The sequence below is a fragment of the Elusimicrobiota bacterium genome, assembly GCA_041660925.1.
In the GTDB taxonomy this organism is placed as follows: Bacteria; Elusimicrobiota; Elusimicrobia; order UBA1565; family UBA1565; genus JBAZUV01.
The window spans coordinates 1-57,671 of sequence record JBAZVI010000012.1; the positions used below are offsets into that span (position 1 = coordinate 1).

General features: G+C 68.8%; 32 protein-coding genes (1 of these 32 running past the window's edge). 10 read left to right on the plus strand and 22 right to left on the minus strand.

From position 1 onward, the window contains the following. Positions 1–122: 122 nt before the first annotated feature. From WC969_14240 to efp, 10 genes are all read right to left on the minus strand, one after another. The gene (locus tag WC969_14240) at positions 123–1,634 is read right to left on the minus strand and encodes a CNNM domain-containing protein (GenBank protein MFA6031012.1); all 1,512 of its coding nucleotides are present in this window, start codon (positions 1,632–1,634) and stop codon (positions 123–125) included. A gap of 19 nt (positions 1,635–1,653) precedes the next feature. After that, on the minus strand, positions 1,654–2,391 hold the full coding sequence (locus tag WC969_14245; GenBank protein MFA6031013.1) for a hypothetical protein: 738 nt from the start codon (positions 2,389–2,391) through the stop codon (positions 1,654–1,656). Between the two features lie 55 nt (positions 2,392–2,446). Beyond that, complete coding sequence (locus WC969_14250; GenBank protein MFA6031014.1) at positions 2,447–4,204, minus strand: O-antigen ligase family protein; 1,758 nt, start codon at positions 4,202–4,204, stop codon at positions 2,447–2,449. Next, positions 4,201–5,301, minus strand: a complete 1,101-nt coding sequence (locus WC969_14255) for an HD domain-containing phosphohydrolase (GenBank protein ID MFA6031015.1) — start codon at positions 5,299–5,301, stop codon at positions 4,201–4,203. Before WC969_14255 ends, WC969_14250 begins: the two co-directional genes overlap by 4 nt. Further along, complete coding sequence (locus tag WC969_14260; GenBank protein ID MFA6031016.1) at positions 5,298–7,103, minus strand: ATPase, T2SS/T4P/T4SS family; 1,806 nt, start codon at positions 7,101–7,103, stop codon at positions 5,298–5,300. The genes WC969_14255 and WC969_14260 overlap by 4 nt, the downstream gene beginning before the upstream one ends. A 15-nt stretch (positions 7,104–7,118) precedes the next feature. Next, positions 7,119–7,412, minus strand: a complete 294-nt coding sequence (locus WC969_14265) for a DUF192 domain-containing protein (protein MFA6031017.1) — start codon at positions 7,410–7,412, stop codon at positions 7,119–7,121. Positions 7,413–7,858: 446 nt separating this feature from the next. Beyond that, entirely contained in the window at positions 7,859–8,941 is a 1,083-nt protein-coding gene (locus tag WC969_14270) for a serine protease (protein MFA6031018.1), read from the minus strand. A 71-nt stretch (positions 8,942–9,012) separates the two neighbouring features. Continuing rightward, entirely contained in the window at positions 9,013–10,692 is a 1,680-nt protein-coding gene (locus WC969_14275; protein ID MFA6031019.1) for a S8 family peptidase, read from the minus strand. After that, positions 10,689–11,363, minus strand: a complete 675-nt coding sequence (locus WC969_14280; GenBank protein ID MFA6031020.1) for an HAD-IA family hydrolase — start codon at positions 11,361–11,363, stop codon at positions 10,689–10,691. The genes WC969_14275 and WC969_14280 overlap by 4 nt, the downstream gene beginning before the upstream one ends. Positions 11,364–11,562: 199 nt before the next feature. Then, a complete protein-coding gene (efp, locus tag WC969_14285; protein MFA6031021.1) occupies positions 11,563–12,126 on the minus strand; it encodes an elongation factor P in 564 nt (187 codons plus the stop codon). Positions 12,127–12,199: 73 nt separating this feature from the next. On the opposite strand from efp, the gene WC969_14290 reads away from it, so the two are divergent. After that, a complete protein-coding gene (locus WC969_14290; protein ID MFA6031022.1) occupies positions 12,200–13,228 on the plus strand; it encodes a glycosyltransferase family 9 protein in 1,029 nt (342 codons plus the stop codon). Here the strand turns inward: WC969_14290 and WC969_14295 are convergent. Beyond that, on the minus strand, positions 13,225–14,334 hold the full coding sequence (locus tag WC969_14295; GenBank protein MFA6031023.1) for a glycosyltransferase: 1,110 nt from the start codon (positions 14,332–14,334) through the stop codon (positions 13,225–13,227). The two genes, WC969_14290 and WC969_14295, sit on opposite strands and share 4 nt — an antisense overlap. A gap of 167 nt (positions 14,335–14,501) precedes the next feature. Between WC969_14295 and WC969_14300 the strand changes: the two genes are divergently transcribed. Beyond that, the gene (locus WC969_14300; GenBank protein MFA6031024.1) at positions 14,502–15,371 is read left to right on the plus strand and encodes a HEAT repeat domain-containing protein; all 870 of its coding nucleotides are present in this window, start codon (positions 14,502–14,504) and stop codon (positions 15,369–15,371) included. A 58-nt stretch (positions 15,372–15,429) separates the two neighbouring features. Here WC969_14300 and rsmA read toward each other — a convergent pair whose 3' ends face one another. The 6 genes from rsmA to rdgB all read right to left on the minus strand — a co-directional run bounded on the left by rsmA (position 15,430) and on the right by rdgB (position 21,295). Further along, positions 15,430–16,203, minus strand: a complete 774-nt coding sequence (gene rsmA, locus WC969_14305; protein ID MFA6031025.1) for a 16S rRNA (adenine(1518)-N(6)/adenine(1519)-N(6))-dimethyltransferase RsmA — start codon at positions 16,201–16,203, stop codon at positions 15,430–15,432. 311 nt (positions 16,204–16,514) lie between these two features. Next, the gene (murC, locus tag WC969_14310) at positions 16,515–17,912 is read right to left on the minus strand and encodes a UDP-N-acetylmuramate--L-alanine ligase (protein ID MFA6031026.1); all 1,398 of its coding nucleotides are present in this window, start codon (positions 17,910–17,912) and stop codon (positions 16,515–16,517) included. Then, a complete protein-coding gene (locus WC969_14315) occupies positions 17,909–19,642 on the minus strand; it encodes a tetratricopeptide repeat protein (GenBank protein MFA6031027.1) in 1,734 nt (577 codons plus the stop codon). The genes murC and WC969_14315 overlap by 4 nt, the downstream gene beginning before the upstream one ends. Before the next feature lie 2 nt (positions 19,643–19,644). Continuing rightward, positions 19,645–20,271 (minus strand): CsgG/HfaB family protein, encoded by a 627-nt coding sequence (locus tag WC969_14320; GenBank protein ID MFA6031028.1) that lies wholly within the window; start codon positions 20,269–20,271, stop codon positions 19,645–19,647. Continuing rightward, positions 20,268–20,687, minus strand: coding sequence for a tetratricopeptide repeat protein (locus tag WC969_14325; GenBank protein ID MFA6031029.1), 420 nt, complete (start codon positions 20,685–20,687; stop codon positions 20,268–20,270). Before WC969_14325 ends, WC969_14320 begins: the two co-directional genes overlap by 4 nt. Beyond that, a complete protein-coding gene (gene rdgB, locus WC969_14330) occupies positions 20,684–21,295 on the minus strand; it encodes an RdgB/HAM1 family non-canonical purine NTP pyrophosphatase (GenBank protein MFA6031030.1) in 612 nt (203 codons plus the stop codon). The genes WC969_14325 and rdgB overlap by 4 nt, the downstream gene beginning before the upstream one ends. A gap of 43 nt (positions 21,296–21,338) precedes the next feature. Here rdgB and WC969_14335 point away from each other — a divergent pair, with 43 nt between their 5' ends. From WC969_14335 to WC969_14355, 5 genes are read left to right on the plus strand one after another with little or no spacing between them, the layout of a single operon-like run. Continuing rightward, the gene (locus WC969_14335) at positions 21,339–21,629 is read left to right on the plus strand and encodes a BON domain-containing protein (protein MFA6031031.1); all 291 of its coding nucleotides are present in this window, start codon (positions 21,339–21,341) and stop codon (positions 21,627–21,629) included. After that, complete coding sequence (locus WC969_14340) at positions 21,626–22,924, plus strand: TolC family protein (protein MFA6031032.1); 1,299 nt, start codon at positions 21,626–21,628, stop codon at positions 22,922–22,924. The genes WC969_14335 and WC969_14340 overlap by 4 nt, the downstream gene beginning before the upstream one ends. After that, positions 22,921–23,904 carry an efflux RND transporter periplasmic adaptor subunit gene (locus WC969_14345; protein ID MFA6031033.1) on the plus strand — a complete coding sequence of 328 codons (984 nt, stop codon included), beginning with the start codon at positions 22,921–22,923 and terminating at the stop codon, positions 23,902–23,904. The genes WC969_14340 and WC969_14345 overlap by 4 nt, the downstream gene beginning before the upstream one ends. Further along, positions 23,901–24,572, plus strand: a complete 672-nt coding sequence (locus WC969_14350) for an ABC transporter ATP-binding protein (protein MFA6031034.1) — start codon at positions 23,901–23,903, stop codon at positions 24,570–24,572. The genes WC969_14345 and WC969_14350 overlap by 4 nt, the downstream gene beginning before the upstream one ends. Beyond that, a complete protein-coding gene (locus tag WC969_14355; protein MFA6031035.1) occupies positions 24,572–25,855 on the plus strand; it encodes an ABC transporter permease in 1,284 nt (427 codons plus the stop codon). Before WC969_14350 ends, WC969_14355 begins: the two co-directional genes overlap by 1 nt. Positions 25,856–25,946: 91 nt before the next feature. On the opposite strand, the gene WC969_14360 is transcribed toward WC969_14355, so the two are convergent. Then, positions 25,947–26,873, minus strand: a complete 927-nt coding sequence (locus tag WC969_14360) for a transposase (GenBank protein MFA6031036.1) — start codon at positions 26,871–26,873, stop codon at positions 25,947–25,949. A 78-nt stretch (positions 26,874–26,951) separates the two neighbouring features. Here WC969_14360 and mutY point away from each other — a divergent pair, with 78 nt between their 5' ends. Both mutY and WC969_14370 read left to right on the plus strand, forming a co-directional pair. Further along, positions 26,952–27,929, plus strand: coding sequence for an A/G-specific adenine glycosylase (gene mutY / locus WC969_14365; protein MFA6031037.1), 978 nt, complete (start codon positions 26,952–26,954; stop codon positions 27,927–27,929). Between the two features lie 63 nt (positions 27,930–27,992). After that, positions 27,993–28,541 carry a hypothetical protein gene (locus WC969_14370; protein MFA6031038.1) on the plus strand — a complete coding sequence of 183 codons (549 nt, stop codon included), beginning with the start codon at positions 27,993–27,995 and terminating at the stop codon, positions 28,539–28,541. Positions 28,542–28,618: 77 nt separating this feature from the next. Here WC969_14370 and WC969_14375 read toward each other — a convergent pair whose 3' ends face one another. From WC969_14375 to WC969_14390, 4 genes are read right to left on the minus strand one after another with little or no spacing between them, the layout of a single operon-like run. Then, positions 28,619–29,899 carry a hypothetical protein gene (locus WC969_14375; GenBank protein ID MFA6031039.1) on the minus strand — a complete coding sequence of 427 codons (1,281 nt, stop codon included), beginning with the start codon at positions 29,897–29,899 and terminating at the stop codon, positions 28,619–28,621. Then, positions 29,899–31,179: a hypothetical protein gene (locus WC969_14380; protein ID MFA6031040.1), complete on the minus strand. Its 1,281-nt coding sequence runs from the start codon at positions 31,177–31,179 to the stop codon at positions 29,899–29,901. The genes WC969_14375 and WC969_14380 overlap by 1 nt, the downstream gene beginning before the upstream one ends. Next, complete coding sequence (locus tag WC969_14385; protein MFA6031041.1) at positions 31,179–32,492, minus strand: hypothetical protein; 1,314 nt, start codon at positions 32,490–32,492, stop codon at positions 31,179–31,181. The genes WC969_14380 and WC969_14385 overlap by 1 nt, the downstream gene beginning before the upstream one ends. A 5-nt stretch (positions 32,493–32,497) precedes the next feature. After that, positions 32,498–33,058, minus strand: coding sequence for a helix-turn-helix domain-containing protein (locus WC969_14390; protein MFA6031042.1), 561 nt, complete (start codon positions 33,056–33,058; stop codon positions 32,498–32,500). A gap of 208 nt (positions 33,059–33,266) precedes the next feature. On the opposite strand from WC969_14390, the gene WC969_14395 reads away from it, so the two are divergent. Next, positions 33,267–57,671 carry part of the coding region annotated (locus WC969_14395) for a LamG-like jellyroll fold domain-containing protein (GenBank protein ID MFA6031043.1) on the plus strand (this coding region is incomplete at its 3' end). Its footprint extends 29,290 nt past the window's final position, so 24,405 of the 53,695 annotated nt are shown.

Consider the following 57,671-nt stretch of genomic DNA (forward strand, 5'->3'; position numbering starts at 1 on the left):
GCGCTTTCGGCCTGCGGCTGCGTTGCTCGTCGCTCAGATAGCTCAAGCTATCCTCGCTCCTCGCGCCTTGCCTCGGCTCGAAATCGCCCGGCCAAAACGCACGCTATTACTCGGACGGACTCCTAGGCGCGACTGTGTCCGAAGGCTTGAAGGACGTCGAGGATCTCGCCCGAGCTCTTCGCCCGGGTGAGGTTGCGGCGGAAGGTCTCGTCGGAGGCGAGCGCGGCGATGCGGGAGAGCAGGCGCAGGTGCACGCCGGGTTCCTTGAGGGAGGTCAGCAGGAGGAAGACGAGACGCACCGGCTTGTGGTCGGGAGCTCCGAAATCGAGGCCGTGGGTCGAGCGGCCGATCGCCAGCGCCGGTCGTTCGAGCCTGGGGAGGCGGCCGTGGAACACCGCGACGCCCCCGCCGAGCGCGGAGTTGAAGGTCTGCTCGCGGCGCCAGACGATCTCCCAGGCCTCGGCGGCGGGGATGTCGGGACGGGCCGCGGAGAGCGCCCCCATCATCCGCCGGAGGATCTCCTCCTTGCCGGCCGCGGGCAGGTCCGCGTCGATCGCCTGCGGCGCCGCGACGTCGGAGAGGACCACCGACGCCTGCGGCGGCTCGAACTCGTCGCGGATCTCCCCGACGAGCTCCTCGACGACGTCCTCGAGGGTGAGGAGACCGGAGACCTTCCCGTCCTTGCCGCGCACGAGGCCGAGATGGCCGCGCTTCTGGCGGAACTCGATGAGCGCGCGCTCCAGCGGAGCGCTCTCCGCGAGGAAGAAAGCCGGGCGGGCGAGGCGCGCGAGGTCCGGCGCCGCGCCGCCCTCGGTGAACCAGACTTCCTTGAGGTGCACGATCCCGCGGACGTCCTCGAGGCCCGCGCCGCAGAGCGGGTAGCGCGAGAACTTCTTATCCCGGATGACCTGGAGGTTCTCCTCCCAGGTGCGGGAGAGCGAGAGGAACGCGATGTGCGGCGCCTTGCGCATGACGTCGCAGACGCGCGTGTACCCGAAGTCGAAGAGGTTCTCGAAGAGCAGGAGGCGGGAGAGGGGCATCGAGCCGCTCTCCTGGGACTGCGCGAGCATGATCTTGAGCTCCTCGTCGGAGTGGGCGGTCTCGGAAGGATCCGCGCTCCGCTGCCCCGTCAGCCGCAGGACGAGCCCGGCCATGGCGTTGAGCAGCGCCATCGGGACGTAGAAGAGCTTGTGGCAGAAGTGGAGCGGCGCCGCGGTCCATTGCGCCCACTGCGCCGGACGGCGGATGGCGACGAGCTTCGGGACGTTCTCCCCCAGCACGACGTGCAGGAGCGTGATCACGAAGAAGGCGGCCCCGAAGGAGATGGAGACGCTGGCCGCGCGAAGCCAGGCCGAGGGGAGCCCGCGGAACAGGGGCTCGAGGAGCCGCGCCACCGCCGGTTCGCCGACCCAGCCGATGCCGAGGCTGGCCATCGTGATGCCGAGCTGGATCGTCGCCAGGTAGGCGTCGATGTGCGCGAAGATGTGTTCGACGAGGGTGCCGGTGAGCCCCCCTTTGCGGGAGAGCTCCTGCACGCGGCTGGGCCGGATCTTGATGAAGGCGAACTCGGCGAGGACGAAGAACGCGTTGAGGAGGAGGAGGACGCCTGTGACGCCGAGTTCCAGCCAGGCCATCAGGAGCCGCGCGGCCGCATCAGAACCGCAGACCCAGCCCCACGTCCGCGCCGTGCTGCCCGTGTGCGTTCGTGTACGCCGCCTGCGCGTAGATGAACTTCCAGGGCCGCACGGTGACGCCCGCGGTGACGCGGCCCTCGAAGGTGACGACCGCCTCGCCGGCGAGGCTCGGGTCGAGGGCGGAGGAGCGCACCACCACGCGGGTGCGGTCGAAGCCGACCCCGATGTACGGGGTGGCGTAGGGCGCGTTCACGGAGGCGACCAGGTTCGCGCTCGCGTGGCTCGCGGAGAAGTCCGTGTGCGTGACGGAATGGGCGAGGGCGGAGATGAGCAGGTTCGGGTCCCAGGGCTTGTCGTTGCCCTTCGTGATGCCCCAGCGCAGGCCGCCGCCGGCGATGGTGAGGCCCTGATAGCTCACCCCGCGGATGAAGCCGTCGATGCCGAAAGGCATCCCGATCTCGCCCTGGGCCCAGGGCAGTCCGAAGAGATGCTGTCCCGCGCCGCGCAGGACCTTGTCGTCGGCCTCCGGCTTGAACTGCATGCCGCCGTGGACGCCGACGTCGAAGCCCGAGATGCCGAGCGAGCGCCCGCTGTGGAAGCTCGCCGAGCCCAGGATGCCGCCGAGGTCGCGCGTGAACGGGCGCAGCGAGCCGCGGTCGATGTACTCCTTGAAGCCGCCGAACTGGTCGCGGGCGTGCGCCGCGGTCGCCGTCAGGGCGAGAAGGACGGCGAGGGCGAAAGGTCTGATCTTATCCACAGGTTTATCCCCACTCTCCACAACGGAGTCTATCAAATCCCGTCCGCTCGCGCCCCTACCGCGCTCCGATCGCCGCCGAGACCGCGAGCTCCCGGGCCTCTCCCGCGCGGTCTCCGAGCGCCCGGGCCGCGGCCGCGAGCCCCAGATGAGAGCCCGGATAGAGCGGGTCGAGTTCGACGGCTCGCTCGAAAGCGAGCCGCGCGCGCGCGAAAGCCGGGACGTCGCCGGAGCGCGCGCAGAAGAGCTCCGCCTCTCCGAGCAGGCGCTGCGCGTCGGCATCGAGCGGTCGCAGGCGCGCGCCCTCCTCCGCCGTCTCGCGGGCGCGCCCCGCGAGCTCGACGCGCGCGTGGGCGGGGACGGCGTCCGCCGCGTCGCGCAGGAGGTTCACGAGCTCGAAGCGGTAGACGGTCGCCTCCGGCCGCCGCGCGATCGCCCGCTCGAAGCGGACCGCGGCCTCGCGCGGGAGTCCGGCGCGCCGGGCGAGACGGCCCCGCCGCGCCTGCCGGTCGGCCGAAGCGGCACGCAGCGCGGCGAAGCCTCCGAAGAGGAGCGCCGCCGTGAGCAGCCCCGCCGTCATCCTGCGGCGGAAGGGACCCTCCTCCCCGGGAGCGCCCGCGCAGACTCCGGCGAAGAGGGCGGCCGGCCAGACGGTCGAGAACGAAGCGGCGGTGAACTTCGCGGCGGTCCAGACGGCGAGCGCGGCCGCGCCGGCCGCCGCCGCCTCCCCGTCCCCGGCGGCGTCGAGGAGTCGTGCGCCCAGCCGGAGCTGGAGCCAGAGGTAGGCGAGGAAGCCGAGCAGTCCCATCGTCGCCAGGATCTGCAGAAGGTCGTCGTGGGCCTGGGTCTGCCCGACGCTGGCGCTGAGCGCCCCGCTCCCGCCCCGGAGGGCCCGGTACGGGATGCCGAACGCGTCCGGCCCCGTCCCCAGGACGGGACTCTCCATGAAGGCGCGTCCGGCGATGCTCCAGGCCTCCGTCCGCCAGCGGTCCTCGGCGCGCACGCCCGGACGGAGGACGGAGACCGCAGCCCCTCCCGCGAGGAGGAGCGCGAGCGCCGCGAGCGCGAGCGGGCGCCTCCGGACTCCCCCCTCCCCGCGCAGCGCTCCCCAGAGCAGGGCCCCGGCGGCGGCGCCGAGCCAGGCGGAACGCGCGAGCGTCGCGGCGAGCGCGGCGAGGAGCGGCACGAGCGCCGCTCGGGCCGCGACGCGACGGCTCCCCTCCTCCCTCGCCGTCTCGAGGGCGAGGGGCAGGACCATCGCGAGATAGGCGCCGAGGAAGAGCGGGCTTCCCAACGTCGAGACCGGCCGACCTCCCGTGGGGAGGCCGTCGAGGGGCATCCAGAGCTCGAGGCCGGCGCGCTGGAGGAGCGCGTAGAGCGAGACGGGGACGGAGACCCACACGAAGCCGCGGCGCAGAGCGGGGGCGAGCCCCCCCGCGGCGATGCCGCCGCCGAGCGCGAGCGCGACGACGCCGAGGGACAGTCCCGCCAGGGAGAAGACCGGGTCCGGATAGCCGCCGAACAGACTCAGGGGCCGGTCGAGGGAGAAGGCCGCGGAGAGCCCCGCGGCCGCGAGGAGCGCCAGGGCGGGAGCGTCGAGCCGCGAGCGCGGGCTGCCCGCGTCCGGACGGCGAAGGAGGAAGAAGCAGGCCAGCGACGCGACGGCGGCGGCGGCGGCCTGGGGGACGGCGTAGCCGTCGCGGAAGAGCGGAGAACAACAGAGCGGCACGAGCGCGCAGAGGACGGGCGCCGAGCGCGGAAGCAAGGCCGGCGGATCCGGGCGCCGATCGCGGCCCGGATGCGCCGATCCCGTCACCAGGTGCCGTCCTCGCTGCCCAGGAGTTCGAGCGCCGCGTCCACGACCTCGGGATCGAAGCGCGAGCCGCGGCCGGAGGAGATCTCCTTCTTCGCGTGCTCGACGAGCTCGGCGCCGTCGAGCCCCGCCATGCGCAGCTCCTCGACCGACTCGACGAGGGCCAGCACCCGGGCCCCGCGCGGGATGGCCGTCCCCGCGAGCTTGCCGGGATAGCCGGTGCCGTCGAAGGCCTCGTGGTGGTGGCGTACGATGGGGATCGCCCCCTCGAGCATGCGGATGCCCTCGAGCATCTTCTCCGAGAAGAGCGGATGCTGCTCGTCGGCGGGGCTCGACACCCCGATGTCGGCGAGGAGACGCGGGTTGCGGAAAGCCACGTAGCCGATGTCGTGGAGGAGGCCCGCGTAGTAGACCATCCGGTAGTCGTACTCCTCGAAGCCCAGGGCCCGCGCGATCGCGCAGGCGAGCCGCGCCGAGCGGTGCGGGTGACCCAGCAGGCGCGGCCGGGCGGACTCGATGGAGGCCACGAGGAGCTCGAGCACGTGGGAGAAGAAGTTCTTCTGGTCCTGCACGATGCGCGCGTTGCTGATGGCGACCGCCGCCAGGTTCGCGAGGCTCGAGAGCAGCGTGGTGTCCTCGGGGGTGTAGAGCCCGCGGCGCTTGTTGAGCACCTCGGCGACGCCCACGAGCTCCCCGCGGAAGACCATGGGGACCGCGAGGAGCGAGCGGGTGACGAAGCCGGAGGCCTTGTCGAAGCGGCCCGCGAAGCGCGGGTCCTTGCTCGTGTCCACGACGACCTCGGGCTGGCGGTGCTGGGCGACCCAGCCCGCGATGCCCTGTCCGATGGGCAGCGTCATCTTCTTGAGCTTCGAGCCCACCTCGCCGCCGGCGACCTTGAAGTAGAGGCTCTTCTTGTCGTCGGTGACGAGCATGATGGAGCTCGCCTCGGAATCGAGCAGGCGCTCCGCGGCCAGGCCGATCTTCTCGAGGAGGTAGTCGAGGTCCAGCGTGGAGCCCAGCGAGCCCGCGATGGAGAAGAGCTCGAGGGCCGTGGAGGCGTCGCCGACCGGCGGGGCTTCGGCGGTCTCTTGCTCGCTCATTTCTTCTCCTCCTCGGTGCCGCCGAGCACCTCGCGCACCGTCGTCATCCCCATCTTCACCTTCTCGAGGCCGTCCATCATGATGTTGCGCATGCCCTCTTTCTTGACGAGCGCCGCGAGGGAGGTGGCGGAGACGTCCGTGAGGCACATCTTCCGGACCGCCTCGGTCATGACCATGAGCTCGTGGAAGCCGCAGCGGCCTTTGAAGCCGGTGCCCTTGCAGGAGTCGCAGCCGGCGCCCTTGAACAGCTTGCCGTTGGCCGGGGGCTCCACCCCGTGTTCCTTGAAGACGGCGAGCTCCTCGGGCCGGATGTCCACCTCCCCCTTGCAGTCGGGGCAGATGCGCCGGCCCAGGCGTTGGGCGAGCACCGCCTTCATGGTCGCCGCGACCATGTAGCCGGGCAGGCCCATGTCGGTGAGGCGGCTGATCGAGGACGGAGCGTCGTTGGTGTGGATGGTCGAGAAGACGAGGTGGCCGGTCATCGCGGCTTCCATCGCGATGTGGGCCGTCTCCTCGTCGCGGATCTCGCCGACCATGATGACGTCGGGGTCGAGGCGCAAAAACGAGCGCAGCGCGGCCGCGAAGTCGAACTTCTTGTTCTCGCCGAGCTTGAGGTCCGGGTTCACCGGCACCTGGACGATGCCGTCGAGGTTGTACTCGACGGGGTTCTCGGCGGTGAGGATCTTGATGTCCGGGCGGTTGATGTAGTTGAGCGCGCCGTAGAGCGTCGTGGACTTGCCCGAGCCCGTCGGACCGCAGACGAGGATGAGGCCGAAGTTCTTCTTGCCGCCGATGCCGTGGAGCATGCCCAGGAAGGTCTGCAGGGTGTCGGGCAGGAAGCCCATCTTGTTGATGTCCACCTGCACGGAGCGGCGGTCGAGGATACGCATGACCGCCGACTCGCCGTAGACCGTGGGGATGACCTCGACGCGGAACTCGACCGGGCTGCCCCCCGCGAGGATCTGGATGCGGCCCGACTGCGGGATGCGGCGCTCGGTGATGTTCATCGAGTTCGTCATGATCTTGAGCTTGGCCGCGATGGCGTTGCGGTAGGCCCAGGGGATCTCGAAGGGCCCGGCGCGCAGCATGCCGTCGACGCGGTAGCGCAGGAGGACCTTCGAGTTCTTGCCGGTGGGGTCCTCGAAGGGCTCGATGTGGATGTCCGAGGCCTTGGTCGTGATGCAGCCGAGCAGGATGGCGTTCATCCACTTCTCGACCTCGGGGGCGCTCGCGTCGACCTCGGAGATGTCGGCCTTGGGGGCGTCCTTCTGCACCTCGATGCCGGAGCCGTCCGGAGGGGCTTCCTTGTCCTTCTTCGTGACGTCGGCGATGAGCTTGCCGAGCACCTGGCCGTCCCCGCGCCCGTAGACGCCGTCGAGGGCCCCGAGGATGTCCCAGGGCATCGCGAGGTAGGCCTGGATCTCGAGCCCGGTGCGCAGGTGGATGTCCTCGACGACGAAGAAGTCCTTGGGGTCGGCCATCGCGATGAAGAGGACCGACTCCTCTTTCGCGAAGGGGATGGCGAGGTGGCGTCGGGCGACGGCCTCGGGGATGATGGAGGCGGTCTCCTTCTCGATGTCCATCTGGGTCAGGTCGACGGCCTTGACCTGCCACTCCTCGGAGAGCGCCTTGAGCAGGCGCGTCTTCTCCATGAGCTTGAGCTCGATGAGGGCCTGCTGGAAGGTGACGTTGCTCTTCGCCGCGTGCGCTTCCGCGGTCTTGATCTGCTCCTCGGGGAGGAGCTTGCGCTCGCGCAGGACCTCCTGCACGGTCTTGCGTCGGACGAGTCCCTTAACGGCCATCGGTCCTCCGTTCTCTCACCGCATCTCCAGAACGTCTCCGGCGTCCACGACCCCGGCGGCGCCGCCGGCGGGGAGCTCGAGCGCGCTGTGCGCGCCGCGCACCCAGGGAGAGACCCGCCAGGGCCTCAGCTCCCGCACGACCTGCAGCACCCGTCCCTTCGCGTCGAGAAAGACGACGTCGATGGGGAAGCGCATGAAGAACATGTGGACCTGGGAACAGGGGACGAGCCAGAGTCCTTCCCCGCGTCCCAGCGCGCTCCGCCCGAGCAGGCCGACGAGACGGCTGCGCAGGCCGTCGGCAAGCTCCACCCGGGGCGCCAGTTCGCGCGCCCGCGTGCGGTTATAAGCTACTAAATAGGTCCCCGACATTCCATGCGGGCCCCCGTCAACGTCGGGGACCCGCATGGATTAAATCAAAGCTGACGGGGAGAAGGAAGGAGTTTGAGCGCGGCGCCTAGGAGTCCGTCCGAGTAATAGCGTCCATGCCGGTCGCGCGCTGTTGGAGCGAGCCGAGGCGCATCGGAGCGAGCAGGCCTGAAGGCCTGTAAGCTCCGAGCAACGAAGGGGCAGCCCAATAGCGCGCGACCCGCCTCTCCGTCGTAGCTATCGGGGAAGGCGGGAGGCCCGATATCGGGAAATCGCCGCGTTGCTTCGCGCTCAGATAGCTCAAGCTATCCTCGCTTGTCGCGCCTTGCGCTTTCCTCAATCTCGGGCCTCCGGCACGGGCGATATTACTCGGACGGACTCCTAGCGCGTCAGGGCCGGCGCCCACCGTCGAAGTCGATGCGGTGCGGGAGCGGCCCCGCACCGTTCAAGACGGAAGGGACGGAGAACGCCGCGCGCGCCGGGGCCGCCGCAGCGGCTTCCTGCGGACAGGCGAAGACCTGCTTCACGCGCGCCTCGCCGAGCGCCGCGCCGATGTCCCGCCGGAGGGCCTCGACGCGCAGGCCGAGCGCGGTCGCCTTCAGGTGCTTCTCCGAGGAGCTCGCCACGATGCCCCAGGTGAGGCCGACGAGTCGGCCCGAGGAGTCGAGCAGCGGCCCGCCGCTGTTGCCGCCCATCGTGTCGAGGTCGGACATGAGCAGGTCGGGCTGGGAGTAGACCCGGTCGAGCCGCCTCCAGGGGATGTCTCCGGCGACGAGCCCCTGCAGATAGGGATCCTCGCGGATGGCGCCGCGGACCCGCCCGTAGGCGATGTGCTTCTTGTAGCCGGAGGAATCGAAGCCGTCGTAGCGCATCGTGAAGCTGGGGTAGCCGATGCCCCACACTTCGGCGCCCGCCGAGGGAGAGGCCGGCGCGGCCGGGATGCACGCCGCCGGCGCCGGAAGCTCGTACTTGAGCAGAGCGAAGTCGTGCATGTTCGCGTAGACGGCCTCGACGACGGTCTCGGGGAGCTCCCCGACCTTCTCCTCGCTGAAGTTGGCCTTCGCGCTCCCGAGGAGGACCACGCGGCCGTTGGCCGCGTAGACGTCCCCCTCGTCCCAGACCAGATTCTCGCAGACCGTGTCCTTCGGCTTTCGGGCTGTAGCGGCGATGCGGACGATCTTGTAATTCTCCCCCTGCTCGAGCGTCGCCCGCCCGTCCTTGAACCAGCCCTTGTCCTCGAGGCAGTGCAGGACGCAGTGCAGGTTCGTCAGGAGGTAGCCGTCGCTGGAGACCGGGGTCCCGGTGCAGATGCGGCCGTCGTTGGGGATGCTGAGGCCGATCGTCGCCCCGTAGGCGCGCTCGAAGCCGGTCGGCTTCGCCGGGAGATTCTCGGGCAGATAGATGCTGGCCTTCTGGAAGCCCGCCGACGCAGGGACGGCCGCGAGGAGGGCGAGCGCGAGGATCCTGAGCACGTGTTGAGTGTAGACGAGAAACGACCACCGCGCGGGGGTCATCGGGCCCAGGCCGGGCCGGGCCCGATGGGTCAGCGAAGGACGGCTAGTCGGCCGCGTTTACTCTTGTTTGCGTTCCCTACGCGAACGATGTACGTGCCGGATGCGACCCAATTACCACTATCGTTCTTCCCATCCCACAACCCAACAGTCAAATATGGCGTCAGTTCTCTCACGAATTGTCCGTCGATCGTATAAATCTTCACCGTGGTGCCAGAACCTTGCAATTCGGTCGGGATCTTGATCGAAGCCATCGTCGTCTCCCCAGGGCGGAAGGGGTTCGGAAAGGAGATAACATCGTCCGCCGCGGCAAACCCGGCAACCCCGGAGCTGGATGCACAAGAGGTCGTAGCTTGTCCCAACGCGAGTTTTACAGCCTTGCAGGCGTTCACGAAACCCGCGCCGTAATATTGGTCGTTGCCCGCCGTCCCAGAATCAGTCGCTCCACTTCGAATATGCGTTCGGACCTGCAAAGGCGTCAGGCCGTTGTTTGCCGACAACATGAGGGCGGCCACTCCCGCAACGATTGGAGCAGAAAAGGAAGTCCCTGTCGCTCCGTTCGTAACCTTGTTCCCGACATCCGTCGTAATTATCCCCTCCCCATTGGCCGCGACCCCATTGTTCGTCAACTCCACTCCATGAGAGGAGAAGCTCGACACCGTCCCATTCCTATCCGTAGACGCGACGGGCATGAGGTTGTTGCAGTTTCCGGGAGACTGTACATTGCTGCCATCGTTGCCTGCCGCAGCGATGAGGACGATGCCCGCCGTATTCGCATTGGTTACTGCCGTCTGCAAGACTCCGCTGCATGCGGCGACACCCCCCAAGCTCATATTGATGACAACTTTCCCGTAGCTCGCAGTGTTATGGAGATTCGTCCGTATGTAATCGATGGCGTTGACCATCGCCCAATCGTCTGTGCCGCATCCGCCGGAGGATGCATCCGAGCAATCGACAGTGCAGTCCTGTGTACGGAAAAGCCTCATAGAGACAAGCTGCGTGTTCCAGCCCACTCCCGCGACACCTAGATTATTGTTCGTCGAGGCGGCGGCGACCCCCGAGACACGTGTGGCATGATTGCATGCGGCCACAGGCGCGCCACTCGGCTCGGCGACACATGCGACATCGTCTCCAGCTATCGATTTGTCTGCGCCCGGATCACAATAGAACCCAGTCCCGATGAGCTTGGATGAAAGATCGGTGTTTCCCCCCTCTATCCCTGCGTCCAAGACCGCAATGGTGGCCTTATTCGTAGAACCGATCTCGTCATCCCATGCCGCTGGAGCATTGATTCGATCGAGGTGGAACTGTGCCCAGAAGACAGAGTCATTGGGCACTCTCAGCGCTCGATAAAACATGTTTGGTGCGACACTAATAATCCCTGGGAGAGTCTTGAACTCTTCCAATGCGCGTGCGACACTCCACCCTGCGGGGATTCTAACGGCGGTCCAACCTACACTGGGCATCTCGCGAATCACTGCGGCCCCCTTGGCCGCTAGCGAGGCCGTCCGCTGCAGTGCAGAGTAGGTGCTTGAAAACTGGACGAACAACTCTCCCGAGACGACTTCAACCCCCTTCGATCCTCCACCCAAGGTGCGCGCCTGCGCACCGCCTATCTTCTCGATCTTCAGCGCCATGGCGGGCACCGACAGGGCGATGAGGAATCCGCCGAGTACCGCCCCGCGAAAAACAGGATTTCTCATCGGGTTCATCGTTTCGCCTCCGCTCCGCCGACGATGTCGAGGAGCTGGGAGATGTCCTTGAGCACGTAGTCGGCGCCCGAATCCTCGGTGCCGTGGCTGTCGCCGTACTTCGCCCAGGCCGTGCGGATGCCCAGGCGCTTGGCGCCGAGGATGTCGCGCTCGGCCCAGTCGCCGACCATGAGCGCCTCGGCCGGCTTCGCCTTCACGAGCTCCAACGCCTTGCGAAAAGGGATCGGGTCCGGCTTGCGCACGCCGAAGTCCTCGGAGGTGATGACGTGCTCGAAGTAGTCTTGGAGGCCGAGGTCGACGATGCGCAGCCAGACCTCGAGCTTGGGCGCATCCGAGATGGCGGCGATGCGCACGCCGCGTCGGATGAGCGCGACCATCGTGGACTTGACGTGCGGGTAGAGCGTGAGGGTCCCGACCTTGGCCCGGCGGTAGCCGGCGATCCCGGAGGCCAGGATCTTGTAGTCGATGCGGCCGAACTCCTTGAGGAGGACCTTGTCGAAGATCTTCTGGTCCTCGACGCCCTCTTTCCAGTAGACGTCGAAGATCTTGTCGAGCATGGCCTGCTTCTCGACCTTGAGCCCCGCGTCGATCATGGCCTCGACGGCCGCGTCCACCGCCGCCCGCTTCATGCGCATGAAGTCGGTAAGAGTGTTATCAATATCGAACAGCACGGCCTTGATCAATTCAGTTTCCTCAACTCCCGACCCTTCGGGAGACCGGACTACCGGCCTTCCTCACCGCGTCCGGTCCCGGCACTATCAGAGCCGGGGTGCCGGCGAGGGCTGGGTGGGGGAGGACACTCGCCCCCACTCGTCTTCACTTCAGTGCGTCCCTCACTCCTAGAGGGCGGGGAGCGCCATCTTCCCGCCCCTACTCCTGCACCCGCTCCATATACTCGCCCGTCCGCGTGTCGATGCGGATGTTGTCGCCCTCTTTGATGAAGAGCGGGACCTTCACCTCGACCCCTTCGGCCGTCGTCGCCTTCTTCTGGAGGTTGGAGACGGAATCGCCCTTGAAGCCGGGCTCGCAGCTGGTGATCTTGGTGACGACGTTGGCCGGCAGGTCCACCGTGCGGAAGGCGCCGTCGAAATAGACGCCGATGACGTCCATGTTCTCGACGAGGAAGCGGGCCTGGTCGCCGAGCTTGGCCTTGGGGAGCTGCTCCTGCTCGAAGCTCTCGACGTCCATGAAGTGGAGCGTCTCGCCCTCGGAGTAGAGGTACTGGAAATCGCGCTTGCGGACGTCGACCTCCTGGAACTTCTCGTCGGAGGAGTAGGACTTCTCGAGCACGGAGCCGCTGTTCACGTCGCGGCACTTCACGCGCACGACGGCCTTCGCCTGCGACTTGCGGTGATGCTGATAGTGGATGATCTCGAGGTACTGGCCGCCGTCCAGGTAGATGAGGCCTTCTTTGAAGCCGGCAGGGGTGATCATGATGCGCTCCTCAATGGGTGGTTCCGCCCGGCGGTGCCGGCGGGACGATATGATAGGATAAGCGCCGGACCCGATGCCACTCTCTCCCGCCGACGTGCGCCTCATCCGACTCCTATGGCTCGGACGCCTCGGAGACGTCCTCGTCGCCACCCCCCTCTTCGCCGCCCTGCGCGCGCGCTTCCCCGCCGCCCGCATCGAGCTCGTCACCGGCGAGCGCGGGAAAAGCGGCGCCGCGCTCGTGGGAGACGTGGACGCGGTACGCGTCCTGCGCCGTCTCTCGCATCCCCTCGACGACCTCCTTCTGGCCGGGGCGCTCCTCTCCGAGCGGGCCGACCTCCTCGTGGACCTCAACAGCGCTCCCTCGCGCAGCGCCTGGGCGCTCGCCGCGCTCTCCCGCGCCCGCCGCCGCGTCGCCTTCGCGCGCGGGCGCGGCGACGGACTCTTCGATGAGCTGGTCGCCGCTCCCGACGAGCGCGAGCACATGCTCGCGCGCTACGCCCGCCTCGCCGCGGCCCTCGACGCGCCCTACGAGCCGCGCCTGCGCGTGCGCCTGGGCGCGCAGGAGGAGGCCTCGGTCGAGCCGGTGCTGCGCGCCCTCTCCATGGGAGAGGGGCTCCGCGTCGGGGTGTTCGCCGGGAACTTCCGCAAGACCGACAACCGCTGGCCCGAGGAGCGCTTCGTGGAGCTCGGGAGGCGTCTGCTCGCGCGCGGCCTGCGTCCCGTCTTCCTCGCCGGCCCCGGGGAGCAGGAACCCGTGCAGGCCATCGCCGCGGCCGTCGGCGGCGGCGTCCCGACCGCGGGTCCCTTCCCCGTCGGCACCACCGCGGCCTTCCTGCGCCGCCTCGATCTTCTCGTCACCAACGCCACCGGGACCGCGCACCTGGCCGCGGCCGTGGGGACGCCCACCTTCAGCGTCCTCAGCGCGTACACGCGCACGGTGTGGATGTACCCCGCCGCGGTCCAGGAGGGCCTCCCGGACCTGACGCGCCACTTCAGCGCGGTCTCCTCCAGCTGGACCTCGTGCCGGGACGTGACGACGGACGCGGCCTGGCCGCTCCTCGAAGAAGCGTTGTCTTACGCAGAGGCGCGCCGCGCGCGTTAAGCGCGGCGCGAAAGAAGGTCGCGGTAGTAGGCGAGCGTCCGCTCCACCATCGCTTCCACGCTGAAGGATTCCAGCACGAGCTTGCGCCCCGCGGAGGCCAGGCGCCCGGCGGCATGAGGGTCGTCGAGCGACATGGCGAGGACGCTCGCGAGCTCCTCGTCGGAGCCCGCCGCGAAGAGCCGGCCCGTGTCCCCCTCCCGCACGAGCTCGGCGTTGCCGCCGGCGGCGCTCGCGACCACGGGCACGCCCATCGCGAGGGACTCGCGCAGAGCGCCCGAGATCCCCTCCCCGGACATCGCCGCGTTGACGCTCACGTCGAGGAGGGTCAGGAGCCGCGGGACGTCCCTGCGGAAGCCGAGGAAGCGGACCGCCCCCGGCTCGAGGCCGGCCGCGCGCGCGGCGCCGCGGCAGTCCGGCCCGTCGGTATCGCGCCCGGCGACGAGGAAGACCGCCTTGCGCCCCTGGCCCAGCAGGCGCGCGGCCGCCGCGAAGAAGACGCTCTGCCCCTTCCAGGGGGAGTAGTTGGCGATCTTCCCGACGACGGGGACCCCGTCGGGGAGCCCGAGCTCGCGCGCGAGCGCGGCGTCGCGCGGGGCGGGCCGGAACTCCTCGGTGTCCACCCCGCTGGGGATCGTGCGCACGCGCTCGGGCGGGACCCCCGCCTCCAGGAGCTTCAGGCGCACGTTCTCGGCGACGGCGGCGTAGCCGTCGATGCGCGGGCTCCGGTACTTGAGCGCGCTGAAGGGGTTGCGGCCGATGCCGAAGGAGACGCGGCGCGAGACGACGAAGACCGGGCGCGGGGACATCAGGTGCATCGCGATGAGCCCGACCGCGTGGGCGCGCGGGTGATGGGCGTGGAGCACGTCGCAGCCCCCCTCGCGCAGGAGCGCGCGCAGGCGCCAGGCCGAGGGGAGGTCGTAGTCCTGGCGCGGACGCAGGGGATAGTGGCGCAGGCCGGCGTCCTGGGCCCGGCGAGCCGCCTCCCCGTCGGAGGGGCTGGCGAGCGAGACCTCCACGCCGCGGCGGCGCAGGCCGAGCGCCAGCGCGAGCAGCTGCGCCGCTCCGCCCGACCAGCCCTGCGTCTCGCTGAAGAAGAGGACCTTCATCGGATGAAGAGCATACCAAAACTCCCTCCCCCGCCACGCCGGGGAGGGGTCGGGGGAGAGGGGGCGCGGCCCTCTGGCAAAAACGGGATTCCCCTGCTATAATCAGGTCCCTCCCCTCTGTCGGGGGAGTACCGCCTGGAACGCCGAGCAGGCATCGAGAGGATCAGATGCCAACGAACGCTCGGCGTTCACTCGTCTTCACCGTCATCGTCGCCGTCGCACCGGCCCTCGCGCTCCCCCTGCGCGCGGCGGGCGTCGATGTTTTTCCCCGCATGGCCGCGCTCCTCGGCCCCGAGCAGGACCTCCTGCCGCGCCGCGCGGCCGAGGCGGACCTGCGCGACGCGGTGCGCGAGGTCCCCTCCTTCAAGGCGAGCCTCCGGCGCCTGCATTCCGACGACCCGGAGCTCCAGCTGCAGGCGGTGCGCGAGCTCGCCCGACCCAACCACCTGCGCGCGGTCCCGTACCTCGGCGCCCTCTTCCTCCAGACCGACGCCGACCGCGGCGTTCGCGGCGCGGCCGCGCTCGCCCTCGGGCGCATCGGAGACTGGAACGCCATCAGCTTCCTCGCGCAGGGGCTCGACGACGTCGACGAGCAGATCCGCTTCACGACCGCGCTCGCGCTGGGGAGACTGCGCCACAGCGACGGGGTGGCCCTCCTCGAGACGAAGACCCTGAAGGACCCCAACTGGTGGGTGCGCTACGCCGGCACGATCGCGCTCGGCCAGGCGAAGAACCCGGCCGCGGAGCCCGCGCTGCTCGCGGCCCTCTCCGACTCCGAGTGGCAGGTGCGCCAGCAGGCGGCGCGCTCCCTCGGGGAATACCGCTCGCAGCGCGCCCGCGAGGCGCTCGCGACGGCGCTCAAGGACGAGGACCCCGCCGTGCGCTACGCCGCGGCCCGCGAGCTCGGAGAGGTCGGGACCCTCGACAGCATCGACACCCTGCGCGACGCCTGGTCGAGCGAGCGCGAGGAGACGACCCGCGCGATGATGAGCGCGTCGCTCAAGCGCCTCGTCTCCCCCGACTCGCTGACGGACTGAAATCCGAAGACGGAGGCGCCCCCGCACTCTCGAGTGCGGGGGCGCCTCCGTTCTCAGGCTACTTCTTGAGGACGCGCGCGAGCGCGATGAAGCCTTCGAGAGGGATCCTCTCGGCGCGGGCCTCCGGGTCGAGACCCGCCGCGCGGAAAGCGGCGTCCGCGGCTTCCCGCGGCAGGCCGAGGGCCATGGAGAGGGACTTCGCGGCCATCTTGCGCCGGTGCATGAACGCGGCGCGGGCGGTGCGGAACAGCTCCCCCTCCCCCACCCCCTCGGGCAGGCGCGGCGCGCTCAGACGGTCGATGAGGACGACGGCCGACTCCACCTTCGGCGGCGGACGGAAGAGGGCGCGCGGGACGTCGCAGAGGAGCTCCGCGCGCGCGCGCAGGGCCACCGAGACGCTCAGGAGCCCGTAGCCCGGCTCGCCCGGCCGGGCGATGATGCGCTCGACGACCTCCTTCTGGAACATGAGCGCCGCGGTGCTCCAGACCGGCCACTCGAGCAGGCGCTGGAGGATGGGGGTCGCCACGGAATAGGGCAGGTTCCCCGCGACTTTCGCAGGCCGGCCGAGCGCGGAGAGGTCGGCCTCGAGGAAGTCCGCTTTGACGAGGCGGAAGTCGGCCCCCGCGGGGACGATGCGCCCGAGGGCCTCGGCCATGCGCGGGTCGATCTCGACGGCCGTCACGCGGGCGCCCTTCTCGAGCAGGCGCAGGGTGAGGGCGCCTCGGCCGGGACCGATCTCGAGGACCTCCTCCCCCGGCGTGATGCCGAGCGCGCGGGCGATGCGCTCCGCGTGCTCCGGGGAATCGAGGAAGTGCTGGTCGTATTTCGGCATTAGTGCTCCGACCGGGTAATTATGGGCGTTTTGGCCGGACGATTTCGGCCGTCCGGCGAGGCGCGAGGAGCGAGCATAGCTTGAGCTATGTGAGCGACGAGCAACGCGGCTGGCGGCCGAAAGCGCCCGGCCCCTATCTGGGAAGTTTCGCTGCCGAAGGCAGCGAAACCATTGCGGAAGGGGAGGCCCGCCCCTGGGCGGCTTCCGCGTCGCTCCTCCCTCAGATAGCTCAAGCTATCTTCGGTCGTCGCTCCTCGAATCCGCATCAGGCTCGGGCCTCCAAAACACCCATAATTACCCGGTCGGAGCACTCAGATCGACAGGGTCGGCCCTTCGAGGCGGCGCAGGAGGTCGAGCCCCGCCTTCCACACGTCGCCGGCCCCGAGGGTCAGGACGACGTCGCCGGTGCGCAGCTCGCGCACGAGGTCCACGGCCCGCGTGAAGGGCCGGGCGTCGACGCCGCTGCGCCTGGCCGATTCGAGGATCAGCTTGGAGCTGACGCCCCGCAGCGGCTTCTCCCCGGCCGCATAGACGTCCATCACGTAGACCCGGTCGGCCCCCCGCAGGGCCGGTCCGAAGCGGCGGTGCAGGAGCTTCGTGCGGCTGTAGCGGTGCGGCTGGAAGACGACGATGAGCCGGCGTCCGGCGCCTTTCAGGGCCCGGAGCGTCGCGGCGACCTCGGTCGGGTGGTGGCCGTAGTCGTCGAGGAAGACGACGCCCTGCGCCCGTCCCAGGTTCTCCATGCGCCGGCCGACCCCGCGGAACTCGCCGAGGCCGGCGAAGACCTTGCGTAGGTCGAAGCCGAGGAAGTCCCCCACCGCGACCGCCGCGAGCGCGTTGAGCGCGTTGTGGCGTCCGCAGACCTTGAGCTCGAGCTCCCCGACGCGGCGCCCGCGCCGGAAGACGCGCAGGCGCTGCCCGGGGCCCTTCGTCTTCGACCCGATGGGCCCGCGGTCCTCCAGGACCCGCGCCGTCCAGTCCGCGCCGGGACGCAGACCGTAGGTCACGACCGTGCGGCCGACCTTCGGCACGAGGGCGCGGACGGCGGGGTCGTCGGCGCAGAGCACCGCCGCGCCGTAGAAGGGCAGGCGGTGGAGGTAGTCCACGAAGGCCGCGCGCAGCCGCTCGACGGTGCCGTAGTGGTCGAGGTGGTCGTCGTCGACGTTGGTGACGACGGCGACGAGCGGGAAGAGGCGCACGAAGGAGCCGTCCGACTCGTCGGCCTCGGCCACGAGATAGTCGCCGCCGCCGAGCCGCGCGTTCGAGCGGATGTTCGCGAGCTGGCCGCCGATGATCATCGTCGGGTCGGCCCCGGCGCGGGCGAGGGCGAGGGCCACCATCGAGGTCGTCGTCGTCTTCCCGTGGGAGCCCGCGACGGCGACGGTCCTCTTGATGCGGCAGAGCTCGGCGAGCATCTCGGCGCGCGGCACGATGGGGATGCCCGCGGCCCGGGCGACCGCGAGCTCGGGGTTCGTCGGGTCGACCGCGGAGCTCACGACGACGACCTGCGCGCCGCGGGTGTGCGCCGCGCGGTGCCCGCGGAAGCAGCGCGCGCCGGCCTTCGTCAGTGCGCGCGTGACCTCGGTCTCGCGCAGGTCGGAGCCCGAGACGCCGTAGCCGAGGTTGAGCAGGACGCGGGCGATGCCGCTCATGCCGACCCCTCCGATGCCGACGAAATGGATGCGGCGGACGAAGCCTCTCATCATCATGGCGTCTTCTCCAGCACGGAAGGCCGCTCGAGCCACTTGAGCGCTTCGGCGGCGGTCCTGTTCTTGGGCGCGAGTTCGAGCGCCTTGCGGTAGGCCGCGAGGGCCCCGCGTTCGTCGCCGCGGATGACGCGGGAGACGCCGAGGCCGAGATGCGCGAGGGCTTCGCGCGGGTCCAGCGCGATGGCGCGCCGGAAGCACTCCTCGGAGCCCTTGGCGTCGCCGAGGGTGGCCCGTCCGACGCCCTCCGTGACCCAGGCGAGCGCGCTCGGCGGCTCGGGGTCGCCGGGCTCCGGCAGGGCCTCCTCGACGAGCCGCATCCAGCCGGTGCCGATGACCCAGAGGCCGAGATCGTTGCCGACGTCGTGCGGCTGATACGAGACGCGGCCCTTCGCGCTCGCCGCCGCGGGGGAGCCGGCGGCGGGCTTGTCCGAGACGGAGAGGTTCATCCCGACGCGCACCTCGGCGTCCGGCGGGGCCTTCGCCAGCGAGGCGCGCAGCTCCGAGACGATGGCGCGGACCTCTTCGGCCCGGCCGGCCGCGTCGGCGGCCTTGAGCGTGAACTCGCGGCGGACCGCCGAGGTCTGCCCTCCCGCGGGCGCCGCGCCTCCGGCGCGCTCGAGGGCGCGCTTGAGCGCGGTGCGTCCTTCCCGCTTGCCGGCGGTCACGAGCTTCGCCTTGGGCAGGAAGACCATGTCCACGCGCAGCGCGGCGTCGCGGTCGAGCGGGAGGCGCGAGAGGTTGCGGGAGAGCACGTCGAGCGGGCCTTCGGCGCCCTGCGGGGACTCCTTCGGCGCGTCCGGGGCGTCGGACTTCCCCCCGTAGGAGGTGGAGAGCGCGAGCCCGCCCCCGCGCTCGTCGGGCGTCAGGTGGAAGACCGCGGAGAGCACGTCGCGGACGGCGGCGGTCTTGCCTCCCGCCATCAGAGAGCGGGCGGCGCGGTAGCGCGCGACCGCGTCCCGGGGCTTCAGGCGCACCGCGCGGCGGAACATGTCGGCGGCGTCGCCGGAACGCCCCATCCGGTCGTAGAGCGCGCCGAGTTCGAGGACCGCCTCCTGGTAGAGAGGATAGAGGCGGAGGGCGGACTTCAGCGAGGCCACCGCCTCCTCGTCGCGGCCGAGCTTGCGGTAGAGCGTGCCGAGCTGGTAGTGATACAGCGGGTTCTGGGGGTCGTAGACGACCGCCTTGCGGAAGCGGACGAGCGCCGCGTCGAAGGCGCCCCGCCCGTCCTCGATGGAGCCCAGGTCCATCTGGATGTCCGCGCGCTTGGGGTCGATCTTCTCGGCCTCGAGGAACGCCCCGTAAGCCCTCTCGGTCTCCCCGCGCCAGGCGTAGACGATCCCGAGCAGGAGCCAGGTCTGGGAGCTCTTCGGGTCGAGCTTGAGACTCTCGTTGAACTCCTGTTCCGCCTGGTCCACCTGCCCCGTCCAGTAGTGGGCGGCGCCGAGCATGCGCCGCGCCAGGGGGTCCTTGGGGTCGCGCAGCACCGCCTTGGAGAACTCGCGCTCCGCCTCATCGTAGCGGCGCTCGTCCATGAGCGCCGAGCCGCGCGAGAGGTCGCGCGCGGCCTGGGCCTGCATCATCATGTCCCAGTAGGTGGTCTGGCCTTCGGCGGTCTTCTCGGCCGCGGCGGGCAGAGCGGCCGACGAGAGGAGAAGCGCCGCCGAGAGGAGCGCCGCGCCTCCCCCCGCCCATCCCGCGGGGAAGGAGACCGGGGGAGAGGAGATGGGCATGTTCAGCCCTTGATCTGCCACAGAGGAGACAGGGAGCGAGCGAAGGAGGACGCGATCGACGACATGGCCGCGTCGATGTCGAAGCCCTCCCAGCTCTGCCGCGCCGACCAGAGGATGGAGCCGGTCTCGACCTCGACGAGTCGGGCGGTGAGCCCCACGAGGGCGGCGGAGGTGATGATGTTCGCGTTCGAAGGCCCGTAGGCCGGCGCCTGCGTGAAGTAGACGCCGGAGCCCATGGCGACGACGGGCTGTCCGATGAACGCGGCCGAGGAGCTGTTCATGACGTAATAGCTCTGCGGCGGGGAGTACTGGGTGACCGAGCCGACGAGCACCGCGTCGACGCCGAGGATGCGTCCCGCCTTGCGCACGGTGGCGGGGTCGAGCGCGCCGCTCGCCCCCAGCCGCTGCTCGGCGAGCACGGCCTCGAGCCGGCCGCGTTCGACGACGTCGGCCCCGGCCTTGAGCAGCTCATGAGCGAGGAAGTCGGCGGCGGCGCCGCCGCCGGGCCCCTCGAAGCCGGCCAGCGCGACGCGGCGTACGCGGGCGTCGCGGAAGCGCGGGCTGAAGGAGACGTCGGGCCCGGCGCAGGCGGCGAGGAGCAGGAAGACGGCGAGGGCGGTCCTCTTCACGGGCGCAGCCGCGCGAGGTGCCGGCGGGCCGTCTCGCTCTCCTTGTCGGTCTTCGCGAAGCGCAGGCACTTCTCCCAGGCCTCGACGGCGGCGTAGACGTCCCCGAGCTTCTCGTGGATGAGGCCGAGCATGAACCAGGCGGAAGCGTCCTCGGGCCGGAGCTCGACGACCTTCTTGAAGGCCTCCAGCGCCCGGCGCGGCTCGCCGAGCCGCTGTTCGAGCAGGCCGAGCCGCCGCCAGAGTTCGGCGTCGGCGGGCGCCGTCCGCAGGGACTCCTCGAGCCCGGCGCGGACCGCGTACAGCTTCTCCCGCTCCTCGCTCGAGAGCTCGGCGGCGGTGGCATGAGCGCGCGCGAGCGCGGCGGCGCCTCCGACGAACAGGACGGCGAACGCACACACGGCGATCCAGGTCCTCATGGGCGGCCCTCCGCGGCGAAGGTTCGCAGACGCCGGACCGCGGCCTCGAGGGCGCGGGCACGGTGGCTGACGCGGTTCTTCTCCTCTTCGGAGAGCTCCGCGAGCGTCCGCTCTCCCCCGGTGAGGAGGAAGAGCGGGTCGTAGCCGAAGCCCCGCTGTCCGCGGGGGGCGTCGGCGATGGTCCCGTCGAGGCGGCCCTCGTCGAGATGGGTCGTGCCGTCGGGGAAAGCCAGGCAGACGACGCAGCGAAAACAGGCGCCGCGCTCCGCCGGGGCCGCGCCGCGGAGCTCCCGCAGGAGCTTCGCGTTGTTGTCGTCGTAGGTGCAGCCCTCGCCGGCCCAGCGCGCCGAATAGACGCCGGGAGCCCCGTCCAGTCGGAAGACCTCGAGGCCGGTGTCGTCGGCGAGGGACGGCAGGCCCGCTCCGAGCGCGGCGCTCAACGCCTTCTTGCGCGCGTTCTCCTCGAGGGTGGCCCCGTCCTCGACGACCTCGGGCAGAGCGGGGTAGTCGTCCATCGAGCGCACGCGCAGGGCGGGCACCGCGGCGCGCAGAAGCGCCGAGAGCTCGCCGACCTTGTGACGGTTGCGGGTCGCCAGGAGGAGTTCCACAGTAGAGGTAAAAATTATATATTCGCGGGAGGAGGCCCACAAGATGACGACCCGCACCGCCGCCGCCCTTCTGGCGCTGTTCCTGACGGGGGCCTGCTCCGGCAGCCGCCGGAACCTCGACATGAGCGACGCCGCCATCGAGGCCCGCGTGAAGACCGAGCTCAAGGCCCACCCCGAGCTGGCGGTCCGCTTCCTCGACGTGGACTCCGACCAGGGCATCGTCCACGTCTCCGGGATGGTGGAGACGCCCGAGCAGCGCCGCCGCATCCAGACCCTCGGGGAGCGCGTCGCCGGCGTGCGCCAGATGATCGTCAACGTCGTCGTCTCGGAGTGACCGCCCTCCTCCTCGCCTCGCTCCTTCTCGCCGCCCCCGCTTCCGCCGCGCCGCCGCCCCGCTGGACCCCCGAAGACTACGTCCGCGCCGTCCTCGCATCCGCGCCCGAGCTCGAGCGCTCCCGCGCCGAGGACGCCGCGGCGCGCGCCCGGCTGAGAGCGGCTTGGGCCGACGCCGCCCTGCCGCGCCTCTCCTTCAGCGCGAAGGCCTACCCCTACGGCCACAACCCCTCCGACGCGGACGCCTTCCGCCGCTGGGGCCTCGCCCATGACCAGGTCGCCCTCGCCTCGTCGCTGAACTGGAACATCATCGACCTGACCGACGAGTTCAAGGTCCGCGAGGCCCGTCTCGCGCGCGACGGCGCGCAGAGCTCCCTCGCGACGACGCTCCAGGAGCGCTCGCTCGAGGCGCTGAAGACCTACTTCGGGCTCTGGTTCCGGCGCAGGACCCTCGAGGTCCAGCGCGGGAACCTCGCCATGCAGGAGGAACAGTACGCGCTGACGCAGGACCTCTACAAGCACGGCATGAAGAGCTACGCCGACCTCCTCAAGAGCGAGACCGACCTGCTCTCCGCGCGCCTGCGCACGGCCGCGGCGGAAGCCGGGGCCCGCAGAGGACTTCTCGACTTCGACACCCTGCTGCGCGCCGAGCCCGACGCCCCCGCAGAGCTCCTCTCCGAGTTCACCCCTCCCGTCGCCCCCTCCGCGGAGCTCTCGGCCGACCTGCGGACCGCGCTCGCACGCCGCAGCGAACTCGCCGGCGCCCGCGCCGCGCTCGAGAAGGCCGTCCAGCGCCGCCGCCGCGCGATCGTCGAAGCCTTCCCCTCCCTCTCCCTGGACGCGCAGTGGCAGCGCAGCGACCCCGCCTCCTTCGGCGGACGCTACGCCGCCGCCCCGCCCAACCCGCGGTACCGCCTCGCCCTCGAACTCGCGCTGCCCTCGGGCTTCAACTTCGTCTCCCAGGAAGCGGCGGCCGCGGTCGCCGCAGCGGAGCGCCGGTCCGCCGCCGCCGGACTCGACGAGCGCGAGCGCCTGGTCCGCGCGGGAGTCGTCACGGCCCGCATCGAGCTCGAGCGTTCGCTCGCGGTCCTCGCGGTCGCCGAGCGCAAGACCCAGATCTCGAAGGAGAGCCTCGACCTCGTCACCGAGCAGTACCAGCAGGGCCGCGCGGACATCATCCGGCTCGGCCAGGCCCAGCTCGACAGCCTCAACGCCCAGACCGAACGGGCGCAGGCCCTCCACGACGCGATGGTCTCGCAGGCGGAATACCGCTTTGCGACGGGAGAACCGCTATGAAGAACGTCCTGCGCCGCCGCGCCGTGTGGATCCCGCTCGCGGTACTCCTCCTCGCCTTCGGCGGCTGGCGGCTCCAGCGCCGCCGGGCCGCGAAGGCGGCCCAGCCCGAGGGAGGCGCGACGACCGGGAAGGCGACGCGCGGGAGCCTCGAACTGCGCTTCAGCGACACCGGCGACGTCGCCGCCAAGGACAGCGTCGACGTCGCTTCCAAGGTGAGCGGGCGCGTCATCGAGCTCGCCGTCCAGGAAGGAAGCCGCGTCTCCTCCGGACAGAAGCTCGCGGTCATCCAGCCCGGCCGCTCGGAGACCGAGAAGTATCTGCCGTCCTCGGTCCTCGCGCCCATCACGGGGACCGTGATGCGCTTCGTGCGCGACAACGGGAACTCCTCCTCCTCCGACTTCGCGAAGGTCGGCGACTACGTCACCGGGCTCTTCGACTCGAACAGCCCGACCTACCTGCTCACGGTCGCGGACCTCCGCCGGATGCTCGTGCGCATGCGCATCAGCGAGATGGACGTGCTCAAGCTCAAGGAAGGCATGCCCGTCACGGTCAGCGTGGACGCCCTGCCCGCCGCCCGCTTCACCGGCCGGGTCTCGCTCATCTCCCCCCAGGCCGAGCGCGACAACAGCGGGCTCAAGGTCTTCCGCGTCGAGGTCGCCCTCGACGTGCAGGACGCGCGCCTGCGCCCGGGGATGACCTCGCGCGTGGAGACGCTCCTCGAGAAGCGCGAGAACGCGCTCAAGATCCCGCTCGCCGCGCTCTTCGAGGAAGCCGGGGAGACCTTCGCCTACCTGCAGACCCCGAAGAAGCCGCTGAAGACCCCGGTGAAGCCCGGTCTGCGCACGGAGACCGACGTCGAGGTCCTCGAGGGACTCAAGGAGGGCGACGTCGTGCTCACCGAAAAGCCCAAGGAGGCCGACGACTCCCCCGAGGTCGGACGAAAGGGCGCGCGCCTGCTGCGGAGGTCCGGCGGAGGATGATCGAGGTCCGCGGCCTGCGCAAGACCTACGGCGACGGGCCCGAGTCCTTCGAGGCCCTGCGCGGCATCGATTTCACCGTCCGCGACGGGGAGTTCGTCGCCGTGATGGGGCCTTCCGGCTGCGGCAAGTCCACCCTCCTGGCCATCCTCGGCCTCCTCGACCGCCCCAGCGAGGGCAGCTATCGCTTGGCCGGACGGGAGGTCGGGGCCCTCGACGACCTCGAGCGCACCCTCGAGCGGCGCGTCACCATCGGCTTCGTCTTCCAGTCCTTCAACCTCCTCCCGCGCATCAGCGCGCTCGAGAACGTCGCGCTGCCGATGACCTACGCGGGGGTCGCCCGCGTCGAACGGCGCGAACGCGCCGCGGCGATGCTCCACAAGGTCGGCCTGGGCAAGAAGACCCTGCGCACCCCGCTGCAGCTCTCCGGCGGCGAGCGCCAGCGCGTGAGCATCGCCCGCGCCCTCGCCAACGGGCCCCGCGTGCTCCTCGCCGACGAGCCGACGGGGAACCTCGACTCGCGGACCTCCGCGGAGATCCTCGCGCTCTTCGAGGAACTCCACGCCGACGGCATGACGACCGTCCTCGTCACCCATGACCGCGCCGTCGCCGAGCGCTCCCAGCGGGTCCTGCGCGTCGCCGACGGCCTCATCGTCGAAGGAGACTCCTGATGCTGGTCGGAGAGTCCCTGCGCACCGGCTTCCTCGAGATCTGGTCGCACAAGATGCGCTCGTTCTTGAGCTTCTCGGCCATCGCCTTCGGGACGGCGGCCATCCTCTACACTTTCGCCGAGGTCCACTCGATGTCCGTGCGCCGGGAGAAGGCCTTCGAGCTCGCCGGCCCCGGCCGCCTCGAGATCTCCGGCAAGCGCGACTATGTCTCGCGGGGGCTCTCGAAGGGGCTCACCCTCGGCGACGCCCGCGCGCTGCGCGCCGCCTTCCCCTCGCTCTACATGGTCTCCCCGACCGCCACCCGCTACGGGACGCTCTTCCAGGACGGCGCGTTCCACAACGACGACGTCTCCGCCATCGGCGTCGACGTGGACTGGGCGCGCCGCGACTGGGTCTACACGACCCGCGGCCGCTTCTTCAACGAGCGCGACGTGGAGGAAGCCTCCCGCGTCTGCGTCATCGAGGAGCCGGGGGGCTGGGTGACCAAGCCCTTCTGGGCCCGCTTCTTCACGACGAGCAAGTTCGAGGAGTACATCCTGCGCAACGACGTGCTGGGCCGCCGCGTGCGCCTGGGCGACCACCTCTTCACCGTCGTGGGCGTGCTGCGCAACCCGCCGCGCGACCAGGACCCGCGCTGGTTCAACCGCCGCTTCGGCCGCGGCGGCACCGTCTACGTCCCCATCACGGCCCACCAGCGCTACCTCACCCGCAACCGCGGCACCGTCGACCGCATCGATGAGCTCGTCGTGGACACCGGCGCGGAGGCCACCGTCCCGGCCATGAAGCGCGCCATCGAAGCCCTGCTCACCGTCCGCCACCGCGGCGAAGCCGACTTCGAGCTCGAGGACTTCCGCGAGACGGTGCAGGGCATCCTCAACCAGCAGCGCCAGTACGCCGTCGCCGTCATGGCCGTCGGCATCATCGCCATCCTGGCCGGCGGCGTGGGCATCATGAACGTGACGCTCGCGACGATCTTCTCGCGCGTGCGCGAGATCGGCATCCGCCGCGCCATCGGCGCCACCCGGGCCGACATCCTCGTGCAGTTCGTCATCGAGGCCATGCTGCTCGGGCTCTTCGGCGGGGTCGCGGGCGTCGCGCTCGGGATGACAGGCGTCTACACCATCGCCCGGCGCCCCGGGATGGGCAGCGAGGTCGTCCCGCTCGCCTGGTGGCACCTGCTCGCCACCCTCTCCATCGCCGTCGGCGCCGGGTTCCTCTTCTCGCTCTACCCCGCCTACCAGGCCTCGAAGATGGACCCCGTCGAAGCCCTCCGCTACGAATAGCCAATAGCCGGTGCCTGCTACCACACTTTTACACTTTCAAATTCGAGAGCTTTCGCCACAGGGCTGCATGGGATCTTCGAAAATCTTTCCATCAGATATCGCTTTCGATATCCCCCACCTTCATCCTCAATGAGGGATCCCGCATGTACTGCCTGCGCATCTTCCTTAGCACGTTGCAGAGAGAACGGGCCGATCGGAATCCGACCGCACCGGCGATATCCTCGAGGCGGAGGGAGGTCCTCTTCCTCAACAACCATACGACGATCCAACGGGCCTCCTGAACTCGCCGGTCGTTCCCCCTCCCGCGATGAAGAGACTTCATGCTCTTCGAATCACACCCGTACTCGCGAGCGACTTTCTCAAATATCATTTCGGGCGCATCATCTCGATGGAGCTGCAATCCCGTCCCATCTCCCCCATGAACGTGATCGCGATCCGCGCCGAAGTACCATGCCTCGTCCGGAGGGACCTCCTTCGTCTCCATGCGCGCGACGGTAAACCTGTAGAAATCTGCCAGCGCATCCGCCCCGGCATATATCGACAGCAACTCATCCTTCCTGATGAATCCCTTGCTGCCGCTCTGCAGATACTCTCGGAAGCTGCTCCAGCGGTATGCTTCTGGCGTCTCGACGATACCCGCACGAACGGGATTCATATGGATATACCGTCCCACTTCGTGAAGGTAGGCCTCGTCCCATATGCATTCCGACCAGAATCGCCGCTGAAACACATGCCCGATATGCGAATGCCCTAGGTTGAACAGCCTCGCATATCGCCCGTTCAGCCATTCAATCGCTTCGGACATATTCGCCTTCAGGGTACGCAAAAGAAGGTGGAGGTGATTCTCCATCAGGCAATATGCATGCGCCTGCAGGGAGTACCTCTGGCACGCGTCGGCAAGCAGCTCAAGATAGAGTCCGTAGTCCTCCTCCGTCGTAAAAATGGACTGCTTATTATTCCCACGCGCAGTCACGTGGTAGAATAAGCCAGCCTGATTGATTCTCAGCGCTCTTGCCATCCTCACATGATTACGATCCATCATCCGAAAAAGTTCCATCCTGAAAAGTGTAAAAGTGTGGTAGCAGGCACCAAGAAGATGAGGAAAGGGTTGTTGTGTTGGTACGATGGGAAGCGTAGGAGGATGCCCTGGCGCGAGGAGACCAGCCCGTATCGGACCTGGATCTCCGAGATCATGCTCCAGCAGACGCAGGTCTCGACGGTGGTCCCGTACTTCGAGCGCTTCCTGCGCCGCTTCCCGACCCTCACGGCCCTCGCGCGGGCGCCTGAAGGCGAAGTCCTGCGGCTCTGGGCCGGACTCGGCTACTACTCCCGCGCGCGAAATCTGCTGAGGGCGGCTCGGACCGTCGTCGCGGAGCACGGCGGACGCCTCCCACCCGACTATGAGGCCCTGCGGCGCCTCCCGGGCTTCGGCCCCTACACCGCGGCCGCGGTCGCTTCCATCGCCTTCGGACGTCCCCATGCCGTGCTCGACGGGAACGTCGCCCGCGTCCTGTGCCGTTTACACGCCCTTCGCGGCGACCCGCGCCGCCCAACCCTCATGCGGAAACTGCAGACGCTCGCGCAGGAGGCGCTCGACCTCCGCCGCCCCGGCGACTGGAACCAGGCGATGATGGAGCTGGGGGCGACGGTCTGCCTGCCCTCCCCCGCGCAGCCGCTCTGCGGCGCCTGCCCGCTGCGCGAGCGCTGCCGCGCACGCGCGCTTGATCTGCAAGAGAGGATCCCGCCAGCACGCAGAAAGGCCTCCACCCTCCATGTCCGCATGGACCTGCTGCGCATCGAGCAGACTGGACATATCCTGCTTTGGCGACGCGCTCTAGATGAGCCGCTCCTCCCCGGTCACTGGGGACTCCCGGAACGCCGTCATCTGCCGAGCGCCCCCATCGGAGGGATCCTGCGTCGTTGTCGCCACTCGATCACACGCCACGACATCTACGCCATTGTTCACAAGGCGTCGGCCCCGACTCGTCTACCTGCCTCCGCGCGATGGTTCTCCTCTTCCAGCGCCAGAAAGACCCTCATCGCCTCGCTTTGGATGAAAGCGCTCTCAGCATGAGCAGGGTGTTTCCCGCCGCTTTAAACGTTATATGGCAGGCACCAGAGTTGATATGATGGGGGCATGGACCCTCTGCTGATCGCCGGCATCGTGCTCGGATTGGCTCTTCCGATCGGAATCTACTTCTTCCGCGAGAGCCGCTACCGGAACCCCGCCGCCCGCTGGCCCGCCCTGGCCGCCAGTCTGAGCTTCACGTACGCCGACTCCCCCCCGCGCCTCTCGGGCCGCTGGAAGGAGCGCGAGGTCCTGCTCACCGCCGTCGAAGGCGGGGCGGTGCTGTCCTGCGCGCTGCGCCCCGGCGGGGCCTTCCGCGTGGAGGCCGGCCCGAAGGAGCTTTTGGAGAAGGAAGCGGGGATGGTGGTGCCCGACCGGGTCCGAGTGCCGGACTCCGCGCTCGACGCGAAGCTCCTCGTGCGCGCCCAGCCCGAGGAGGCCGGAGCAGCCCTCGACCTCAACGTCCTGCGCCGCCTGCTGGAGTTCCCCGGAGCCCGCGTGCTCGCGACCCCGGGCCGCGCGGACCTGCGCCTGAGCGAGCCCCCCTCGGAAGCCGCGCAGGTGCGCCAGGCCGCCGACATCGTCGTCGCGCTCGCCGACTCCCTCGACCCGCAATAGCAGGAAGTCCCGCAGGGAACTCCTGCGGGCTTGCATTCCAGCGTCATGGACAGGACATCCCCGGAAGGGATGTCCTGTCAGTCTAGTCGGAGGATCTCGACGGCATGGTAGCTCGAGTACGCCCAGATGTTGAGCGCCACGGCCGGATAGTACGCCATCCCCACCGTATCGCCGGGCACGAGGTTGGTGATGAAGCCGCGCGGCGGGTACTGCGCCCACCAGCCCGCCGGATAGTACCCATGGTCCCAGCCGACGGTCGAGGACATCGACAGGCAGTTCGCGCTCCCGTTTATGGACGGACAGACGCAGGCGACGTTGCCGGTGGCGGCGGTGGGCTGCATGAGCGTGTGCAGGCGGATGAGGTAGGTCCCGGCCCTGTTCACCGTGATGCGGCCGGTCCCGTTATGAACGAAGGTCTCCGGCGAAGTGTTGGCCGAGACTCCCCAGGTGAGGCCGAGCGCCGCGATGTCGGTCCAGGTGCTGAGGGTATGATTGCCGGCGCAGCCGCCCGAGCACGAGGTCATGGCGATGTGGATGAACGCCGCGCTTTTGGACTGCATCCTCGTCGCCACGAGCGTGCCGTTGACCGTCAGCGTGCTCCCCACGCTCATCGTCCCGTCCACGGAGAGCAGGGCCGTCGGGGTCGTCGTCCCGATGCCGACCTTCCCATCGCCCTGGACGAGGAAGAACTCCTGGCCCGGCGAGCCCCCGCGTGAGGCCGTGAAGATCTGGTTCGCTGCGCCCGCGTTCGCGCTGCTCACGTGCAGGCGCGCCGCCGGGGAGGCCGCGCCGATGCCGACCCGCCCGGAGTTCAAGACCCGCAGGCGCTCGGAAACTCCGGTCTTCAGGGAGATGTCTCCGCTGTTGTTCGCGTCGGTGTCCGCGGCCAACAGAGCGTCCCCCGCGCTCGCGACGGAGGCCGCCGTCGAGGTGTTGAGGGCGCTGAAAGCGAAGGCGGAAGCCTGCAGGCGCGTGCGCGGGGAGAGCGCCTCGAAGCCCGCGCAATCGTCGTCCGGGTCCACCCGGACCTCGAGCCAGAGCGCCGCGTAGTCCGAGAAGTACGAGGCCGGGATGCCGCCGACCGTCTGCGAGCCGACCTCCACGTTGTAGCCGCCGTTATGGACCGGCACGCCGTCGGCCGCGCAGCGCTGCTCGGTCCAGAGGGCCGCGCCTCCGGAGGCCTGCGCGAAGAGCCGGAACTCCATGTCCTTCGCCTTGTTCACGGGGAGGTTCGTCGCCTTGTCGCTCAGAAAACCCTTGTGGTGCAGGGTCGGCGTGACGGCGGCCTCCGCCGTCGCCGAGAGGGAGGCGCCGAGGAGCAGGAGGCCTGCGAGGAAGCGGCGGATTGTTCTCATCATCAGTTCACACGGACGACGTCCAAGGCCATGTAGGTATCGTGCGCCCAGTACGTCAGGGTCTGGACCGGGTCGTACGCATAGCCGATGGTGGTCCCGGCCGGCAGGGTGCGGATGAAATCGAAGGGCCCGTTGTACTGCGTCCACCAGCCCGCCGGGTAGTAGCCGAGGCGGATGCCGCAGGCGGACTGGTTGGGAGAGCAGTCGGCGCTCCCGTTGATGGACGGGCAGAAGTACGCGGCGTAGTTGGCGTCGGCGACGGGGATGAGCATGGCGTGGAGCCGGATCAAGTAGGTCCCCGCCTTATTGACGGTGATGCGGCCCGTGCCGTTATGGCTGAAGGTGTCGGGCGCGGTGTTCGAGCCCAGGGTCCAGGAATAACCCTGGGCCGCGATGTCCGTCCAGGTGCTGAGCGCATGATTGCCGCCGCAAGGGCCGCCGCACTGGCTGAGGTAGATCTCGATGTACTCCCCGCGATAGGAGTCGAAGAGGTTCGCGGTCACCGCGCCGCTCACTGTGAGCGTGCTGTTGACGGCCGTCTTGCCGTTGACCTCGAGCAGCACGCCGGAAGGGCTCGTCGTGCCCACGGCGACCCGGCCGTCGCCCCAGACGCGCACGAGCTCCTGCATCGTCCCCGTCCCGCTCGAGACCCGAAGGACCTCGTCGGTCGAGACCGCTCCCGCGCTGCTCACGTGCAGGCGCGCGACGGGCGTCGCCGTGCCGAGACCGACGCGCCCGGCGCTCTGCACGCGCAGGCGCTCGGCGGCGCCGGTCTTCAAGACGACGTCGCCGTTCCCGTCGGCGTCGGTATCGGCGCTCACGGCCATGTCGCCGGTGATGGCGGCATACGCCGCGGTCGAGGCGACGAGCGCGCTGAAAGTGTAGGCGGCCGCCTCGAGCCGGACTCTCGGGGAGAGCGCCTCGAAGCCCGCGCAGTCGTCGTTCGGGTCCACCGCGACCTCGAGCCAGAGCGCCGACCGGTCGGAGACGACGGAGGCCGGGATTCCGCCGGCCGTCTGCGAGCCGATCTCGACCTGGTAGCGGCCGTTGCTCACGGGAACGCCGCTCGCGCCGCAGCGCTGCTCGTTCCAGACGCTCGCGCCCCCGGCCGCCTGGGTGAAGAGCCGGAAATCCATGTCCTTGCCCCCCCCGAGGGGAAGGCCGGTGGCCGCGTCGGTCAGGTAGCCGCCGTACGAGAGGGTCTGGGTGATGGCCGCTTGCGCCGGGAGCGCGAGGCACGCCGCGAAGACGAGCCCGGGAAGGAAGGCCGTCGAGGGCAGCATCAGTTCACCTTCTCCACCGACATGGACGTGTAGTTGTCGTAAGCCCAATACGTGAGCGGCCAGCTCGAGGACGGATAATAGGACCAGCCCACGGTGTTTCCGGCCGAAAGCGCCCGGATGAACTCGTAGGGGCCTCCCATCCTCGCCCAATAGGCCGCTTCGTTGTAGCCGTGCTTCAGGCCGTTGGCGGCGCTGTTGGGGGTGCAGCTCCCGGCGGAGCCGTTGACGGAGGGGCAGACATAGCAGATCCAGGAGCCGGCGACGCTGGGCATGAAGAACGCATAGAGCCGGATCCTGTAGAGCCCGGCCTTGTTCACCGTGATGCGTCCGGTACCGTTATGGACGAAGGTCTCCGGCGAGGTATTGATGGCCTGCGTCCAGGCGTAGCCCTGAGCGGCGACGTCGGTCCAGGTGTCGACGGTATGGGAGCCGCCGCAGCCGCCGCCGCACTGGTTCAGCCGGATGTGGATGAAGGCCGACTTGGCGGCCCCCATGGTCGTCGCGACGAGATTCCCGTACACCGTCATCGTGCTGTTCACCTGCGCCTTGCCGGCCACGGCAAGGAGCGCCGCGGGCGCCCCCGTCGAGATGCCGACCTTCCCGTCGCCCATGACGGTCAGAAGCTGCTGTCCCTGCCCGGTCCCGCTCGAGACGAGGAGGATCGCATCCCCCGCCGCCGCGCTCGCGCTGCTCACGTGCAGCTTCGCCGCGGGGGCCGAAACGCCGACGCCGACGTTCCCGGCGTTGAGGACGCGCATCCTCTCGACCCCGCCCGCCTTCACCACGAGGGCCCCGGAGCCGTTCGCGTCGGAATCCGCGACGAGCACCGCGTCCGCCGCGTTGCCCACGGAGGCCGCCGTCGACACGCTCAGCGCGTTGAACACGAAGGGCGCGGTGAGCAGGCGCACGCGCGGACTCAGCGCCGCGAAGCCCGAGCAGTCGTCGTTGGCGTCGACGCGGACTTCCAGCCAGAGCGCCGAGCGCTCGAGGAAGCGGGCGGAGGGGACGCCGCCGGCCGTCTTCGAACCGATCTCGACCTCATAGCGCCCGTTGAGCACCGGGACGCCGTTGACCCCGCAGCGCTGTTCGTTCCACAGGCTCGAGCCGCCGGAGGCCTGGGAGTAGAGGTGGAACTCCATGTCCTTCGTCTTGTTCGTGGGGAGGCCCGTGCCCGTATCCTTGAGGAAACCTTCGTAGTCGACGCTCTGCGTTATGGCGGCCCGCGATGGGGCCGCGAAAAAAACGACCGCGAAGAGCGCCCGGGCCAGGAAGCGGCCGGTGCGGACGCGCGCGCGAGTGGTCGTATGAGACATCCAGCTCATTCTATGTCATTAGGGCGCGTGTTTTTCATTTCCGCGCCGCGAAGTCCGCCGGATCCGACGTCCGCCGAGGGGTTCCCCCTCGGCGCTTCGTTTGCGACATAATCTTTCTGCGCTTGAATCCATTCTCTCGCGAGAACGCGCTGGCATTGACGGACGCCCAGAAGCACGCCGAAGCGCGTCATGAGATGCGATTGGAGGACCCGCCCGCTCCAACGGCCGGCCGGCCAGCCCCAGCGCGAAGGAAGCGCGCGCAGCTCCTCGCGCAGTCGCGCTCGCGCCGCGGGATCCAGCAGGGAGGGACGCCCGGGCGGCGGGACCCCGCGCAGCGCGGAGATCCCGTCGATATCGGCGCGCCGGACCCAGGCGGAGACGGTGCGCGGGCTGCGTCCGATCGAGCGCGCCGCCGCGCGCGCGCTCATGCCGCGCAGGACCATGAGCACCGTCTGGAGGCGTCGATGATAGCGCGCGTCTCCGGAGGTCCGGAATTCACGGTCGAGGTGCCAGCGCAGCGTCTGCGGGTCGCGGACCCGCAGCGTCCGGCGGCGGAGAGATTCCATTCTCGCATGTAAGCATTTTTTTCCGTCGTTTTCAACCCAATCGGAACAGTCGGAAGGTTTCTGCGGGTTATATTCGTCTCGCGCAATATATTCTTGACTGGAAAAGACAGGAATGGAGTTTTAAACGTTTATTCGCGCCCTTGTCACATATATTTCGCGCCTATAGGATATTGTCTGGACATACGCGCGAGCGTATCCCCCGGACAGAATGCCTCCCGCCGAGCTGCCCGCCGTCCGCCGATCTCAGCTGTTGCCTTCGGGCAACCGTTCCCGCCTCGTCGCCGCTTTCCTCGCCGTCCTCCTCGCCGGACTGCTGGTCCTGCCCAAAGTCTTCGCCCTCCGCCAGGAGAGCGCCTCGTTCGTCTCGGAGCCCGCCGCGCTGGTCCAGGGCGGTGCGGCCTCCTCGGGCGCGACGTTCCAAAGCGCCGGAGCCCTGGAGTCCCTCGGCGGCTCGCAGTCTCTGGCGAGCGGCTTCGCCAACGAGAGCGGCGCCCTCGCCGGGACCCCGGTCCCGGGAGCCGTCACCAACCTGGCCGTCATCGCGCGGTCTTCAGACAGCGTCGTGCTCCAGTGGACCGCGCCGCCCGCGGACGCCGAGAACTCGACGGGCACCGCGGCGGCGTACTTGATCCGGTACTCGACGGGCCCCATCGCCTCGGACGCCGACTTCTCCTCGGCGACCGTCTACGAGAACGCCTTCACGCCGCTCGCGCCCCCGCAGACGGAGACGCGCCTGATCGCCGGCCTCGACCCCGCGACGACGCTCTATTTCTCCATCGCCGTCCTCAACGCGCAGGGCGTCCGCTCGCCCGCCTCCCCGTCGGTCTCCACCTGGACCCTGCCCTCCCCCGTGACGCTCGTCTACCCCGAGAACCTCGCCTACCTCGGTGAGCCGCGGCCCGTGCTGCACTGGAGCGGCAAGGCGGGCAACTCCTACCGCGTCCAGGTCGCGCGCGACTACGCCTTCAGCGACGTGGTCCTGGACTCCGTCACCTTCAACGCCTTCTGCGCCTCCCCCGTCTCCCTGACCCATGCCCAGCGCTACTGGTGGAAGGTGCGCGACGAGAACACCGGCGAGCCCTCGGGCGCGCGAAGCTTCCGCGTCGACCTCGTCGCCCCCTCCTGGGGCGCACAGCTGCAGGCGTCGACCGCAGCGGCCCTGGCCCCCTGGAACGACGTCGCGCCCGACACGATCATGCGCTCGAGCGTCGTGAGCGTGCGCATCGCCGTCCAGGACGCCTTCGCCGGCCTGCTGGCCTCCACCGCGACCCCCGCCGGGCTCGTCGCCGACTGGCATCTCGACGAGTCCTCCGGCATCGTCGCCCTCGACGCCTCCACAGGGGGGCTCCACGGGGTCCTCTCCGGCTACGGGGCGGGCACGACCTGGGCCGCGGGCCGCCGCGGCGGCGCCCTGCGGCTCGACGGCTCGAGCCAGCGCGTGGACGTCCCCGATTCCTCCGCGTTCGACTGGGTGGACTACACGCTGGAAGCGTGGATCAAGACCGCCGACGCGGGCGCGGGCTATCGCCGCATCGTCAACCAGCAGAACGGCGGCACCTACTGGCTCCTGACCCTCCTCGACAACCGCCTCAGCGTCTGCGTGGACAGCCGCGACCTCGGCTGCACGGCGGTCTCCGTCGGCCCCCTCCTCAACGACGACGCCTGGCACCACGTCGCGGTCTCCCGCCGCGACGGGGACCTCTACGGCTTCTACGTCGACGGCGCCCTCGTCGAGACCCGCTCCGCGGCCGCGGTCGCGCCGCACGCCATCGCGGCGCCGGTCGTCCTGGGCGCCCAGGCCGGAGGCGGACAGGACTTCGGCGGCGTCATCGACGGAGTCCGCCTCTTCGGCGTCGCCCGCTCCTCCATCGAGGTCGCCGGAGACTTCGACCGCGACCTCCTCGCGGCGGGACTGCGCTCCCGGGCCTTCTCGGTCCTCTATTCGACCGACGCCGGAGGCACCTGGGTGCAGGCCTCGACGCAGAGCCTGACGCTCCAGGCCGCCAACGGGGAGACCGCCCAGACGATCCTCCAGGCGGACGGTCTGCGCCTGGTCACCTCCACGGGCTACGGAGCCCTCACCGACCTCGTCTCCTTCTCGCTGAGCGACTACGCGGGGAACACGAGCACCGGGGTCTTCGTCATCTACGTCGACACGAACCCGGCGCCGGTGCTGACCTATCCCGGGCTCGGGGTGCACGTGAACGTCCAGCCGAACTTCGACTGGTATCTCCCCAGCACGGCGACGGCCGCCGGCCTCGGCGTCGGCGCCTCCTACCTCCTGCAGGTCGCGCAGAACGACCCGAGCTTCGCGTCGCCCGTCATCTCCATCTCCACCCCCCCGGTGGTGCAGAGCACGATGTCGTTCATCACCGACGCCGTCTACCTCTCCACCTTCACGCTCGCCGAAGGCGCGACCTTCTACTGGCGCGCCCGCTGGAACACCGGCGGGGGCACGCCGGGCCCCTGGTCGGAGGTCTCCAGCTTCGTCACCGACTTCACTCCTCCGTCGCTCTCCGGCTACGTCTCCCGCAGCTCCAGCGGCGGCGCCATCGCCGAGGGCGGCTGGAACGACGACTCCTCGGCCGTCTCGGCGGAGTTCAGCGCGCAAGACCTCGGCTCCGGCCTCCGTCTGAGCACCGCCGCGGTCCCCGACAGCATGCTCGCGGCCCCCGGCGGCTTCGGCGTGCTCTTCTCCACCTCCAACTCCAACTTCTGGTTCGCGCAGACCCGCACGACGAGCTACGACGGGACCGTCCCCCGCGTCTCGGCGCTGAGCGTCTATAACGGGAAGCTCTACGCGGGCCTCGACGGCAACGTGGGCGCGGGCGAGGGAGACGTCTACGCCTTCGACGGGAACTCCTGGACGCTCAGCTTCAACGGCACGGCCGACGCCGTCTACGCCCTCGCGGTCTATGACGGGAAGCTCTACGCCGCACAGGGGAAGAGCTCGGGCTCCACGGGCGACGTCTACGTCTTCGACGGGACGTCCTGGACGCTCAGCTACGACGGGACGCAGGAGGCCATCCGCTCCCTGGCCGCCTTCAACGGGCGGCTCTTCGCCGGGCAATGCTGCAGCACCGCCGACGGCGACATCCTGGCCTACGACGGGAAGAACTGGTCGCGCTCCTACGACGGGAGCCAGGAGACCATCGACTCCCTCGCCGTCTACAACGGCCGGCTCTTCGCCGGACAGGGACTCAACTTCGGCGACGGCACCGTGCTCGTCTACGACGGAGGCGCGTGGACCCCGAGCTACACCGCCTCCTACGAGCAGATCGCCTCCCTCGCGTCCTACAACGGCCGCCTCTACGCCGGCGCGGGCTCGGCGACCGGCAACGGCAACGTCCTCGCCTACGACGGGAACAGTTGGACGGTCAGCTATCCCGGCGGGCAGGAGGCCATCCGCTCGCTGGGCGCCTACAACGGTCTCCTCTACGCCGGCCAGGGCAACAACGCCGGCCGCGGAGACATCCTCGCTTTCGACGGCGACCGCTGGCGCCTCGTCTACGACGGCGCCAAGAGCCAGATCCTCGCGCTGGCCGCCTACGAGGGGCGGCTCTACGCCGGGCAGGGCGGCGCCGCCGGCGACGGAGACGTCCACGCCTTCACGCCGACCGCCCCCGCGAGCCTCACCGGCGAGGACGGCAGTCTCTCCCCGGAGCTCTTCTCCTCCGGCGGCGTCGAGCTCCTCAGTTCGACGAACACCCTGCTCTGCTCCGGGGTCGCCCCCTGCGGCGCGACCAACCAGCTCGTCTTCACCGTGATGGACCGCGCCGGGAACGTGGCGACCTCCGGACCGTACGCCGTCCTCGTCGACACGACCGCCCCGCTCAGCGTCTCCACGCTGACCTGCCCGGCCGCCATGAGCTACGTGAACGTCCAGCCGAACTTCGCGTGGTCCGGCCCCTCCACGGTGACGGTCGTCGGCCTGGGCCCCGGCGCCTCCTACTACCTTCAGGTCGCCGCGGACCCGGCCTTCGGCGCCGGCGACATCGTCCTCTCGATCTCGACGCCCGCCTGGCTCTCGAGCTCCGGGACGGTCACCGACGACACCGTCTACCGCTCGACCTTCTCTCTCGCGGACGCCACGACCTACTACTGGCGCGTGCGGGCCCGCGCCTCCCTCGGCCGCTTCGGCCCCTGGTCCGACGCCTCCAGCTTCGTGACGGACTTCGCGGCTCCCGTCGTCAGCTCCTACGTCCACACGAACTCCACCGGCGGCTTCATGGCCGAGTCGCAGTACAACGACGCCAACAGCGGGGTCCTGGCGCACCTCGCCGTGCAGGACGCCGTCTCAGGGCTCTTCATCAGCACCGCCTTCCGGCCCGGGGGCGGACTCGACGCGACGGGCGGCTTCGGGGTGCGCTACACGACCGACGCGGGGACTACCTGGATCCAGGAGGGCGCGACGCCGTCCTTCGACGGGGACAAGAACTACGTCCTCGCTCTGACCGTCTTCAAGGACCGGCTCTACGCGGGCCTCTACGGCGCGAGCGGGGGCGACAGCGACATCTACGTCTACGACGGGACCTCCTGGACCCTCAATTACCATGGGACCAAGACCGGCGTCGTCGCGCTGGCGGAGTTCGAGAACCGCCTCTACGCCACGTTCGGAGGAGGCGCCAACGGCGACGGCGACATCATGGTCTGCGACCCCGCCTTCAGCGGGGCGAGCGACGTCTGCGACGCCGGGGACTGGACGTTCAGCTATCAGGGCCCCTACTCCACGGCCTACGGGCTCGCGGTCTACAACGGCAAGCTCTACGCCGGGATGGGCGCCACGGGCAAGGCGGACATCCTCGTCTTCGACGGCAGCCTCTGGAGCCAGAGCTTCCACGGCGACGGCGACTGGTTCTGGCCTCTCGCCGCCTACAACGGGAACCTCTTCGCGGGGCAGGGCGGCGCCGCCGGCAAGGGCGACGTCTACTCCTTCGACGGCAGCACCTGGACGAAGGCGGTCGAGCTGGCCGGCGTCGGGAACTACGCGATGCAGGTCTACAACAAGAAACTCTACGTCTCCCATTCCAACGCCGTCAGCAAGGGAGAGGTCCGAACCTACGACGGGACGAGCTGGGCCCTCATCGGGAACTCGCCCAAGGACCTCTTCTACGGCTTCGGCATCTTCAACGGACGGCTCTACGCCGGCCAGGGGAACAGCGCCGACATGGGCGACGTCTTCTCCTTCGACGGGAGCACCTGGACGCTGGCCTTCAACGGCCAGCAGGAATCCATCCGCTCCTTCGGCGTCTACGACAACAAGCTCTTCATCGGCCAGGGCTCCGGGGTGGGCGATGGAGACGTCTTCGCGCTGAACACGCTCGTCTCGACCTGGACGACCATCCAGGACGGCACGACCGCGCTCGAGACCCTCAACGCGCTCTCCCTGCGCCCGGTCTACTCGACGAACACGCAGACCTGCGGCGGCGTCTGGCCCTGCGGCGCCACCGACCAGATCGTCTTCACCTTCAACGACCGGGCCGGCAACGCGACGCGCGCGGGCCCCTACGCCCTCATCGTGGACACGCGCCCCGTCCTCACCGACCCTCCGAACGGGACCTTCGTGAGCACGACGACGCCGGTCCTGACCTGGCTGGCCTCGCGCGGGCAGGTCCAGCTCGCCGCCGACGACCTGATGAACGCGGTGGTCTCGAGCTCGATGACCCAGGTCGTCGTCAACCAGTACAACGCCTTCCGCGCGACCGGCTCGCTCCTCGACGGGACGACCTACTGGTGGCGCGCGCGCCACCCGGGCTACCTCAACTGGGCCTCGTCCTTCACCTTCGTCGTGGACGTCGGCTCGCCGGCCCTCTCCTCCCCCCGCGTCTCGACGGACCCCGCGACCGGGCCCTGGACCCCGCTGCCCTCGGCGCTCTACCTCGCCTCGCACACCGTCTCGCTGCGCGTGGACGTGCAGGACACCGTCTCGGGCCTGATGGCTTCGACCGGGATCCTCCAGGGTCTGCTCTTCCAGTACCACTTCAACGAATCCTCCGGCACGGTCGCGCTCGACGCCTCGACGAACGCCTATGACGGCACGTTCATAAACGGTTCGACGTGGGCGACCGGAGTATTCGGCTCGGCGCTGAGCTTCAACGGCGCCCTTTCCCAAAGGATCGAGATACCTTATCGCCCCGAACTGGACCTTCGCGACGACATCACGCTCGAGGGCTGGATCAAGGCGCCCAACTATTCCTCCGCCTATGCGACCATCCTCTCGAACTACACGGGAGCTTCCGCAGGCTACATCCTCGGCATCAACTACGCGAGCGCGAACGCGGGAGACCTCTACTTCTGGAGCAACGGAACCTACAAATCCATCCCCACCTCGCATCAGAACTTCGTAAAGATGAACGACAACAACTGGCACCACTTCGCGGTCGTGGTCACCGGAGGCTTCACGCATTTCTGGATCGACGGGATCTGGCGCTACAGCGCCGCAGGGGGGCCGACCCTGACCACGACGAACAAGACGGCCGTCGGATCGTATGTAAGCGGTTCCTATCCCCTGACCGGGCTCCTCGACGAACTACGCGTCTACAAAGTCGCCCGCTCCTCCGCCCAGGTCCTGGCCGACTACGAGTACGACCAGCTCGGCGGCTACGACCGCGGACAGCCCTTCAACGTGACCTACTCCACCAACGGCGGCCTGACCTGGCTCTACGTCTCGACGGCGAACGTGTCGCTCGACACCTCCCTCAACCGCGACACCTCGCTGCGCACCCTCTCCGTGGACGGGCTCTTCCTCGCGAACTCGACCGCCGCGGGCGCGGCGACGAACATCGTGAGCTTCGCGGTCTCCGACTACGCGGGCAACGTCGCCACCGCCTCCTACGTCCTCCTGGTCGGCACCTCCCCGGTCCCGGGCCTCGACGCCCCGGCGGACGGCGCCTGGGTCTCCACGACCCAGGCCTCCTTCGGCTGGGCGCCGCAGACCGGCGGTTATCACCGCTTCGAGCTCTCGACGGATCCCTCCTTCACGCCGCTCCTGCTCTCCTCGGTGACCTACAACCCGAACTACGTCTCGACGCTGACCCTCAGCGAGATGACGACCTATTACTGGCGGGTCCGCCTGAACGCGGCGAACGACGAGTCCTGGTCCGAGACGCGCAGCTTCGTCGTCGACATCGGGTCCCCGACCCTCGCGCTCCCCCAGGTCTCGACCGACCCCGCCAACGGCCCCTGGACCGGCCTGCCGAGCACGACGCTCTACATGACCTCGAACGTCGTCTCCGTGCGCATCGACGTGCGGGACCCCCGCGTCGGCCTCATGGCCTCGACCGGCGTCCCGCAGGGCCTCGTCGCGCACTGGCACCTCGACGAGTCCACGGGCATGGTCGCGCTCGACGCGTCCACCCAGGGACACCACGGCTTCATCCCGAGCACGATGACCTTCACGGCCGGGCGCCGGGGCGGCGCGCTCTACTTCAACGGCGCGCAGGGCGTGAGCATCCCGGACTCCAACGACTTCATCTTCCTCGACTACACGGCCGAGGCCTGGTTCAAGACCCCGAACGCGGGCGCCGGAGCGACCCGCATCGTGAGCCAGCAGGACGCGGTCGCCAACTACTGGCAGCTCACGCTCAACAGCAACCAGCCCCGCTTCTGCGACATCCGCTTCGGGGCCTGCGACATCCTCGGGCCGACCCTCAACGACGACCGCTGGCACCACATCGCGATGACCCACGAGAACGGCCGCCGCTTCACCTACTACGTCGACGGCGTCATCATCGGCACGCGCGCGGCCGGCGTCAGCGCCCCCATCAACATCGGCTACAACGTGGAGATCGGCCGCCGCTACGACGGCATCCAGTACTTCACCGGAGCCATCGACGAGGTCCGGCTCTGGAACGTCGCGCGGACCACCGCCGAGATCAGCGCCGACTTCCAGGCCGACCAGCTCTCGGCCTTCAACCGCGGGCAGGCCTACAGCGTGCGCTACTCGACCAACGGCGGCACGACCTGGCTCTTCGTCTCGACCGAGAACGTCACGCTGACGAGCGCGCTCAACCGCGACCCCGCCTGGGCGACCCTCAAAGCCGAAGGCCTCGAGCTGGTCAACAGCACGGCCGCCCTCTCCGACACCAACCTCGTCGCCTTCACCGCGCAGGACTACGCGGGCAACGTTTCCACCGCGGTCTTCAGGGTCCTGGTCGACACCGTCCCGGTGCCCCAGCTCCTCCTTCCGCCCGACGGCGCGTACGTCCGCGTCGCCACGCCGACCTTCGTCTGGGCCCGGCAGACCGGCGGCTTCCACACGGTGCAAGTCGCCCAGGACGCCGCGTTCGTCCAGCTCCTGCTCTCGAGCGCCACCTACAACGAGTTCTGCCGCTCCACGCTCACCCTCGCGGGAGCGACGACCTACTACTGGCGCGTCCAACGCACGGCCGCGAACTCGGACACCTGGTCCGAAACCCACACCTTCGTCGTGGACGTGGGCTCCCCCACCCTCTTCGCCGGGGCCGTCAGCACCGACCCGGCCGCAGGCCCCTGGACGAGCCTGCCGAGCGCGAGCGTCTACATGACCTCCAACGTGGTCTCGGTCCGGCTCAAGGTCCAGGACGCGCTCTCCGGCCTCATGGCCTCCACGGGAGCGCCCCAGGGCCTCATCGGGATGTGGCGGCTGAACGAATCCTCCGGCAGCACCGCGCTCGACGGATCCACCACGGGCGTCCACGGGACCCTGATGAACTCCCCGGTCTGGGGCCCGGGACGCGTCGGGGCCGCCCTCACCTTCAACGGCAGCAACCAGTACGTGAACATCCCTGTCCAGCAAAACCTCTCGGACAACAGCGCCTGGACGGTCCAGCTCTGGTACAAAGGAGGCGACGTCGCCGCCAACGGAGATTGGGGCAAGGTACTCGTCGGGCGCGACAACGCCGACCTCTACGCGAACCTCGTGCTCACCGGCGGCTACGCGGAGTACGTCCACTACCCCGGCGCCTGGGCCCACAACCTGCGCTCGTACACGAGCGTCGCCGACAACCGCTGGCACCACATCGCGTACGTGAACTATCCGACCCGGACCGGCGACCTCTATGTCGACGGCGTGCGCGAGGCCTCGGGCAGCTCGATCATCAGCAACCCCCTCTACCCCTTCCGCGTCAACACGCTCATGCGCGGCTACAACGGCGCCTACACCTCTGGCTCCATCGCCGACGTCCGCATCTACACGGTGGCCCGGACCACCGCGGAGATCGCGGCCGACTACCAGACCGACCAGCTGGCGGCCCAGAACCGCGGAGAAGCCTTTCACGTGGCGTACTCGACCACCGGCGGCCTGACCTGGCTCTCGGTCTCCACGGAGAGCGTCTCCTTCACCTCCTCGTTGAACACCGACAAGAGCGAGGCGACCCTCCAGGCCGACGGGATCGTCCTCGTCAACTCCACCGGCCCGGCGGCGCCGTCCAACCTCGTGGCCTTCTACGCTTCCGATTACGCGGGCAACGTCTCGACCGCCGTCTATTCCATCCAAGTGGACACCAACCCCGTGCCCCTGCTGCTCCAGCCGGAGAACGGCGCCTCCGTGAGCACGACGACGCCGGGCCTGCTCTGGACCAAGTTCACCAACGGCTACCACTCGGTCCAGGTCTCCCTCGACCCTTCCTTCGACGGCATCATCGCCGACTCGGCGACCTACAACACCTTCTACGTCTCGACGAACACGCTCCAGAACGGGACGACGTACTGGTGGAGGGTCCACCTGACCGCCGGCAACGTCTGGACCTGGTCGGAGATCCGCTCCTTCACGGTGGACCTCGGCTCTCCGACCCTCGCCCTCCCGCAGATCTCCAGCGATACGGTCAACGAGCCGTGGCTCGACCTCGCGACGCCGGTCTACCAGGACACGACCACCGTCTCCGTGCGGATGACCGTCACGGACCCCCTGACCGGCCTCATGACCTCGACGGGAGTCCCGCAGGGACTCGCCGCGATGTGGCACTTCGACGAATCCTCGGGGCCCATGGTCCTCGACGCAGGCACGAACACCTTGAACGGCCTTTTCAACGCAAGCCCCATGTGGGTCGACGGCAAGCGCGGGAAAGCCCTCCAATTCAACGGGAGCACGCAATGGGTGCAGATCCCGAACAATCCCAAGCTCTCCCCGAGCGTCAATTTCACGGTCGAAGCCTGGTTCAAGAGCGTGTCGGCCGCGCCCTCGGCCGGAATCGTATCGAACTACCCCGGGACCGCGAACGGCTACATCATGGCGATCAACAACGGGGTCGTCGGGAACTTCAGCTTCTATACCGGCGCCCAGAACTGGACGACGATGGCGGTCCCGGGCATCGCGGCCAACGACGGCAACTGGCACCACTTCGCCGTCGTCGTCGTCCCGTCTTTCTTCCACTATTTCGTCGACGGCGTCTGGCGCGGCTCCACCCCGGGCTCTCCGGCCTCCGCCACGGGCGCGCCGACCTTTATCGGCACGCTCTACGCCGCCAGCAACTGGTTCGCGGGCACGATCGACGAGGTGCGCATGTACAACGTCGCCCGCTCCTCTGCCGAGATCCTGGCGGACTACCAGTCCGACCAACTCGCCGGCCAGAACGTCGGGGAGGCGTTCAACGTCGTCTACTCGACGACCGGCGGCCTGACCTGGCTGCCCGTCTCGACCTGGACCGTGAGCATGGACGGCGGCAACGCCGCCAAGGGCCCCCTCTTCCTCCAGGCCGACGGCGTCCAGTTCGTGAACTCGACCGGCCCCTGGTCCGAGAACAACCGCGTCGCCTTCGTCGCCTCCGACTACGCCGGCAACGTCGCGACCCGCGCCTACTCGGTCTACATCGACACCCACCCGACCATCCTCGCCCCCGAGGACGGCGCCTGGGTCTCGACGACGACCCCGACCCTCTCCTGGTTCTCGGCCCAGCGCGCACAGGTCCAGGTCGCCGCCGATGAGGGCTTCGCCTCCGTTGTCGTCGACTCCACGACCCAGAACCTCTGGCTGCAGCCCCAGCCGCCGCTCTCCGAGGGGACCACCTACTGGTGGCGCGCCCGCAACGCCGGCTACGTCAACTGGTCGACGCCCCGCACCTTCGTCGTCGACATCGGGAGCCCCTCCCTTTACGCCGCGATGGTCACCAGCGACACGGTCAACGAGCCCTGGCTCGACCCCGCCAGCCCCGTCTACCTGGACACCACGGTCGTCTCGATGCGCGTGAGCATGCGGGACACCCTCTCCGGCCTCATGCTCTCGACGGGCCTGCCGCAGGGCCTCCTCGGCCAATGGCACATGGACGAGGGCTCGGGCACCGTCGTCAACGACGCTTCGACGAACTCGCTGACGGGCCTTGTCGTCGCCAACTCGACCTGGACCCAGGGCGCGCGCGGCGGGGCCATGTCCTTCAACGGGACCTCGCACATCGAAGTCCCCTCCAGCCCGCTCTTCAACCTCACCGACAACTTCACCTTCGAGGCCTGGATCAAGACGCGCTCGGCGGCCGGCGGACAGTGTTTCCTCGGCAACTGGGGCGGCTCCGGCTGGACCGCCTGCGTGGACGGCGGCGACTTCTCCCTATATACGCCCAGCGCGTATCGCAAGCTGTCCCCCCCGCTTATCGTCAACAGCGGACGCTGGCAGCACGTCGCCGCGACCTTCAAGGCCGGGCACATCGACTACTTCGTCGACGGGGCCTGGCGCGGCTCCTACAACGGCGCCGCCAACCCCTCTTCCTCCGCCCAGCGCCTCGAGATCGGCTGCCAGGGCAACGCCGGCGCCTGCTTCAACGGGCAGGTCGACGAGGTGCGCCTCTACAACGTCGTCCGCACCACCGCGCAGATCGCAGCCGACTATCTCGCCGACCAGCTCGCCGGGCACCACCGCGGGCTCGCCTACAGCGTCTCCTACAGCACGAACGCCGGCCTCACCTGGCTGCGCCACTCCACATGGACGCTGAGCGCGACCTCCGCGCTCAACCGCAGCCAGGGCGCCGTGACCCTGCAGGCCGACGGCATCCCCGTCATCTGCTCCACCGGCCCGCTCGCGCCGACGAACCTCGTCGCCTTCACGGTCTCCGACTACGCGGGCAACGCGGCCACCGCCGCCTATGTCGTCCTCGTCGACACCCTCACCCCGACCATCGCGGTGACCCCGCAGTTCCCGCCCAACGGCGCCTTCGTGAACGTCGTCCCGAACTTCGCCTGGCTCGGCCCCGCCCCCAACGCGGTCTCGGCCCTCGGCGGCAGCTCCGCGACCTATGTCCTCCAGGTCTCCAGCGACGACGTCGACTTCGCCGCCGGGAACATCGTCGCCTCCATCTCGACGCCGATGTGGAACCAGAACATGGGCATCACGCGCGACGACGCGACCTACGTCTCCACCTTCCCGCTCACCCAGGGCGCCACCTATTACTGGCGCGTGAGGGCCCGCCACCAGAACGGAATGTACGCCGGTGCCTGGTCGCCGGCCTGGAGCTTCGTCCTAGACGTGAGCTCTCCGGTCGGCACGACCTTCCTCTACCTCGACTCCGCGCAGACCCAGCGGCTCGAGGGCGAATACACCAACATGCTCGCCGGCGCGACGGCCCAGCTCACCGTGCGCGACCTCCTCGCCGGCCTGGCCGTGAGCAGCGCCGCCCTCAACGGCGGCTCGCCGGTTCCGCTCTCCGGCTTCTCCATACGGGTCTCGAGCAACGCCGGCTGGACCTGGCAGATCGTGGCCGTCAGCACGAGCTACGACGGGGCGAAGACCTACTTCCTCTCGTTCGCCGAGCTGGGCGGCCGGCTCTACGCCGGACAATACGGCGCCGCAAACGACAGCGACGTCTACGGCTGCCGCCCCGAGCTCGCCGGCGACCCGCTCGTCTGCGACTCCGGAGACTGGTCGGTCAGCTACGATGAGACCGTCACCGGCGCGAATGGATTCTACGCCATGACGACCTTTAACGGCAGGATATACGCAGGCGCAGGCGGGCCGGCCAACACTCACGACATCCGGACCTGCAACCCCGCCGCCACCGGCGACCCGACATACTGCGAACCCGCCGACTGGTCGCTTTCCTATAACCATGCCCTCACCGGTGCGAGCTACGTCCTCTCCCTGACCCCGCACAACGGGAAGCTCTACGCGGGCATCGGCGGTGGCGGCGGCTTCGGCAAGGTCCTCGTCTGCGACCCAACCCTGACCGGGAACCCGGACGCCTGCGAGACCGGGGACTGGACGCTGAGCTTCGACGGCGGGCAGGAGTACATGTGGGGCGCCGCTTCCTACAACGGCCTCCTTTATATGGGGCAGGGCTCCACCGCCGGAGACGGAGACATCTTCGCGTTCAACGGCACGACCTGGACCCGCGTCTACGACGAGCCGCCCGCCATGGGTTCACAGGTCAACGGGATGGCCGTCTATAACGGAAAGCTCTACGCGACCGAATACGGCGGCTCCGCGGACGTCATCGTCTACAACGGCGCAACCTGGTCCCCGTCGCTCTCGGTCCCGGAGCTCGGCGCCTACTCCCTGGAAGTCTTCGGCGGCCGGCTCTACGCCACCATGGGCTCCGGCGCGAGCATGGGGAGTCTCTACTCCTTCGACGGCAGCACCTGGACGCTGGTCTATCGCGACGACCAGGAAGTCCTGTGGACCGCCCAACCTTTCAACGGCCGCCTCTACCTCGGCCGCGGCAACGGCGCCGGCGACGGCGACATCCTCCTGGCGACGCCCATCTCCACCATGACCCTCGGCGGCACCGACGGCGTCAAGAGCGCCCAGACCCTGCTCGCGACGGGCCTGGACTTCATCGTCTCGACCAACGCGGTCTCCTGCGGGGGCGTCGCGCCCTGCCAGGCCACCAACCAGGTCGCGTTCACGGCCGCCGACATCGCCGGCAACGCCTGGTACTTCGGGCCCTTCGCGGTGTTCGTCGACACCCCGCCGCTCCAGCTCCAGCCCGAGAACGGGGCCTATGTCAGCACCACGACCCCGGTTTTCCGCTGGTCCTCGCAGTTCCACGCGGCGACCCAGCTCCAGGTCGACGACGACCCGGGCTTCGGCTCGGTCGCCGTGGACACCGCCGCGAGCGCTCCGTACCAGCAGATCGCCTATCCCCAGCCCCTCGCGATGGGCACGACCTGGTACTGGCGCCTCCGCGTCCCCGGCAACCCCGCCTGGTCCCCGACCCGCTCCTTCGTCGTCGACGTGGATTCCCCCTCCATCGTCGCGGCGTACTTCTCCACGAACACCTCGGCCGGCCCGTGGTGGCCGCTGCCCTCGACCGTCTACTCGGACACCGCGAACGTCAGCGTGCGCTTCACGGTCCGCGACGTCGATTCCGGGCTCATGGTCTCGACCGGCCTGCTCCAGGGCCTCGTCGTCCAGTGGCACTTCGACGACGGAGTCGGGACGAAGCTCCTCGACTCCTCGACCAAGGCGCTCAACGCGACGACGGTGAACGCGCCCCTGTGGATCGGCGGGCGCCGGGGCTCGGCCCTGCGCTTCAACGGCACGACCCAGATGACCACGCTCGCCGACGACCCGAACTTCATCCTGGGCGACTACACCCTCATGGCCTGGATCCGCACCGCGAACGCCGGCGCGGCCAGGCGCCGCATCATCTCCCAGCAGGACGCCTCCCCGTACTTCTTCGTGCTCTCGCTGAACAACAACATCCTCGAGTGGTGCGACAGCCGCTATGTCCCCACCAGCGGCAGCGGCTGCTTCGCGCGCGGCAAGCCCCTCAACGACAGCGCCTGGCATCACGTCGCGGTAAGTCACACGAACGCCGACCAGTTCCGCGCCTATGTCGACGGCATCCTCATCGCCACGCACGCCGCCGGCAACTACGCCGCGCTGAACGTCGCAGCTCCGATCACCGTCGGCGCCTACAGCGGAGCCAGCGAGTACTTCGCCGGGGACATCGACGAGGTGACGATGTTCTCCCGCGCGCTCTCCACCGGAGAGGTCGTCGACAGCTACCAGAGCAACCAGCTCGACGCCCATCACCGCAACCTCGCCTACCAGGTGCGCGACTCGACCGACGCCGGCAATACCTGGACCGCGACCTCGACGACGACCCAGACGCTCGACGGCTGGAACTCGGACAAGAGCGAGCGCACCCTCCAGGTCGACGACGTCGCCCTCATCTGCTCGAGCGCTCCGCTGGCCTGGACCTCCAGGGTCTCGCTCTCGGTCTCCGACTACGCCGGCAACGTCGCGACCGCGGCGTACACCATCCTCGTGGACACCCTGACTCCCGTGGCGATCTCCTCCGCGAACTATCCCGCCGACGGGACCGCCGTCGACCTCCAGCCGAACTTCCAGTGGTCCGGCCCGCCCGCCTCTTCGTGCGCGGCGCTGGGGGCCGCGGCCTCCAACGCGACCTACTACCTGCAGGTCGCCGACGGCGACCCCCTCTTCGCCCCCGGCAGCATCGTCATATCGGTCTCGACCCCGGTCTACTATGTGAACTTCAACCCGTACTTCCGGGACGACGGGGTCTACCTCTCGACCTTCTCACTCTCGCCCGACACGACCTACTACTGGCGCGTGCGCATCCTCGGCCGCAACGGCAACTACGCTCCGTGGTCCCCGACCGCCAGCTTCGTGACCGACTTCTCCTCCCCCACGGGCTCGAGCTACGCCTCGCTCAACGCGGCGCTGGGACAGGTGCTCGAGAGCCAGTACACGGACGTCCTCAACGGCGCCACCGTCCAACTGACCGTGCAGGACGCGACCTCGGGCCTCCTCGTCTCGACCCGCGGCATCCCCGGCATCCTCGACGTCGCCCCCGGCGGCTACTGGGTCAAGTATTCGACCTCGGCCGGCCGCACCTGGCAGGACGGCAACGGCGCCATCAGCTACGCGCACGGCCTGCCCTACACCTTCGCGTACAAGGACTTCAACGGACGCCTCTACGCGGGCGTCGGCGGAGCCGTCAACCAGAACATCATCTATGTCTGCAACCCCGGCCTCTCGGGAGATCCGGACGTCTGCGACCCCGGGGACTGGAGCACGAGCTTCGGCGGCGGAGGCGGCACCAACTACGCCTGGTCGCTCGAGTCCTACAACGGGAAGCTCTACGCCGGCATGGGCGGAACCGCGAGCGGCATGGTCTACGTCTGCAACCCGGCCCTGACCGGCAACGCCACCCAATGCGACGCCGGGGACTGGAGCCAGCAGATCACGGGCATGGGCGTCTATGTCATGGGCCTGAAAGTCTACAACGGGAAGCTCTACGCCGCGGCTTATGCCGGCGCCGCGAGCGGCGCCTATGTCTACGCCTACGACGGGGCCACCTGGACCCAGAGCTTCACCGCTCCGGGCTTCGGTTTCTGGGACCTCGGGGTCTACAACGGCCGCCTCTTCGCCGCCCAGTACAACCCCGGTGACATCTATGTCTTCGACGGCAGCGTCTGGACGAGGTCCATGGCGAACGCCCATCCTTACGCCATGGGCCTCGGCGTCTACAACGGCAAGCTCTACTCGGGCGGCTACCTCAATGGAACGAGCGCCGGCGCCGAGATCTTCAGCTACGACGGCCTGACCTGGACGAAGATCTTCAACGGCCCCGGTTCCGGTTTCCGCACCGTCGCGGCCTTCAACGGTCGGCTCTACGCCGGGCAGTCCAACTTCGCCGCGAACGACGGCCTCGGCGACCTCTACGCCTTCGACGGCACGACCTTCACCATCGCTTACAACGGCTTCATGGAAGAGATCCGCAGCCTCTACCCCTGGCGCAACCGGCTCTACATGGCGCCCGGCTCGCAGGCGGGCAACGGCAACCTCATGTACTTCGCTCCGGCGGCGACGATGACGCTGAGCGGCCAGGACGCGACGACCGCGGCAGAGACGCTCTCCTCGCAGGTGAACCTGGTCATCTCGACGAATGCGACGACCTGCGGCGGCCTCCTCAAGCCCTGCGGCGCCACCAACCAGGTCATGTTCTACTTCAGCAACCTGGCCGGCGGCGCAACCGCCTACGGCCCCTACGCCGTGCTCGTCGACAGCCCTCCCGCCCAGCTCCAGCCCGAGGACATGAGCGCGGTCTCCACCACGACGCCGCAGTTCCGCTGGCAGGCCTACGCGAACATCCCCGTGCAGTTCCAGCTCGCCTCCGACGCCGGCTTCACGGGCGTCATCAGCGACTCCATCACCTGGAACAACTTCCTCAGCAGCTCGAACGTGCTGGCGCCGAACGCCACCTACTACTGGCGCGTGCGCACCCAGGGCAACCCGAACTGGTCCGCAATCTGGTCGTTCGTCGTAGACATCGGCTCCCCGTCACTCTACAACGCGCAGTTCAGCACGGCCCCGGCCGCTTCGAACACTTGGAACGCGCTCCAAACGGTCTACGCCTCCTCGAACATCGTGAGCGTCCGGCTCAACGTCCAGGACCCGATCGCCGGCCTCATGACGACGACCGGCGTGCCGCAGGGACTCGCCGCGCAGTGGCACTTCGACGAATCGTCGGGTCCGATGGTCGTCGACGCCGGCACGAACACCTTCAACGGCTACGTCCAGGGCAACCTCTCCTGGGTCGGCGGCAAGCGGGGCACCGCCGTCCAACTCAACGGAGCAAGCCAATGGCTGCAGACGGCTCCCACCACCAAACTCTCATTCAGCAGGGATTTCACCGTCGAGACGTGGTTCAAGACGGTCTCCCCGACCCAATACATCAGCCTGCTGTCGAATTATGACGGCAACGGGTACATCATGGCCCTCAACAACCCGACGGCGGGCGATTTCAGTTTCTGGACCGCCGCCACGTGGACCGGGCTGACGGTCCCCGGCATCAAGTCCAACGACGGCAACTGGCACCACTTCGCGGTGGTCGTCAGCCCGCCCTTCTTCCACTACTACGTGGACGGCCTCTGGCGCGGCTCCACCGCCGGAGGCGCCGCCAACGTCACCGCCTCGGCCGTCCCGACCTTCATCGGGACTCTCTACGCCGCCAACTACTGGTTCCCGGGAGCGATCGACGAACCAAGACTCTACAACGTCGCCCGCTCCTCGGCGGACATCCTCTCCGACTACCAGAGCGACCGGCTCGCCGCTCATGACGACGGCCGCGCGTTCGAGGTGCGCTATTCGACCACGGGCGGCGCGACCTGGCTGCCGGTCTCGACGCCCACGATCTCCATCACGGCGGGCGGCAACGGCGACAAGGACGCCTTCACGCTCCAGATCGACAGTCTCTCGGTCGTCAACTCGACCGCAGTCGGCGCGGCCACGAACCTCCTGGCGGTCTCCGCGGCCGACATCGCCGGCAACGTCTCTACGATGACCTATATGGTCTGGGTCGACTCCCCCCCCGCGGCCGCCGGCCCGGCCGACGGGGCGTGGGTCTCGACGGTGTCTCCGTCCCTCTCCTGGACCGCGGGCCTCACCCAGGTCCAGGTCGACGACGACGCCGGCTTCGGCTCCGTCGCGGCAGACTCGACGACCTGGAACAACTTCGCGTACCCGACCGCGCTCTCGGTGAACACGACCTACTACTGGCGGACGAAGAACGCCAACCGCTTCAACTGGAGCGACGTCAACAGCTTCGTCATCGACGCAGATTCCCCCGTCTTCACGAACCCGCAGGTCTCCACGAGCCCGGCGACGAGTTCCTGGAACAACCTGCCCTACGCGGTCTACCTCGACTCGAACGTGGTGAGCGTGCGCCTGAACGTCCAGGACTCCCTGTCGGGCCTCATGGCCTCGACCGGCCCGCTCCAAGGCCTCGTCGCTCAATGGCACATGGACGAGTCCTCAGGCATCCTCGCGCTCGACTCCTCAGGCAACGACTACCACGGCACCATCGTGAACAGCCCGGTCTGGGCGCCCGGCAAGAGCGGCACAACGCTCAATCTCAACGGCACGAACCAGTACATCAACATCCCCTACCAGGCCGCGCTCAACCTGACGTCGAACTTCACGATCGAAGCCTGGATCAAGACGAGCGGCGCGGCGCAGGAGACGGTCATCGCCACGTACAACAACGCGTCCAACGGCTACATCCTCGCCGTGAACGTCAACGTGGCCGGAGACGTCGCCCTCTGGACCCAGGCCTGGCGCGGCTTCGGGAACCAGCGCATCAACGACGGGAATTGGCACCACATCGCCGTCACGCTCGACAACGGCGGCGCGGGCGCCAAGGTCGCCCGCCTCTTCGTAGACGGCTCTTTCCGCGCGGCGGTGGGCGGCAGCGACATCAACAGTTCAGGCCAGCCGACGACCATCGGCACGCGGCCGCTGCTCGCCACCTATTTCCCGGGTTCCATCGACGAGGTCCGCGTCTTCAACCTCGTCCGCTCCTCCGCGCAGATCGCCGCCGACTACCACGCCGACCAGCTCAACGCCTACGCGCTCGGCAAAAGCTACAGCGTCCGCTACAGCACGAACGCCGGCGTAAGCTGGACCTGGCTCTCGACGAACAGCATCACCCTGAGCGCGACGGAGAACCGCGACCAGGGGATCGCCCTTCTCCAAGCCGACGACATCCAGCTCACCGTCAGCACGGGTTCCTATGCGCAGACCAACCGCGTGGCCGTCGCGGTCTCCGACTACGCGGGCAACATCGCCAGCGCGACCTACTCCCTCTACGTCGACCGGCCGCCGCTGGTCGTCGGCCCCGAGAACGGCGCCTATGTGAGCACGACCCCCGTCCTTGCCTGGGATTCGGAGCGTACCGACGTCCTAGTGCAGGTCGACGACAACGAGGACTTCTCGTCCATCCTCATCGACTCCTCGACGAAGGGCAAGTATCTCATCACCCCGGCGACCCTCGCCCAAGGCACGACCTACTGGTGGCGCATCGGCAACGCCGGGATGGGCGGCAACTGGCGCGTTCAGTCCTTCATCATCGACATCACGACGCCGTACATCGCGGTCCCCGAGGTCTCCACGGACCCGGCGAGCGGCCCCTGGGACAGCCCGACGGTCTACGTGACGACGAATGTCGTGAGCGTGCGCGCGCAGATCCAGGACCCGCTCGCCGGGCTCATGGTCAGCACCGGCCTGCCGCCCTTCCTCGCCGCGCACTGGCGCTTCGACGAGAGCTCGGGGAGCGTCCTCCTCGACGCCTCGACGAACTCCCTCAACGGTCTGATCCGGAACAGCCCGGTATGGGTCCCCGGCGCCCACGGCTCGGGACTTAAATTCAACGGAACGAACCAGGACGTCATCATCCCGGCGCAGGAGAACCTGCGCCTCATCAACAACTTCACCATCGAGGTCTGGTTCCGCACGAACTCCGTCGCGACCTATCGGACCCTCGTCTCCGACGGCTACTACGACGGCGTCTCGACCTGGTACGGCTACATGCTTACCGCCAACGGCTCCGCGGCCGGCGGGGTCAGCTTCTACACCAACGGCGCCTGGAGGAACTGGACCGGCCTCGGCATCAACGACGGCCGCTGGCACCACCTCGCCCTGCGCTTCTACGGCGGGAACGTCGCGGACCTCTTCATCGACGGCATCCCCAGAGGGATCATCCCCGGCGGAGGCATCCCGAGCACCCTCTACCAGACCGCCATCGGCCAGTACTGGGGCGGGAACTTCTACGACGGAGAGATCGACGAGGTTTCGATCTACCGCGTCGTACGCACGACCGAGGAGATCGTCTCGACCTGGCAGAACGGGCAGCTGCACGCGCAGAGCGACGGGGAGGCCTACTCGGTCCTCTACACGACCAACGCGGGCCTGACCTGGCTCTACGTCTCGACCGCCTCGGTTAGCGTCTCCGGCACGAACGCCGACAAAGGCGTGCGGACCTTCCAAGCCGACGGGATCCCACTCGTGGGCTCCTCGGACACCTACTCCTCGCAGAACCGCGTAGCCTTCGTCGCCTCGGACTACGCGGGCAACGTCGGCACGATGACCTTCATCGTGAACGTCGACACGGTCCCCGCTCCGGTCCTCATCGGGCCGGAGAACGGCGCTTACGTGTCGACGACGACTCCGAGCGTCGCCTGGTCGACGACGTCCTGGAACTATCATACCGTCCAGTTCTCGCTCGACCCCGGCTTCACGCAGGTCATCGCCGCCTCCAGCACCTTCAACCAGTTCTACATCTCATCGAACGCCCTGACCGAGGGCACCACGGTCTGGTGGCGCGTGCGCCGGACCCCCGGCCGCTCCGACAACTGGTCCGAGGTCCGTTCCTTCGTCGTCGACATCGTCCCGACCTACTTCTACGCCGTGCAGGCCGCGACCGATGCGTACAGCGCGACCTGGAGCGACGTGCCCTCGGACACCCTCTACTTCTCCTCGAACGTCGTACATCTTCGCGGCTGGTTCCGCGATCAGACCTCGGGCCTCATGGCGTCCACCGGGCTGCCTCAGGGGCTCATCGGCCAATGGCATCTCGACGAATCCTCGGGCGGGGTCGCGCTCGACGCATCCACCAACGGATACCACGGCACCATCTTCAACGACGCCATCGAGATCGGAGGGCGCGTAGGTCCGGCTCTCTTCTTCGGCTCGAATCAGAACATCCGCATCCCCTATAGGCCGCAGCTGAACCTGCGCGACAATTTCACACTCTCTGCCTGGATCAAGACGAACAGCGCCACGAACTACAACACCTTCATCTCGAACTACTCCGGCGGCGTCGGCTATATCCTCGGCATCAACCACGCCTCCTATCCCGGACGCGTCTACTTCTATCAGGCGACCTACGGATACGTCATCTGCGACTATCCGATCGTCAACGACAACGGCTGGCACCACGTCGCCGTCACCTACGACAACACCACCGTCACGTTCTACGTCGACGGCACGCGCCGCAACTCGGTCCGAACCGCTTCCCAGGTTCCCTCCTCGACGATACAGACCGTCCTCGGCGCCTACGGCGACGGCACGAGCTATAACTGGATCGGGGCGCTCGACGAAGTCCAGATCTACGGCGTCGTGCGCTCGTCCGCGCAGATTCTCGCCGACTACGAGTCCTCCCAGCTGGGGGCGCAGGACCGCGGCGCCGCCTACTCGGTGCGCTACTCCACCAACGGCGGCATGACCTGGCTGGCGGTCTCGACGCAGAACGTTGCCTTCACCGGCTACAACACCGGCAAGGGCGTCGAGATGCTCTCCGTTAGCAGCGTCACGCTCGTCAACAGCACCGCGACCGCCGCCGCGACGAACATCATCGCCTTCTCCTTCTCGGATTACGCCGGGAACATCTCGACCTCGGCCTACGTCATCCTCGTCGACACCGTGCCCGCCCCGGCGCCGGTCGGCCCGCTCAGCGGCACCTGGGTGCGCGTGAGCACCCCGACCCTCGTCTGGGCCCCGAACACCGGCGGCTACCACAGCGTCCAGATCGCTTCGGACGCGGGATTCACGAGCGTGGTCGCGGGCACGGCGACCACGACGAACACCTTCTACGTCTCCACCGCCCCGCTCCAGCACGCGACGACCTACTGGTGGCGCGTGCGCAAGACGGCGGGCAACGAGACCTGGTCGTCCACGCAGACCTTCGTCATGGACCTCGGGAACCCGGTCTTCTCGCAGCCGGAGTTCTCCACGAACACGGCGGCCGCGCTCTGGTACCCGTTCCCGATGACGAACTACGCGGACTCCTCGACGGTCACCGTGCGCGTGCGCGTTCAGGATGCCGACTCCGGCATCATGGCGACGACCGGCGTCCCTCAGGGACTCGTCGGCTGGTGGCGCCTCGACGAATCCTCGGGCGTCATGACGCTCGATTCCTCGAGCAATTCCATACAGGGGCTGCTCGGCGGCACGGCGGTCTCGACGTGGACGACCGGCATCCGCGGCGGCGCGCTGAACTTCAACTCCGCCCTGAGCCAGCAGGTGGTCTTCCCCTATCGCCCGGAACTCAACCTCCGGACGAACTTCACGGTCTCCGCGTGGTTCAAGACCAAGACCCTGTCCACCGCGCAGGCCCTCTTCGGCAACATCGCCGGGGCGGCGAACGGCTTCACCTGCGAGATCAACTACCCCGTCGTCGGCTCCGTCGGCTTCTGGACCAACGCCACCTGGACGAGCATCCCGAACCTCAACCCGGCGGACGGGAACTGGCACCAGGTCGCCTTCGTCGTCGCCAACGGCGCGTTCAACTACTACTTCGACGGCGCCTTCCGCGGCGCCGTGGCCGGCGCGCCGGCGAACTCCTCCGTCGCCAACGGCTTCGCCATCGGCTCCTACTACGGCGGCGCGTACTTCAACGGCGCCATCGACGAGGTGCGGGCCTACAACGTCGCGCTTTCGACCGACGAGATCCTCGCCACGTATCAGAGCGACCTGCTCGCCTCGCACTTCCGCGGGAAGACCTACGGAGTCTCGGTCTCCTCCAACAGCGGTCTCACCTGGGTGAGCCTCTCGACCGACACCGTATCTTTCACGTCGACCGAGAACCGCGACCAGTCCGTCGGCATCCTCCAGGCCGACGGGGTCTACGTCCCGAACTCGACCGCCCCCTGGGCGTTCAGCAACCGCGTGATGTTCACCGCCGGCGACTACGCGGGCAACGTCGCCACCGCGTCCTACTCGGTGCTCGTCGACACCCCGCCCGCCCTGGACGTCCCCGTCGACGGCGTCTGGGTCTCCACCGCAAAGCCGTCGTTCACCTGGTTCGCTGCGACCTCCGCCCAGATCCAGGTCGCGACCGACCTGGGATTCTCCTCGGTCGTCATCGACTCCACGACCGGCCACAACTTCCTCTCCTCGAGCACGCTCGTGAGCCTCCTGCCGGCGACGACCCACTACTGGCGCGTGCGCCACGGCCCCTACGCAGCGAACTGGGGTCCGACCCGCTCCTTCGTCATCGACCTCTCCTCGCCGGCCCTCACCGACCCGCAGGTGAGCACGGCTCCGGCGGAAGGACTCTGGACGCCGCTGCCGACCTCGACGGTCTACATGACCTCGAACGTCGTCTCCATGCGCTGGAGCGTCCGGGATGTCGAGTCGGGTCTCATGGTCACCAGCGGCCCGCCCCAGGGCCTGGTGGGCATGTGGCACTTCAACGAATCCACCGGGATGGTCGCGCTCGACGCCTCGACCCAGGCACATCACGGCTTCGTGCCCAGTACGATGACCTGGGTCCAGGGCCGCAAGGGCTACGCGCTGAACTTCGACGGCGCCGGGCATCATGTGACCATCGCCGACGCGAAGGAATTCACCTTCCTCAACTACACGGTCGAAGCCTGGTTCAAGACCCCCAACGCGGGAGCCGGCCAGCGACGCCTCGTCAGCCATCAGGACGGCACGAACTACTGGCAGCTGACCCTGCAGGACAACCGCCCGCGCTTCTGCGACATCCGCTTCGGCGGCTGCGACGTCATCGGACCGACCGTCAACGACAACGCCTGGCACCACCTGGCGATGTCTCACGAGAGCGGCAACCGCTTCACCTACTACCTCGACGGCGTCGTCATCGGCACGCGGACGGCCGGAGCCGGCTCCCCCATCGACATCGTCAACCCGCTCGAGATCGGCCGCCGCTACGACGGCGCGGTCGTCTTCACCGGCGTCATCGACGAGGTCCGGCTCTACAGCGTCGCCCTCACGACCGCACAGGTCCTGACCGAGTATCAATCCGACCAACTCGCCGCGCAGTACGCCGGCAAGACCTACGACGTCGTCTATTCCACCAACGGCGGCGTCACCTGGCTGCACGTCTCGACCCAGAACCTCACCTTCTCCTCGTTCTCCAACCGAGAGACCGGCTACGCG

Coding starts and splice junctions, on each gene's coding strand:
- rsmA (MFA6031025.1), bottom strand. CDS start 16,203: ATGCCGAAATACGACCAGCACTTCCTCGATTCCCCGGAGCACGCGGAG.
- WC969_14375 (MFA6031039.1), bottom strand. CDS start 29,899: ATGATGAGAACAATCCGCCGCTTCCTCGCAGGCCTCCTGCTCCTCGGC.
- WC969_14300 (MFA6031024.1), top strand. CDS start 14,502: ATGCCAACGAACGCTCGGCGTTCACTCGTCTTCACCGTCATCGTCGCC.
- WC969_14345 (MFA6031033.1), top strand. CDS start 22,921: ATGAAGAACGTCCTGCGCCGCCGCGCCGTGTGGATCCCGCTCGCGGTA.
- WC969_14335 (MFA6031031.1), top strand. CDS start 21,339: ATGACGACCCGCACCGCCGCCGCCCTTCTGGCGCTGTTCCTGACGGGG.
- WC969_14315 (MFA6031027.1), bottom strand. CDS start 19,642: ATGCCCATCTCCTCTCCCCCGGTCTCCTTCCCCGCGGGATGGGCGGGG.
- WC969_14255 (MFA6031015.1), bottom strand. CDS start 5,301: ATGAGCGAGCAAGAGACCGCCGAAGCCCCGCCGGTCGGCGACGCCTCC.
- WC969_14390 (MFA6031042.1), bottom strand. CDS start 33,058: ATGGAATCTCTCCGCCGCCGGACGCTGCGGGTCCGCGACCCGCAGACG.
- WC969_14290 (MFA6031022.1), top strand. CDS start 12,200: ATGCCACTCTCTCCCGCCGACGTGCGCCTCATCCGACTCCTATGGCTC.
- WC969_14360 (MFA6031036.1), bottom strand. CDS start 26,873: ATGGCAAGAGCGCTGAGAATCAATCAGGCTGGCTTATTCTACCACGTG.
- WC969_14325 (MFA6031029.1), bottom strand. CDS start 20,687: ATGAGGACCTGGATCGCCGTGTGTGCGTTCGCCGTCCTGTTCGTCGGA.
- WC969_14275 (MFA6031019.1), bottom strand. CDS start 10,692: ATGAACCCGATGAGAAATCCTGTTTTTCGCGGGGCGGTACTCGGCGGA.
- murC (MFA6031026.1), bottom strand. CDS start 17,912: ATGATGATGAGAGGCTTCGTCCGCCGCATCCATTTCGTCGGCATCGGA.
- WC969_14385 (MFA6031041.1), bottom strand. CDS start 32,492: ATGTCTCATACGACCACTCGCGCGCGCGTCCGCACCGGCCGCTTCCTG.
- WC969_14350 (MFA6031034.1), top strand. CDS start 23,901: ATGATCGAGGTCCGCGGCCTGCGCAAGACCTACGGCGACGGGCCCGAG.
- WC969_14295 (MFA6031023.1), bottom strand. CDS start 14,334: ATGAAGGTCCTCTTCTTCAGCGAGACGCAGGGCTGGTCGGGCGGAGCG.
- mutY (MFA6031037.1), top strand. CDS start 26,952: ATGAGGAAAGGGTTGTTGTGTTGGTACGATGGGAAGCGTAGGAGGATG.
- WC969_14355 (MFA6031035.1), top strand. CDS start 24,572: ATGCTGGTCGGAGAGTCCCTGCGCACCGGCTTCCTCGAGATCTGGTCG.
- WC969_14380 (MFA6031040.1), bottom strand. CDS start 31,179: ATGCTGCCCTCGACGGCCTTCCTTCCCGGGCTCGTCTTCGCGGCGTGC.
- WC969_14260 (MFA6031016.1), bottom strand. CDS start 7,103: ATGGCCGTTAAGGGACTCGTCCGACGCAAGACCGTGCAGGAGGTCCTG.
- efp (MFA6031021.1), bottom strand. CDS start 12,126: ATGATCACCCCTGCCGGCTTCAAAGAAGGCCTCATCTACCTGGACGGC.
- WC969_14240 (MFA6031012.1), bottom strand. CDS start 1,634: ATGGCCTGGCTGGAACTCGGCGTCACAGGCGTCCTCCTCCTCCTCAAC.
- WC969_14370 (MFA6031038.1), top strand. CDS start 27,993: ATGGACCCTCTGCTGATCGCCGGCATCGTGCTCGGATTGGCTCTTCCG.